Source organism: Roseovarius halotolerans (genome assembly GCF_900172255.1).
GTDB lineage: Bacteria > Pseudomonadota > Alphaproteobacteria > Rhodobacterales > Rhodobacteraceae > Roseovarius > Roseovarius halotolerans.
In genome coordinates this window covers 1-57,671 of sequence record NZ_FWFU01000006.1, presented here as the reverse complement: position 1 = coordinate 57,671, position 57,671 = coordinate 1, and the positions used below count along the sequence as shown (strand labels likewise).

42 protein-coding genes and 4 pseudogenes (1 of these 46 running past the window's edge) are annotated in these 57,671 nt (G+C 59.6%); 26 read left to right on the top strand and 20 right to left on the bottom strand.

What is annotated here, in order from left to right; all coding sequences use genetic code 11:
• Positions 1-279, bottom strand: the beginning of a protein-coding gene (locus tag ROH8110_RS18210) for a DNA cytosine methyltransferase (RefSeq protein ID WP_085819225.1). 822 nt of this gene lie to the left of the window's left edge; the window shows 279 of its 1,101 coding nt (coding positions 1-279); the start codon lies at positions 277-279; its stop codon lies off the left edge, out of view.
• 126 nt (positions 280-405) lie between these two features.
• On the opposite strand from ROH8110_RS18210, the gene ROH8110_RS18205 reads away from it, so the two are divergent.
• Entirely contained in the window at positions 406-633 is a 228-nt protein-coding gene (locus ROH8110_RS18205; RefSeq protein ID WP_085819224.1) for a helix-turn-helix domain-containing protein, read from the top strand.
• Positions 623-2,305 carry a hypothetical protein gene (locus ROH8110_RS18200; protein WP_085819223.1) on the top strand — a complete coding sequence of 561 codons (1,683 nt, stop codon included), beginning with the start codon at positions 623-625 and terminating at the stop codon, positions 2,303-2,305. The genes ROH8110_RS18205 and ROH8110_RS18200 overlap by 11 nt, the downstream gene beginning before the upstream one ends.
• A 66-nt stretch (positions 2,306-2,371) precedes the next feature.
• Here ROH8110_RS18200 and ROH8110_RS19015 read toward each other — a convergent pair whose 3' ends face one another.
• The 3 genes and pseudogenes from ROH8110_RS19015 to ROH8110_RS18190 form a co-directional block, all read right to left on the bottom strand.
• Entirely contained in the window at positions 2,372-2,536 is a 165-nt protein-coding gene (locus ROH8110_RS19015) for a hypothetical protein (RefSeq protein ID WP_170156537.1), read from the bottom strand.
• 107 nt (positions 2,537-2,643) lie between these two features.
• Positions 2,644-3,022 (bottom strand): annotated as a pseudogene (locus ROH8110_RS18195) (ATP-binding protein); the annotation flags it as partial.
• A 494-nt stretch (positions 3,023-3,516) separates the two neighbouring features.
• Complete coding sequence (locus ROH8110_RS18190; RefSeq protein ID WP_085819222.1) at positions 3,517-4,191, bottom strand: GntR family transcriptional regulator; 675 nt, start codon at positions 4,189-4,191, stop codon at positions 3,517-3,519.
• A 203-nt stretch (positions 4,192-4,394) separates the two neighbouring features.
• Here ROH8110_RS18190 and torT point away from each other — a divergent pair, with 203 nt between their 5' ends.
• The 9 genes from torT (at position 4,395) to lhgD (ending at position 17,054) form a co-directional block, all read left to right on the top strand.
• Positions 4,395-5,453: a TMAO reductase system periplasmic protein TorT gene (torT, locus tag ROH8110_RS18185; protein WP_085819221.1), complete on the top strand. Its 1,059-nt coding sequence runs from the start codon at positions 4,395-4,397 to the stop codon at positions 5,451-5,453.
• A 125-nt stretch (positions 5,454-5,578) separates the two neighbouring features.
• The gene (locus ROH8110_RS18180) at positions 5,579-7,093 is read left to right on the top strand and encodes a sugar ABC transporter ATP-binding protein (protein ID WP_085819220.1); all 1,515 of its coding nucleotides are present in this window, start codon (positions 5,579-5,581) and stop codon (positions 7,091-7,093) included.
• A complete protein-coding gene (locus ROH8110_RS18175) occupies positions 7,090-8,085 on the top strand; it encodes an ABC transporter permease (RefSeq protein WP_085819219.1) in 996 nt (331 codons plus the stop codon). Before ROH8110_RS18180 ends, ROH8110_RS18175 begins: the two co-directional genes overlap by 4 nt.
• Positions 8,078-9,052, top strand: a complete 975-nt coding sequence (locus tag ROH8110_RS18170) for an ABC transporter permease (RefSeq protein WP_085819218.1) — start codon at positions 8,078-8,080, stop codon at positions 9,050-9,052. The genes ROH8110_RS18175 and ROH8110_RS18170 overlap by 8 nt, the downstream gene beginning before the upstream one ends.
• 23 nt (positions 9,053-9,075) lie before the next feature.
• Positions 9,076-11,148 carry a hydantoinase/oxoprolinase family protein gene (locus ROH8110_RS18165; RefSeq protein ID WP_085819217.1) on the top strand — a complete coding sequence of 691 codons (2,073 nt, stop codon included), beginning with the start codon at positions 9,076-9,078 and terminating at the stop codon, positions 11,146-11,148.
• 3 nt (positions 11,149-11,151) lie between these two features.
• Positions 11,152-12,930: a hydantoinase B/oxoprolinase family protein gene (locus ROH8110_RS18160; protein WP_085819216.1), complete on the top strand. Its 1,779-nt coding sequence runs from the start codon at positions 11,152-11,154 to the stop codon at positions 12,928-12,930.
• Positions 12,931-12,945: 15 nt separating this feature from the next.
• A complete protein-coding gene (locus ROH8110_RS18155; protein WP_085819215.1) occupies positions 12,946-14,310 on the top strand; it encodes an aspartate aminotransferase family protein in 1,365 nt (454 codons plus the stop codon).
• A gap of 17 nt (positions 14,311-14,327) precedes the next feature.
• Entirely contained in the window at positions 14,328-15,764 is a 1,437-nt protein-coding gene (locus ROH8110_RS18150) for an aldehyde dehydrogenase family protein (RefSeq protein ID WP_085819214.1), read from the top strand.
• A gap of 96 nt (positions 15,765-15,860) precedes the next feature.
• On the top strand, positions 15,861-17,054 hold the full coding sequence (gene lhgD / locus ROH8110_RS18145) for an L-2-hydroxyglutarate dehydrogenase (protein WP_085819213.1): 1,194 nt from the start codon (positions 15,861-15,863) through the stop codon (positions 17,052-17,054).
• Between the two features lie 20 nt (positions 17,055-17,074).
• Here the strand turns inward: lhgD and ROH8110_RS18140 are convergent, their stop codons facing one another.
• The gene (locus ROH8110_RS18140; protein WP_085819212.1) at positions 17,075-19,909 is read right to left on the bottom strand and encodes an FAD-binding and (Fe-S)-binding domain-containing protein; all 2,835 of its coding nucleotides are present in this window, start codon (positions 19,907-19,909) and stop codon (positions 17,075-17,077) included.
• Between the two features lie 84 nt (positions 19,910-19,993).
• On the opposite strand from ROH8110_RS18140, the gene ROH8110_RS18135 reads away from it, so the two are divergent.
• Both ROH8110_RS18135 and ROH8110_RS18125 read left to right on the top strand, forming a co-directional pair.
• Positions 19,994-20,872, top strand: a complete 879-nt coding sequence (locus tag ROH8110_RS18135; RefSeq protein ID WP_245962888.1) for a LysR family transcriptional regulator — start codon at positions 19,994-19,996, stop codon at positions 20,870-20,872.
• A 515-nt stretch (positions 20,873-21,387) separates the two neighbouring features.
• A protein-coding gene (locus ROH8110_RS18125) for an IS3 family transposase (RefSeq protein ID WP_370738124.1) occupies positions 21,388-22,541 on the top strand; the annotation gives its coding sequence in 2 pieces (ribosomal slippage) (positions 21,388-21,640 and positions 21,640-22,541; 1,155 coding nt in all).
• Between the two features lie 107 nt (positions 22,542-22,648).
• Here ROH8110_RS18125 and ROH8110_RS18120 read toward each other — a convergent pair.
• The 5 genes from ROH8110_RS18120 to ROH8110_RS18100 form a co-directional block, all read right to left on the bottom strand.
• A complete protein-coding gene (locus ROH8110_RS18120) occupies positions 22,649-24,037 on the bottom strand; it encodes an amidase (RefSeq protein WP_170156538.1) in 1,389 nt (462 codons plus the stop codon).
• A gap of 25 nt (positions 24,038-24,062) precedes the next feature.
• Entirely contained in the window at positions 24,063-25,367 is a 1,305-nt protein-coding gene (locus ROH8110_RS18115; protein ID WP_085819207.1) for a TRAP transporter large permease, read from the bottom strand.
• Positions 25,364-25,864 carry a TRAP transporter small permease gene (locus ROH8110_RS18110; RefSeq protein ID WP_170156539.1) on the bottom strand — a complete coding sequence of 167 codons (501 nt, stop codon included), beginning with the start codon at positions 25,862-25,864 and terminating at the stop codon, positions 25,364-25,366. The genes ROH8110_RS18115 and ROH8110_RS18110 overlap by 4 nt, the downstream gene beginning before the upstream one ends.
• 66 nt (positions 25,865-25,930) lie before the next feature.
• A complete protein-coding gene (gene dctP, locus ROH8110_RS18105; protein WP_170156540.1) occupies positions 25,931-26,950 on the bottom strand; it encodes a TRAP transporter substrate-binding protein DctP in 1,020 nt (339 codons plus the stop codon).
• 17 nt (positions 26,951-26,967) lie between these two features.
• Positions 26,968-27,666: a cyclase family protein gene (locus tag ROH8110_RS18100; RefSeq protein WP_085819204.1), complete on the bottom strand. Its 699-nt coding sequence runs from the start codon at positions 27,664-27,666 to the stop codon at positions 26,968-26,970.
• A 131-nt stretch (positions 27,667-27,797) separates the two neighbouring features.
• On the opposite strand from ROH8110_RS18100, the gene ROH8110_RS18095 reads away from it, so the two are divergent.
• Together ROH8110_RS18095 and ROH8110_RS18090 are read left to right on the top strand one after the other, a co-directional pair.
• Positions 27,798-28,556 (top strand): IclR family transcriptional regulator, encoded by a 759-nt coding sequence (locus ROH8110_RS18095; RefSeq protein WP_085819203.1) that lies wholly within the window; start codon positions 27,798-27,800, stop codon positions 28,554-28,556.
• A gap of 297 nt (positions 28,557-28,853) precedes the next feature.
• A pseudogene (locus ROH8110_RS18090) lies at positions 28,854-30,067 on the top strand (IS256 family transposase).
• A 175-nt stretch (positions 30,068-30,242) separates the two neighbouring features.
• On the opposite strand, the pseudogene ROH8110_RS18085 reads toward ROH8110_RS18090, so the two are convergent.
• The 3 genes and pseudogenes from ROH8110_RS18085 to ROH8110_RS18075 all read right to left on the bottom strand — a co-directional run.
• Positions 30,243-30,361, bottom strand: a pseudogene (locus tag ROH8110_RS18085) (transposase); the annotation flags it as partial.
• Between the two features lie 50 nt (positions 30,362-30,411).
• Positions 30,412-31,272 (bottom strand): terminase small subunit, encoded by an 861-nt coding sequence (locus ROH8110_RS18080; RefSeq protein WP_085819202.1) that lies wholly within the window; start codon positions 31,270-31,272, stop codon positions 30,412-30,414.
• 872 nt (positions 31,273-32,144) lie between these two features.
• Positions 32,145-33,023 carry a hypothetical protein gene (locus ROH8110_RS18075; protein WP_085819201.1) on the bottom strand — a complete coding sequence of 293 codons (879 nt, stop codon included), beginning with the start codon at positions 33,021-33,023 and terminating at the stop codon, positions 32,145-32,147.
• 405 nt (positions 33,024-33,428) lie between these two features.
• On the opposite strand from ROH8110_RS18075, the gene ROH8110_RS18070 reads away from it, so the two are divergent.
• On the top strand, positions 33,429-34,088 hold the full coding sequence (locus ROH8110_RS18070) for a rhomboid family intramembrane serine protease (protein WP_085819200.1): 660 nt from the start codon (positions 33,429-33,431) through the stop codon (positions 34,086-34,088).
• Positions 34,089-34,305: 217 nt separating this feature from the next.
• Here the strand turns inward: ROH8110_RS18070 and ROH8110_RS18065 are convergent, their stop codons facing one another.
• Positions 34,306-35,028, bottom strand: coding sequence for a hypothetical protein (locus tag ROH8110_RS18065; protein WP_211330799.1), 723 nt, complete (start codon positions 35,026-35,028; stop codon positions 34,306-34,308).
• A gap of 1,232 nt (positions 35,029-36,260) precedes the next feature.
• Here ROH8110_RS18065 and ROH8110_RS18965 point away from each other — a divergent pair.
• The gene (locus ROH8110_RS18965) at positions 36,261-41,513 is read left to right on the top strand and encodes a Hint domain-containing protein (RefSeq protein WP_281272814.1); all 5,253 of its coding nucleotides are present in this window, start codon (positions 36,261-36,263) and stop codon (positions 41,511-41,513) included.
• Between the two features lie 183 nt (positions 41,514-41,696).
• Here ROH8110_RS18965 and ROH8110_RS18055 read toward each other — a convergent pair whose 3' ends face one another.
• Together ROH8110_RS18055 and ROH8110_RS18050 are read right to left on the bottom strand one after the other, a co-directional pair.
• Positions 41,697-43,052, bottom strand: a complete 1,356-nt coding sequence (locus tag ROH8110_RS18055; protein ID WP_085819197.1) for a PepSY-associated TM helix domain-containing protein — start codon at positions 43,050-43,052, stop codon at positions 41,697-41,699.
• A 165-nt stretch (positions 43,053-43,217) separates the two neighbouring features.
• The gene (locus ROH8110_RS18050) at positions 43,218-43,568 is read right to left on the bottom strand and encodes a hypothetical protein (RefSeq protein WP_085819196.1); all 351 of its coding nucleotides are present in this window, start codon (positions 43,566-43,568) and stop codon (positions 43,218-43,220) included.
• A 413-nt stretch (positions 43,569-43,981) separates the two neighbouring features.
• On the opposite strand from ROH8110_RS18050, the gene ROH8110_RS18045 reads away from it, so the two are divergent.
• Genes ROH8110_RS18045 through ROH8110_RS18035 form a run of 3 tightly spaced genes read left to right on the top strand, consistent with a single transcriptional unit; the run spans position 43,982 to position 49,420 of the window.
• Positions 43,982-44,695, top strand: a complete 714-nt coding sequence (locus tag ROH8110_RS18045; RefSeq protein ID WP_211330798.1) for a Tll0287-like domain-containing protein — start codon at positions 43,982-43,984, stop codon at positions 44,693-44,695.
• 45 nt (positions 44,696-44,740) lie between these two features.
• Positions 44,741-47,908, top strand: coding sequence for a hybrid sensor histidine kinase/response regulator (locus tag ROH8110_RS18040; RefSeq protein WP_085819194.1), 3,168 nt, complete (start codon positions 44,741-44,743; stop codon positions 47,906-47,908).
• A gap of 3 nt (positions 47,909-47,911) precedes the next feature.
• Positions 47,912-49,420 carry a response regulator gene (locus ROH8110_RS18035; protein ID WP_085819193.1) on the top strand — a complete coding sequence of 503 codons (1,509 nt, stop codon included), beginning with the start codon at positions 47,912-47,914 and terminating at the stop codon, positions 49,418-49,420.
• A gap of 209 nt (positions 49,421-49,629) precedes the next feature.
• Here ROH8110_RS18035 and ROH8110_RS18030 read toward each other — a convergent pair whose 3' ends face one another.
• Positions 49,630-50,079 (bottom strand): MarR family winged helix-turn-helix transcriptional regulator, encoded by a 450-nt coding sequence (locus tag ROH8110_RS18030; protein WP_139837432.1) that lies wholly within the window; start codon positions 50,077-50,079, stop codon positions 49,630-49,632.
• A gap of 59 nt (positions 50,080-50,138) precedes the next feature.
• Here ROH8110_RS18030 and ROH8110_RS18025 point away from each other — a divergent pair, with 59 nt between their 5' ends.
• Positions 50,139-50,504, top strand: coding sequence for a DnaJ family domain-containing protein (locus tag ROH8110_RS18025; RefSeq protein WP_245962890.1), 366 nt, complete (start codon positions 50,139-50,141; stop codon positions 50,502-50,504).
• 273 nt (positions 50,505-50,777) lie between these two features.
• Here ROH8110_RS18025 and ROH8110_RS18020 read toward each other — a convergent pair whose 3' ends face one another.
• Positions 50,778-51,323 carry a cupin domain-containing protein gene (locus tag ROH8110_RS18020; protein WP_085819191.1) on the bottom strand — a complete coding sequence of 182 codons (546 nt, stop codon included), beginning with the start codon at positions 51,321-51,323 and terminating at the stop codon, positions 50,778-50,780.
• Positions 51,324-51,562: 239 nt separating this feature from the next.
• On the opposite strand from ROH8110_RS18020, the gene ROH8110_RS18015 reads away from it, so the two are divergent.
• The 4 genes from ROH8110_RS18015 to hisD all read left to right on the top strand — a co-directional run bounded on the left by ROH8110_RS18015 (position 51,563) and on the right by hisD (position 55,811).
• On the top strand, positions 51,563-52,609 hold the full coding sequence (locus ROH8110_RS18015) for a TRAP transporter substrate-binding protein (protein ID WP_085819190.1): 1,047 nt from the start codon (positions 51,563-51,565) through the stop codon (positions 52,607-52,609).
• A gap of 71 nt (positions 52,610-52,680) precedes the next feature.
• Positions 52,681-53,154 (top strand): TRAP transporter small permease, encoded by a 474-nt coding sequence (locus tag ROH8110_RS18010; RefSeq protein ID WP_085819189.1) that lies wholly within the window; start codon positions 52,681-52,683, stop codon positions 53,152-53,154.
• Positions 53,151-54,449: a TRAP transporter large permease gene (locus ROH8110_RS18005; RefSeq protein ID WP_085819188.1), complete on the top strand. Its 1,299-nt coding sequence runs from the start codon at positions 53,151-53,153 to the stop codon at positions 54,447-54,449. Before ROH8110_RS18010 ends, ROH8110_RS18005 begins: the two co-directional genes overlap by 4 nt.
• A 75-nt stretch (positions 54,450-54,524) precedes the next feature.
• Positions 54,525-55,811 carry a histidinol dehydrogenase gene (gene hisD / locus ROH8110_RS18000; RefSeq protein WP_085819187.1) on the top strand — a complete coding sequence of 429 codons (1,287 nt, stop codon included), beginning with the start codon at positions 54,525-54,527 and terminating at the stop codon, positions 55,809-55,811.
• Between the two features lie 503 nt (positions 55,812-56,314).
• On the opposite strand, the gene ROH8110_RS17995 is transcribed toward hisD, so the two are convergent.
• Positions 56,315-56,773 (bottom strand): hypothetical protein, encoded by a 459-nt coding sequence (locus ROH8110_RS17995; RefSeq protein ID WP_085819186.1) that lies wholly within the window; start codon positions 56,771-56,773, stop codon positions 56,315-56,317.
• 83 nt (positions 56,774-56,856) lie between these two features.
• Between ROH8110_RS17995 and ROH8110_RS17990 the strand changes: the two genes are divergently transcribed.
• Positions 56,857-57,303 (top strand): MarR family winged helix-turn-helix transcriptional regulator, encoded by a 447-nt coding sequence (locus ROH8110_RS17990; protein ID WP_085819185.1) that lies wholly within the window; start codon positions 56,857-56,859, stop codon positions 57,301-57,303.
• A gap of 264 nt (positions 57,304-57,567) precedes the next feature.
• Here ROH8110_RS17990 and ROH8110_RS18590 read toward each other — a convergent pair.
• Positions 57,568-57,671, bottom strand: a pseudogene (locus ROH8110_RS18590) (IS5/IS1182 family transposase); the annotation flags it as partial.

Below are 57,671 nucleotides of genomic sequence, written 5' to 3'. Positions count from 1 at the left end.
GTCTGGGTCCATCTTGCCAGCCACAGAGAAGCCCTGACAAGGTGGTCCACCAAACACCAGGTCAACATTCTGTTCAGTCAACAAGCCGCTAACCTCTGGGTCAAGAAGGCTCCCGTGATGGATCGCTCCAGAGTGATTTAACCGGTAGGTTGCACATGCATCACGGTCGATGTCGTTGGCGAAAACAATGTCAAACCCTGCATGCGCAAAGCCCACATCCATCCCACCAGCACCAGAAAAGAGTGACACCGCCGAGAAGGCGTTGCGACGATCCAGCATGTATGCCCTCCGGTTGGTATGATCACATCATTCAGTTACAGATAGCCCAAGCCGAAACACAAATCCACCCCAATGTGACTTATAGTCCGTAGACTTATGGTCCACACCCTCTCTACCCGTACGAGTATGGAGTTGTTGGATTCAGCCCTCGTTCAGATCTTCGCCGGCAACCTCAAAAGGCTGCGCAAGAAGGCACGCTTATCACAAGAGGAGCTGGCGCTGAGATGTGGCCTCGACCGGACCTACATCAGCGGCTGCGAACGTGGCATTCGAAACCCTTCCATCGTGTCAGTCGAAAAGATCGCCGAAGCGCTGAACGTCCCTGCCAAAGAATTCTTCGAAAATGGACGATGAAATGGACTACAATCTGCGAGCCGCCATTCGAGGCGTCCTGCTTCCAGTCACCGCGTCACGTGAGCAGCAGTTCCTCGCTGCTGTCGAAGCTTACCTCGATGGCATCGGCATTGCTCAGGACAAGGCAAGTTGGGTCAACCTTCAGCTGAGGCGTTGGAAACGCGATGGTTCCCCCACTCCTGCCTTTAGGGCATTCGTCCGTAATATGCTTTATGTGGAGGTCAGAAACCCGGTCACATTCATGTTTGACAGCGTAGATGGCCCTAACGGGCCAGCCTACCGACGGGCAGCAAAGCGGGGCTCCAACAATTTCTTCGATCTCCATGCTTCGCTTGTGTCATCGCACCTGCTGCCCCACGACGCTGCCCGCCAAATTCTATCGCATGCCGGTATGATTGCTAGGCTCGCTGTCGAAGAGCTGATGACTGCCTCAGAGATCAGTCGACTGATCACCGTGCGCGACAACCGCTTCTCGCTGAATTGGCGGGCTGTACAGGCAATCCTATCGAAGCTGGGGTGCTCGCCGAGTCTCTCTCTAGGACAGGCGCAACAGACATTTCAAGACGACAGCGCCGCCGAGCCGGAGCTGCTTGGAGACTTGGATGTTTCAGGAAGCATCGAGCGCGTCGCACTAGTCGCAGAAAGCCTCGGCTGCAAAGGTGACTTTGTCGAGTGGCTGACCGACTTGTTCGTGACGGATTTCCATGCCCCTTACCTTCTCCTTCTGCATTACCAGCTCCTGATCCAAGACAGCTTCGACCATGCGGTGACCTATGCCTATGAGTTCAAGCCTCGCGGCCAGATCGCAACATGGCTCACCCAAGAGTACATCGCAGCAGGCATTCCCGTGGCCCGCAATGCATTCCTGAATAATGCGAAAGCAACTCTGAGGTTCGATCAGGTGTGGGTGACAGGCCGGACCGATAGCCCTCGATCAGCGACGGCCTTAGCGAACATTCTCGAAGCGGTCGAGAACATGGGGTCCTTGGCAAAAGACGAGTTGGCTTCTCAGATGCGCGGGCTGCTTCATCGTTACCTTCGCGTCGAAGCTGAGCGCCATGGCGAAGCGCTTCCACACAGAGTGCCCGATTTGACGGTGGGGCAGGCTGAGGCGCTCCTTGCAGCGATTGGCGGCGGCAACACAAACACAACAGGCATCCTCGAACAAAGAATGGTCGATTGCTTCGGTCTAATTGAGCACGCTGATGCCGGTTGGGCCGCGAGGGGCCTTGGTGACTCGGTCTTCGCAGCGAATACCTATCGCAGGAAGCTGGGTGACATCGAGTTCGAGCTTCCTGTGCGACCGAACCCCCGAAGCGTTTCGTATGAGTCGCATGGGGGCCAGCTGACGGAACCTTACGTTCGCGACCACCTTGACTCGTTTGCGTATGTGCTGGGGGTACGGCAGGAGGAACTAGAAACAATTGCACCGCTAGCGGACTGGCAATTCGAGGTGGTGTTTGTGGCTCACACCTTCGACCCCGGCTTGCCGAACCAGATTGAGGTCAGCGGATGCGATGTCGCACTGCGCTATGTTACCTTTGAAGAAGCGGCAAATAATCTTTCAGACCGTGCCCACCTCGCCCTCATAAACGAGCATCTCGTTGCCCCTCTAAACCATGGTTTTGTCCACCCCAATGTTCGAGAAAGGGCGCTGGCGTTCCTTGTCTGATGTGTTCTTTTCCGCTGAGAACTGACCCGGCTTTTGTAAGTTGCGGCCGAGTACGTTGGACCCATGTCAGGTCTTCTTCTTGAGGGCCTCACGCAGAGAGGCTTGGACAGCATTTTGATGGAGACGCGAAGGAATCATGCCGCGTTGTCCGCAGTTCCGGTCAAAACAGACCGGCGCGATGCCCGTGGCATAGCTGAGTTGCTTCGTATGGATTGGTTTCAGCCGGTTCATTTGAAAACCCCTGCTGCCCGAGGCCTGCGGTCGATGTTGTCTGTGAATCTGTGTGCAAAATTGACCCACATGGGTGGGTTTTGACGGTCAGGCCAATTCTTTGAGCATCAATTATTGCTAGCGGAAAGGCGAACTCGGCTTTGGTTGAGAAGATAGCTTCCACCGACCATATCCAGGATATTGACGTGATGGGGCAAGCGCTCCATCAGCGCGCCGGTCAGACGTTCGGTGCCGAAGGTCTCGGTCCATTCCTCGGGACACTACCGAAGGGCAGGTCCAGTGTAATTAGCGTTGAGTCCCGCTCATAGCGCTGTGAGATCAGTTCGAATTGAAATGCGGCGCCGGTTTTGCTTAAGGGGACGAAGCCCAGCTCGTCGATGATCAGCAGTTTGACCTTGGCCAGTTTGCGCTGCAGCTGCAGGAGGCGCTTTTCGTCGCGGGTTTCCAAAAAACTTGCACGAGGGCTGCGGCGGTGACGAAGGCAATTGGGGATTACCGATCTACCCGAACCATTGCCGCATCATGACCAAGTCAAAATTGACATGAATACCGCCAAAGCCTGGATTCAGGGGCCAGTTCAGGGCCTGCGACCAAAGACGAGACGGCCCAAATTGATCTCTGGTATGAGCGTTAGGAGATTTTCGGAGCCGAGAGCGAGGGGTTGCTTGAGGACCTGGAAGCCGAGACCGACGCGAAAATCCGCGCGCATATGGAATGTGATCTCAAGCAGGTCGGTCACGTGCTGGAAATCATCCGAGAGTTAATTGAGAAAACTGGGTATTGAACCCGTGAGCACTATTGGGCGACCGCCGGGGCTGTCCCAGTTGCGTAAGATCTGGAGTGCCGATGCCACTTAGGATCTGAGCTTGAGCGCAACATAGTCTTGAACCAAGAGGGGCGGTGATAGCCGCGCTGCGGGTAAGCTCAGATCGTCAAAGAGTTGGTCTCTTCCGTAGTGGTTCTGAAAGTAGACGCTACTCCTATGCGTTGGCTGCCTTCTCGATATGGGCGATGATGTGATCTACGGAGCTGGCGATGTCGGCAACAATATGCTTTCGGGCGTCGGACGGTTTTTGAGCTTTGATCGCAGCAAAGACATCATAATGGTGATCGATCATGTCGCGCCCGCCATGCGCATAGAACGAAGAAATGGGGGGGCCGATCTGGAGCCAGAGTCCGTCGAGGTGGCTGGACAGGATTGGCATGTTCGCAGTCTCGGGCAGCGCAAAGTGGAATTGCTTGTTCAGCGCGATACAGCGTTCCCAATCGTTGGCCTTCATGGCGATTTCGTTGTCCGAGATGTTCTTCTCGAGGGCAGCGATGTCTGCGTCGGTACGGCGCTCTGCGGCCCGCGCCGCGGCGAGGCCTTCGAGTTCCAGGCGGATGTCGGCGATCTCGCGATAGCGGTCGGCCGTAATGATGGGAACGCGGATGTCGCGGGCCGCGCGCTGTTCCAGAGCACCTTCCAGAAGCAGACGCTTCATCGCGTCCCGGACTGGTGTGGAGCTGGTTTCAAGCCGATCGGCGAGGTTTCGAATGGTCAACTTTTCACCAGGCTTGAACGCACCGCTTATAATCGCGTTCGCGATCTTTTCGTAGGCGACGTCACCTAGAGATGCCTGACTGATGGCTGAAAGCCCCTGATTTTCCTCCACCTTTCACTCCTTCAATAAGTCACAGCCAACAATAGCGTTTGGGGCGCTCCTAGAAACCCAAGTGCATAATAGCACGGCACCTTTGATTTGTCACGCAGCAAATATGATGCATCATGCTTGACGTATGAAATGTAGAGCGTATGGTCGCTCGAGTTACGCTTGGGTTTCCTCAAGGGAATCGGGCACAGACAGGGAGTAATAAAATGTCCAAGAACCACACGCTTCTCACCTCGACGACGCTTGCCTGCGCGGTGGCCTTGTCGCCAGCCGCCTTCGCGCAAGAGGCTGAGTGGGAAAGCTTTAACGTCTACAATTTCGACAGCGGCGAACCCATCGAGGAAACGATCGCACCGACCGAAGGCGCTTCCGAGAAATGGTCGCTTTGCGCCGTCGTCCCCCACATGAAGGACGGGTACTGGATCTCTGTGGATTACGGCCTGGTGGCCGAGGCCAAGCGTCTGGGCGTCGAGCTGACGATCCTGCAGGCTGGTGGCTATGATCAGCTGTCGCGTCAGGTCAGTCAGTTCGACGACTGCGTCGCGTCCGGTGCGGATGCCGTGCTGATTGCGCCGATCTCGGAGGCAGGCTTGGCCGACAAGATTGCGGCGACCGCCGAGACCGACGTGGTGCAGATCGGTTTTGTGAATCCGATCCAGTCCGCGCCCGTCGATTCCAAGATCTTCGTGGATTACGCGACCAAGGGCCTGCAGACCGGCAAGTTCCTGGTCGAGCACCTGGGTGAAGAGGGTGGCGGTGCCGTGGCGCTTCCCGGGCCGCAGGGTTCCGGCTGGGCCGAGTCGTATATGAGCGGTTTCGAAGAGGGCGTCGCCGACAGCTCAGTCGAAATCCTCGAGCGCAAGTTTGGCCCCGCCGGCGTGGCCGAGTCGCTGGGGCTCGTCGAGGACGCACTGCAGACGCACCCTGACTTGAAGGCAATTTGGGGCGGTGCGCCCGCTGCCGAGGCCGCCGTGGGTGCCGTTGAGGAAGCCGGTTACGACGACGTGACCATCGTGGCTTCCTACGAGAACCAAACCATGGTCGACAGCCTGAAGAACGGCAGCGTTTCCGCATTTGCTACCGAGTTCCCGGTGATGCAGGGTCGGATCGCCGTCAGCCTTGCGGTGGCGGTGCTTCAGGGTGAGGAAGTGCCGCAACACTTGGGTGTCATCCCGCAGATGGTCACCACCGACAACGTGAATGATATCGACATCACTACCGTGCTTGCGCCGGTCGGCTTCCGTCCGGAATTCTCGGTCGATTAATCCATTCTCTTGCCCGGCTGCGCCTTCGTGCGGGGCCGGGCATACAAATGACCTTGCAGCCGATGAACGGCCGAGGCCCCCGGAGCGACGGCCGCCCGGTGCGCGGTTTGCTGAGAGCGGAGCTCATGCTTGAACTGAACGGAATAACAAAGCGGTTTCCTGGAGTACTGGCGCTGGACGATGTCCAGTTCCAGCTCAAGCCTGGCGAGATCCACGTCCTTTTCGGCGAGAACGGGGCTGGAAAGTCGACGCTCGTGAACGTGATGGTGGGCAACCACCGGCCCGAAAAGGGAAGCTACAAGATCGATGGAAAGAATATGCTGGGCCTGAGTCCGGCAGTTGCGCGCAAGAACGGCGTTTCGGCGGTTTTCCAGGAATTCAGCCTCGCGCCGTCGCTGACCGTGCTGGACAACATCTGGCTTGGGCGCGAACTGACGAAGTTCGGCCGTATCGACCGCAAGCGGATGCGCGCGCTGGCCCAGGCCAAGTTGGCTGAGATGCGCACAAACCTACCGCTGGACGCAATCACCTCAACGCTGAGCCGGGCGCAGAAACAGCAGACGGAGATCGTCAAGGCGCTTCTGCAGCACGCTCGCTACATCATTTTTGACGAACCAACCGCGTCGCTGGCCGACGTGGAGGTGCAAAACGTGCTGCGCATCATCAAGGAGCTGCGCGATCAGGGTGTCGGTGTGGTCTACATTTCACACCGGATGCGCGAGATTCGCGAACTGGCGGAGCGTGTCACCGTCCTGCGTAACGGCAAGTATGTCGGCACGATCGAACAGGACGAGATCGAGGAAGACCGGCTCGTGTCGATGATGACCGGTCGCAGCATGATCGAACTGTTTCCCAATGTACGGCATATGCCCGGCAAGGAGGTCCTTTCCATCTCGAACCTGGCCACCGAGTCTGGCGGCGTGAGGGACGTGAGCTTGGAGGTGCGCGCGGGTGAGATCGTCGGACTAGCCGGTCTGGTTGGCTGCGGCAAGGGCCGCGTGGGACGCGCCTGTTTCGGGCTGGAGTCCGTCGTCGAGGGAAACATCTTTCTGAAGGGTGTGCCGGTGTCGCCGCGCAGCCCGTCACAGATGTTGAAGAGCGGTGTTTGCTATTTCCCGTCGGATCGCGGGGCCGAAGGGCTGTGCTTGAACCGGCCTATATCCGAGAACATCACGATGAGCGACCTCGACGCGCCTAAGACCGGGAAGTGGGGACTGATCGATCTGAATCGCGAACGTGAGCGTGCGCAGAGAGCCGCCGAGCGGCTCAAGCTGTCGACCGACAACATGGGCACCCGGGTCGAGATGCTTTCGGGTGGCAACAAGCAGAAGATCTTGCTAGCCCGAGCTCTTTTGCGGAATTTCGACCTCTTTATCTTCGACGAGCCGACGGTGGGGGTCGACATCGGCGCCAAGGCCGAGATCTACCAGCTGATGAGGGACCTGACCGAGGCCGGTGCCGCGATTCTCGTGATCTCGTCGGATCTGGAGGAGGTCGTGCATATCAGCCACCGAATCTACTCGATCCACGAGGGGCAGGTCGTTGCCGACCTTCGTGAAGGAGCCAAGACCGAAGAGCGCGTGCTCGCAAGTTTTTTCGGCAAGCAGCCGGACACCGAGACACAGGAAATTGCGCAATGACCGCCCAGACCGATACCTCAAGCAAGCCGGGTTTTTCCGCGCAGACGCTCGCGACGTGGATACTGCCGATAATAATTATCGGAATCCTCGCCGTGATGGCGCTGGTCGAGCCGCGTTTCTATAACCGGCTGAACATTTTCAACATTCTCCGCAACTTCACCGTGACCTCGCTGCTGGCTTTGGCTCAGGCGTTGGTGATGATCGTGGGCGGGTTCGATTTGTCCATCGGTGCTATCATGGCGGCAGGTTCTGTCGTGGCCGCGGTCTCGATGCTGGCCTTTACCGAACCGTTCTATTCGCAGCCGATGCTGATTATCTCGCTCGGCTTTGGTGCGGCGCTGCTGGTCGGCTGTTTTGCCGGCGGCGTGAACGGCATCCTGGCGGCCAAGCTGCAAGCCTCGCCCTTCATCATTACGCTGGGCACGATGACTGTCATCTCGGGTCTGACCTTCTGGTACACGAAGGGGGCGCCGATCTATGGCGCGCCCAGCGAGCTGGTTTCGGAGATCGGACGCGGACAGCTGTTAGGCGTGCCGGTGATCTTCTGGTTCGGCTTGGCGGTGATTGGTTTACTATGGTGGCTCTGCACACAGACAAAATTTGGCCGGCATGTCTATGCCGTGGGATCGAACCCGTCAGCGGCACGTGAGAGCGGTATCAACCCGACGCGTATCTTGGTGGTGACCTACGGCATCTCCGGCGCACTGGCCGCGGCGGCCGGGCTGATCCTGACCGCGCGGCTGGGATCCGGGCAATCCGGGATTGGGGGCGACGCGGCGATCCAGTCCATCGCGGCGGCGGTGATCGGCGGGGTGTCTCTGCGCGGCGGTATCGGCTCGGTGCCCCGAGTCGCCATGGCTGCGCTATTCCTCGCGCTCATGTCCAATGCGCTCAACCTTGCGCAGATCGACAGCAAGTTCCAGACGCTGGTTCTGGGGGGCTTCCTGATCGGCTTCGTCGCTATCGAGAGAAAGTTCGACCGCAATGACTGATGTATCCTCTTTCACCCGGTTCGATCGGATACGGGCGCAGATGTTCGAATTGGCGATGGTTGCGGCCATCCTGATGATGATCGTCATCTTCGCCATCGCCGAGCCGCAGTTCCTGTCGCTGCGCAACGTGTCCAACGTGCTGACCCAGTCGAGCTACCTGGTCTTGCTGGCTTGTGCGCAGGCGGTGGTGATCCTGGTACGCGGCTTCGACCTGTCGCTGGGCGGTACTGTGTCACTCGTAAGCCTTACCGCGGCCTTGGGAATGACGATGTCGGGCGCGCTACCGATCCCACTAGGGATCGCGTTGGGGGTCCTGACGGGCTTGATCGTTGGACTGTTCAACGGGTTTTGCGTGGCATGGCTGAAGATCAACCCGTTCATCGTGACGCTTGCGACGATGAATATCCTGCTGGCCATCTCCTCGACGATCACCGGGGGGTTCCCGGTAACGAACCTGCCCGAAGGGTTCAGTGACATGCTGTCGACGGCCGCGCCGCTGGGCGTGCCGGTACCGGTCATAATCACCGCGGTTGTGGTTTTCCTGCTGCATCTCATGCTGCGCCGCACGCGGTTCGGGCGGTCCATGTTCCTCGTGGGCTCCAACCCAGAGGCGGCTTATGTCGCCGGCATCTCGTCACGGCGGATCCTGCTTTGGAGCTATGCGCTGTGCTCAGTCTTGATCGCGCTTGGCGCCATCCTGATGACGGCCCGGACCGGATCGGGAGAACCCAATCTGGGCGGCGCGCTGACACTTCAGACCATCGCGGCGGCTGTTATTGGGGGAATGAGCTTGCGCGGCGGCGAAGGCAGCATGGCCGCACCGGTGCTGGGCGGATTCTTCGTCACCATCCTCTCAAACGGGATGAACCTTACACGCGTGGACGGCTACCTGCAGGAAGTGACGCTGGGCGTCCTGATCGTCGCCGTTCTCGTTCTCGACCGTTTGCGTCACCGGCGCACTTCATGACCCTAACAAGGAATGATTGTTTCATGAGCTACCAAGTTTGCATCGACATCGGCGGGACCTTCACGGACTGCCTGGTCGTGGCACCCGATGGCGAGGTGCGTATCTTCAAGTCTCCCACCACGCCGGGCGAATTCGAGAATGGTTTCGTCAACGTGCTACATGTCGCGGCGGAAGGTTACGGGCTGGAGTCCGCGGCGTTCGTTGCCCAGATTGACCAGATCGTGCACGGCTCGACTGTGGCCACCAACGCGCTTGTTGAGCGCAAGGTGGCCCGCACGGGCGTGATTCTAAACGAAGGTCACAAGGATATACTGACCCTGCGTGAAGGCCCCCGAAAAGGGGCCTTCGAGTGGAAGATCGACTATCCCGAGCCCTATATCCCGGCCTCGCTGACGGAAACGGTCCGAGGCCGGATAGATGCACGTGGTCACGAACACGTGGCGCTGGATGAGGCACAGGTGCGCGAGGCGGTGCAGAAGCTGATCGACCGCGGCGTTGAAGCCATTGCCGTCGGGCTGCTGTGGTCGGTCGTGAACCCGGCGCACGAGTTGCGCGTGGCCGAAATCATCCGAGAGATGCAGCCGGGTCTTGCCGTTTCGCTGAGCCACAAGACGAACCCGCTGCCGCGTGAATACAAGCGCATCATCGCCACCGCGATCGACGCGTCGATCAGCCCGGTGATCTCGTCCTATATTTCCAAGCTGGTGACGAAACTGGAAGAGGGCAATTTTGTCGGTGAGCTGCTGCTGGCGAACTGCGTCGGGGGCATGATGCCTACCGAGACCATGATCGAGCAGCCTATCTACTCGGTCATGTCGGGCCCGACGCTGGCGCCGATGGCGGCTCTGGCGCTCACCGACGAAAAGGACGTGATCGTCGGCGACATGGGCGGCACCACCTTCGACGTGTCGGCGCTGCGCGATCACAAGCTGATCATCACCCCAGATTCGATGATCCATGACGATGCGCTTGGCATTCCCAAGGTCGACGTGCGATCGGTAGGGGCAGGTGGCGGCTCTATCGCACATGTCGATGTGGGGGGGATGCTGCAAGTCGGGCCGCATTCAGCCGGTGCACGGCCGGGACCGGCCTGTTTTGACTTGGGCGGCGATAAACCGACCGTGACCGATGCCAACCTTCTGCTTGGTTTGATTGATCCCGATTACTTCCTCGGCGGGGCCTTCCCGCTGCGCTGTGACTTGGCGGAGCAGGCGGTGAAACCGCTGGCCGACGAACTTGGCGTGAGCGTCGAGAAGGCGGCCTATGCCATCTACACCACCGCCAACCACAACATGGTCGGCGCCATCGAGGACATCACCATCCGCGAAGGCCTCAATCCGCGCGACAGCTACTTCGTCGCTGGTGGCGGCGGGACTGCGTTGCATATCGCCGAGATGGCGGACGTAATGGGCCTTTCAAATTATATGATCCCGCGCTTCATGGCAGGTCTGTCGGCCTTCGGCGGGTTGATTTCTGACCTGCGGAACGACTTCTCCGGTGCGCTGCACACCGACGCGCGGCGCTTCCGGCTCGATGAGGTCAATACGCTAATCGACGAGCTGCGCAAGGAGGCCAAAGCCTTCCTAGAGGCGGCCCGCGTACCGGAAGATAAGCATACGTTCGAGTTGAGCTTCCAGGGGCGGTACGAGTACCAATCGTGGGAGATCGAGGTGCCTTTCACTCTCGAGAACGGCAAGTTGAGCGAGACGGATATCGAAGACCTTGCGGCACGGTTCCACGCGATGCACGAGCGTATCTACTCGATCCGCAACGAGGACGACACGGTGGAGTTCACGCGCTGGAACGTGCGGGCCATCGGCAAGCGTGACACTATCGACACCTGGCGCGCCGGCAAGGTTGCTGCGCAGGACGGCGCACCAGTGCCGAAGGCGCATCGCCCGGTCTGGATCCAGGAGGGGGTCGATGGCGGCTTCCGCGACCTACCGGTCTACGAGCTGAACGACCTTGGCTCTGGTGCTGAGGTGTCTGGTCCGTCCGTCGTCGAGGCCGAGACCTACACGGCGATCTTCCGTCCGGGGCACGACTTCAAGGTCGATGACCTCGGCAACCTTCTCGTTACCATTCAACGGAGCTGAGCCATGAGCACGACCCAGCAGACCCGACTCGACCCGTTTCTCGTTTCAGTGCTGAAAAGCCGGTTCGAATCCATCGTTCGCGAGATGACGCTTGTGGTTACCAAGGCGAGCCGCTCGGCGGTAATCAAGAACGCCAAGGACTTGAGCTGTGCACTTCTAACGTATGACCATCGGCTGGTGACGACCGAAGACGCGCTGCCGATCCACGTGACTTCGATGGACGTGGCCACACGTCCGATCACCGAGTTCTTCGACGATGTGAAACAGGGCGACATCTTCCTCAACAATTCGCCCTTCACCGGCGGCACGCACCATGCCGACCTGATTATGGCGCTGCCGGTCTTCTTCGACGGTGAGCCGCTCTTCTGGGCGGTGGCGTTGTCGCACCACGCCGATACGGGTGCACCTGAGCCCTCAACCTATCTGCCTTATGCGAAGTCGATCTTCGAGGAGGGCATGCACTGGCCCTGCGTCCGGGTAGCGGAGAATTACGAAGAGAAGAAGGACATCCTGCGGATGGGTGCCCTGCGCAACCGGGTACCGGACCTTTGGCTGGGCGACGTGCGAGCCCAGAAGGGCGCCGTGCTGACCGCCGAGAAGCGCATCGTCGAGCTTTGTGAGAAATACGGGAAAGACTCGATCAAGGACTTTGTGGAAGACTGGTTCGACTATGCCGACCGCCGAGCGAAGGCCGAGATCTCGAAACTGCCCAAGGGCACCTATGACTACCAGATTGCTCATGACCCGGTGCCGGGCGTGGCTGACGAGGGGATTCCGATCAACCTCAAGATCGAGGTCGACCCGGAGGCCGGCGAGATCACCGTCGATGTGCGCGACAATATCGACTGCGTACCGGGCGGGCTGAACCTGAGCGAGAACACTTGCCTAGGCGCCTGTCGGATCGGGGTGTTCAACAACCTCGATGCCAGCTTGCCACATTGCTACGGATCTGCGCGGCGGATCAAAGTGCTGATGCGCGAGGGGTCGGCCATCGGCAAGCCGGTCTATCCGGCCGGGACCTCGGTGGCGACGACCAACGTGAATGACCGGCTGACCACAGCGGGCAACGCGATCTTTTCCAAGATGGGCAAACCCTTCGGTCAGGCAGAGGGCGGGCCGCACCTGCCCGTGGGCATGGCCGTGATCTCCGGGCAGGATCCGTTCAAGGACGGGCAGACTTACGTGAACCAGATTTTCGTCGGCTATGCCGGGGGCGGGGCGAACCACGGTCATGACGGCTGGCTGACCTATTGCGGCCCGGCGAATGGCGGGCTGATCACGCTCGACAGTGTAGAGGTGGACGAGTCGATGTACCCGTTCATTATCGAGTCCCGCGAGGTCGAGGCCGACAGCCAAGGTTATGGCGAATTTGAGGGCGCGCCGGGCGTGCGCGGGGCCTATTACCCGCTCAATCACGACATGACCGTGATGTACGCGGCCGATGCTTCGACTTTCGCGCCACGAGGCGTGCTGGGCGGGCTCGACGCCAATCCGACCAAATCCCGCAAGAAGACCCGGAAGGGCGAGGTGGTCGATTTGCCGGCGTTCAACCAGGAACTCTGTGCAGACGGAGAGAAGATGATCTTCAACTCCTGCGGTGGTGGCGGTTACGGCAATCCGCTCGATCGCGAGCCGACCCGAGTCGCCAAGTCTGTCAATCTCGGTTTCATCTGCGCCGACACGGCCCGTGAGGTCTATAAGGTCGCGCTGTCCGGCCCGGATTCGTCTGGCCGGTTCGACGTAGATGCCGACGCCACCGCAACCCTGCGCAAAACTGCCTGATCATTAGGTGATATCATGAATAAAATACTTCCCAACTCTGCCGAGGCGCGCGACGTCGCGTACCACTTCCACGGTTACACCAATGCCCGTGCCCACGAGGAAAATGGCCCCGTGATCATGGAGACCGGCAAGGGTGTCCGGGTCTTCGACAACAACGGCAAATCCTATATCGAGGCGATGGCCGGCCTTTGGAGCGTCGCCGTCGGATTCGACGAGGACCGCCTTGCGGACGCGGCCTATCAGCAGATGTGCAAGCTGCCATTCTACCACAACTTTTCGCATAAGTCGCACGGTCCGGTGGTGGACTTGGCCGAGAAGCTGATCTCGATGGCACCGGTGCCGATGTCGAAGGTGTTCTTCACCAACTCCGGCTCGGAGGCGAACGACACGATCATCAAGCTGGTCTGGTATCGCTCGAACGCGATGGGCAAGCCCGAGAAGAAGAAGATCATCTCGCGGCTGCGAGGCTATCACGGGGTGACCGCGCTGTCGGCGTCGCTGACCGGGTTGCCGAACAATCACCGCTCTTTCGATCTGCCATTCGAGGGGATCAAGCATACGACCTGCCCGCACTACTGGAAGGACGGGCAGGACGGCGAGACCGAGGAAGAGTTCGCCACCCGCTGCGCCAAAGATTTGGACGCGATGATCCAAGCCGAGGGACCTGACACGGTTGCCGCCTTTATCGCCGAGCCGATCATGGGCGCGGGCGGTGTCGTCGTACCGCCGACGACCTATTGGGAAAAGATCCAGGCGGTCCTCGCCGAGTACGATATCCTGCTGATCGCCGACGAGGTGATTTGTGGTTTCGGTCGCACCGGCAAGATGTTCGGCAGCGAAACCTACGACATCAAGCCGGACATCATGACGATGTCGAAGCAGATCACGTCCTCCTATATTCCGTTCTCGGCCTTCATGATCAATGAACGGGTTTATGAGCCAGTCGCCGACGAGAGCAATAAGATCGGCGTGCTGGGCCATGGCTATACCGGTGGTGCACATCCCGTGGGCGCGGCCGTGGCGCTGGAGAACATCAAGATCATCGAGGAGCGCAATCTCGTTCAGAACGCGGCGGAGACCGGCGCCTACATGCAGGAACAGCTGGGCGCACTGCTGGATCACCCGCTTGTAGGCGAGGTGCGCGGCCAAGCCCTGATCGCCGCCGTCGAGGTGGTTCCGCCGACGGGACGTGAGGCGGAGTTCAACCCGGGCGTGCTTGGGGGACGGCTGAACGCGCTGATGGCGGAGAACGGTGTCATCTCACGCAATATGATGGACGCATTGGCCTTCTGCCCGCCGCTAATCATCACCCGCGACGAGGTGGACGAGGTTGTCGACATCCTTGGCCGCAGCCTCAACCAGCTCGATACCGAACTCTGACCCGAGGCAAAAAAGACATGACAAAACAGAACTTCATCGACGGTGCCTGGGTTTCAGGTGTCGGAGAGACAGAGAACATCAATCCTTCGGACCTCTCGGATGTCGTCGACGTCTACGCGCAGGCAGATGCTGGTCAGGCCGGGGACGCCATCGCGGCGGCCCGCTCGGCGTTACCAGGCTGGCGTGCGGCCACGCCGCAGGCAAGGGCGGATGCGCTGGATTTCGTGGGCACCGAGCTGCTGGCCCGCAAGGAAGAGCTGGGCCGGCTTCTCTCGCGCGAAGAGGGCAAGATCCTTGCCGAGGGTATTGGCGAGGTGACGCGCGCGGGCCAGGTGTTCAAGTTCTACGCACAGGAAGCCCTGCGCGTTGCCGGCGAATTTGTCCCCTCGATCCGCGCCGGCGTCACCGCTGACGTGCGCTACGAGCCGGTGGGTGTCGTGGGGTTGATCACGCCGTGGAACTTTCCTGTGGCGATCCCGGCCTGGAAGGCGGCACCGGCGCTGGCCTATGGCAACACGGTCGTGCTGAAGCCCGCAGAGCTGACTCCTGCAATGGCCTGGGTGCTGACCGAGATCCTGTCGCGGTCGGGCATTCCCAACGGTGTTTTCAACCTCGTGATGGGGCCTGGGCGGGTCGTGGGCAACACGCTTTGCGTCTCTGAGGATGTGAACGCGCTATCCTTTACCGGGTCTGTGGCGACGGGCCAGACTGTGCGCGAAACCGTGGCTGCACGGGCTGGCAAGATCCAAGAAGAGATGGGGGGTAAGAGTCCGCTGATCGTCCTCGACGACGCCGATATCGAGAATGCCGTGGGCTGCGCAATCGGCGGATCGGTCATCTCGACCGGGCAGCGTTGTACGTCCAACACGCGGATCATCGCGACGCCGGGTATCCATGACCAGTTGCTTGAAGCGATGGTCAGGCGGACCGAGGCGCTGCGTGCGGGCCATGCGCTTGACGAAGCCAGCGATCTGGGGCCGGTGGTGGATGCGAGGCAGTTGAAGGTCAACGAGAACTACCTTCAGATCGCGCGCGATGAGGGGGCCGAGATCATGTGCGGCGGCCAGCGCGTCGAGCGTGACACGGAGGGTTTTTTCATGTCGCCGGCGGTGATCGGGCAAGCCGATAACCAGATGCGACATGTCCGCGAGGAAATCTTCGGCCCGGTGGTGAGCCTGCTGAAGGCCGATGACTATGACCACGCGCTGGCGATTGCGAACGACAGCGACCTGGCGTTGTCGTCGGGTATCTGTACTCGGTCGCTGAAACATGCCGAGCATTTCAAGGCGCATTCGGACTCGGGCATGGTGATGGTCAACCTGCCGACCGCGGGTGTGGATTACCACGTTCCCTTCGGCGGGCGCAAAAAATCGAGCTATGGCTCGCGGGAACAAGGTCGCGCCGCGCGCGAGTTCTTCACCTCGAGTAAGACCTCCTACACCCTGCCGGTGTGATCGCGGTCCTCAGCCTGCGATTTTGGCGCGCGCGCCACTCTCCCTGCGCGCGCGCCGCAAACCCTTCGTTCCGGCGCCTTTAGAAAGACCGATCCCATGACAACCCATGATGTCGTAATAGTCGGCGGTGGTATCGTCGGGCTTGCCACGGCCTGCGACGTGCAGCGCCGCCAGCCGGGCGCGAAAGTCCTATTGCTGGAAAAGGAAGCGGCCGTCGCGCTGCACCAGTCGGGGCGCAATTCCGGCGTGATCCATGCCGGTGTCTATTACGCGCCCGGCAGCCTGAAGGCGCGGTTCTGCGCCGAGGGTAATGCGCAGATGCGCGCGTATTGCGACGCGCGGGGCATTCCATACGAGATGTGTGGCAAGCTGATCGTCGCGGTGGACGAACGTGAGGTTGCGCGGCTGGAGGCGCTTGGCGAGCGGTCCCGTGCCAACGGGATCGAGATCGAGGCGCTGGACCGGGCTCAGGCGCGCGCACTGGAACCGGCGATCCGGGCCGAGGCGGCGCTGCTGTCGCCCTCGACTGGGATCGTCGACTTCGGTGAAGTGGCGCGCAGCATGGCGCGGGACGTCACCGAGGCGGGGGGCGAGATTCGGTTCGGCACCCGAGTCGCGGGTGGCGCAGAAACCGGGGCCGGGGTGCAGATTGATACCACGGACGGGCCGGTCTCGGCCGGGAAGGTGGTGTTCTGTGCCGGGGTGTGGGCCGATCAGGTGGCGCGAAACTTCGGGGCTGACGTGGATTTCCGGATTATCCCGTTCCGGGGGGAATATTACCGCATCCGGAACCAGCCTGCGGACCTGGTCCGCCACCTGATTTACCCGGTGCCCGACCCGGCGCGCCCATTCCTTGGTGTACATCTGACGCGGAAGATGGATGGCTGTTTCATAGTGGGGCCGAATGCCGTTCTGGCGCTGTCGCGCGAGGGCTACAAGCGGAGCGATCTCGATGTGCGGGACACGCTTTCGGTGATGGGTTATCCTGGGTTTTGGAAACTAGTGGCGGCGAACTCAGGTTCGGCCTCGCAGGAGCTGTCGGCGTCACTTTTCAAGCGGCTGTACCTGAAACGGGTGCAGCACTACTGTGCGCGGATCGAAGGCAAGGACCTTGAGCCGTACCGCCCCGGCATCAGGGCGCAGGCGGTGTGGCGAGACGGCCGCATGGTCGAGGATTTCCTGTTTCGGGAGACGCAACACACGCTGCATGTCTGCAACGCGCCCTCACCGGCGGCGACCTCCGCCATCCCGATCGGGGAACATATTGGCGGGCGGTTGCTGGGCAACTGAGGCAGGTCGCACCGGGCAAGTTACCGGCGCAGGGCCTCTGCGATCAGACCCATCGGGTGACGCAACGCGCGTCCAGCCAGGCGGCTGGCCTGGCAGCGGCAGGAAAAACCCGTCGCCGCCACGGGTTGATCCGTTTCGACCTGCGTGCGCCATGAAAGGTTGAAGAGCGTCGCGGACATTGACTGATGCCGCGACTGGTGGCCGAAAAGACCGGCCATGCCGCAGCACCCTGTGGCCGGTGTCTCTGTCTTAATTCCGATGGTTTGGCATATGCTGGTCCACATTTCCCCGCTTTGCGGCACGGCCGTGGCCTCCGTGCAGTGGGACAAGAGGCGCAGAGGGGTATCGTAAAGGACGCTCGGAAAGGTCTTGCCCGTCTCCAGTTCCCGTACGAGGAACTCCTGCACCAAAACGACCTTAGGTACGGTGAAACCGGCCTTTGGGTAATCCTGCCGCAGCATCATGACGAATGCCGGGTCGAGGCCGACCAGTGGCGCGCCGGTCTCGGCGGCACGGACGAGTTGAACGGAGAGCGCGTGGGCCATCCTGTCGAACCCCTCGCGGTCGCCCAGCGTCAGCGCCGCCTTGCCCGCGGGTTTCATGTCGAGCACGCGGGGACGATAGCCGAGGGCACGCAGGCCGTCCGCGATGTCTTCGAGCACCTGCGCATCGAAGAGCGCGGTGAACCAGTCCTGGACGAGCAGGACGGTGCCGTCGGGCAGGGACGTGGTTGCCAGTTCTTCGTAGGATAAACGCAGAGAGGAGGCGGGGCGTTGGGCCAGGCGAGAGGGAAGGTCCTGCGTTCCGGTGAGGCGCTGGCCGATGGCCGCGAGCAGAGGCCAGACGGGTGATAGGATCGGGGATACCGCTTTGATCTGGCCGCTCATGCGTTCCGTGATAAGAGTCAGGCGGTCGGCGAGGGGACGGGCGTGACGGCTGTAATAGTCCTCGTAGAAGGTCGTGCGCATCGTCGGGATGTCGACCTGGACCGGACAGGACGATTCACATGCCTTACAGCCGAGACAGCTATCGAGGGTTCGCAGCAGGTCGGCCTCAAGCTGATCGTCGGCGCCTCCCTTGGCACGGGATCGGTGCCATTGGCGCAGGGCATCGGCGCGGCCCTTTGGGCTTTGGCGCAGATCGGTGGTGGCCTTGAACGATGGGCACATCGGGATGCTGTGCGCGTAGCTGAGGCATTGTGCATTGCCATTGCAGCGAAAGGCCCGGTCCAGCGGATCGCCGTCTGGTGCATTGAACGAGCGGAATGGGGTCGTCGCGATGCCCATGATCGTGTCGTCGTCGCCGGTCAGTTTGCCGGGGTTGAAGCGCCCCTCTGGGTCGAACGCGCGCTTGACCGCCTGAAGGGCGGCGTAGGCCTCTTCGCCGATCCAAGTCCTGAGATAGGCGCCGCGCACGCCCTTGCCATGCTCGCCCCAAAAGATGCCGCCGTATTCTTGGGTCAGGTCGAACACGGCGTCGGATATGGCAACGAGCCTGTCGCGGTCGCTTTCGCTATCAATGTTCAGAGCCGGACGAAAGTGGAGGCAGCCAACATCGACATGGCCGTAAATGCCGAAAGACAGGCCGTGCCGGGTCAGCAGTGTCCGGAAATCGTCGACGAAGGCCGGTAGGTTTTCCGGTGGCACGACGCAATCCTCGACGAAGGCGACGGGTCTGGCGGGGCCGTCGACCTTGCCAAGAAGGCCGACGCTGCCCGACCGGATGGCCCACAACCGCTTGATCTCGGACCGATCACTGGCCTGGTGGATAGTGTCAGCACCGGGAAGGTCGGCCAGGATCTTGCGGCAGCGTGCGATCCGCGCGGCCATGGCTGCCGGGTCGTTGCCGTTGAATTCGATGAAGGTATAGGCGATCTCGCGGTCCGGCTCGGCGCGCAGGGCGGGTGGCAAGCCGTCGAGCAGACCTGAGTCCGACGCGATCTTCTGGACCGTTTCGTTCATCACTTCGATGGCGGTCGGTTCCGCGGCAAGCAGCGGAGCAGCGGAGGACAGAGCATTGCGAAATCCGTCGAAGCCAACGACTAGCAGCCTCTTTTCGCGTTCGATGCGGCGCAGCTTCACGCGGATGCGGGTGATCAGACCCAGTGTGCCTTCGGCCCCGAGGAAGAGGCGCCACCATTCGAACCTGCCGTCAGGCGGGCAGGCCCGTTCGAGATCGTAGCCGGTGAACCGCCGGTTCAGGCGGGGGGTGTTCGCCACGAAGGCATCGCGCCCGCCGCGTGCGGCCTGTTCGGCGCGGTGCAGCATGGGGGCGGCCCATTCGGGCGATACCTCGTTGCTGGAAAGCAGGCCCTCGGGGCGTGCGATCTGGAGTGCGAGGACGTTGTCGCTTGTCTTGCCGTAAACGCGGGAGCCCTTTCCGGAGGCATCGGTGCTGACCATCCCCCCGATCGTGCAACGCGTCGAGGTGGAGGTTTCCGGCGCGAAAAACAGCCCCCTAGGGCGCAACTGATCGTTCAAGTCGTCAAGCACGAGGCCGGGTTCGACTTCGGCCCAGGCTTCTTCGACGTTAACTGCAAGCAAACGGTGCATGTGGCGCCGGATGTCGACGATGAGGCCGCGGTTAAGACTTTGCCCATTCGTTCCGGTTCCGCCGCCGCGGGGCGTGACCGCGACCGACGCAAATTCGGGCCGGGAGAGCACGGCGGCGATGACTGCGCAATCGGCGCTATCGTGCGGAGCGACAACGATGTCGGGCCGGATCTGGTAGACGGAGTTGTCGGTCGACATAGCCGAGAGCAGCGCGGTGTCGCGGTCAATGTCGCCGTGAAATCCCGCGCTGCGAAGAGCTTGGGGCAGGGTATCCTGGCTTAGGGTCTTGTCGTGCTGGGTCATCCGAGCGTCCTTTTCAGAAGCCCTCTTGAACCATATCTTCTTGCTTCATAAAATAAGTATATAATGACATTAAATTCGGCAAATGTGAATATCAACATCCGACACCTGCGGGCCATGGTAGCGGTGCAGGCGCATGGATCTTTTGTACGGGCGGCCTCAGCGCTGGGGATCGTGCCTTCGGCTTTGTCCGAGACGATACAGCAGCTCGAGGAGGCCGTGGGCTCTCCCCTTTTCGATCGGAGCCAGCGCCCCCCTGCACCGACGCCCACGGCGTTGACCTTCCTGCAGGAAGCGGCGCCGCTGCTGGACGGTCTCGACCGCGCGATCACGCGGCTACAGACGCGCGGCGTGCAAGGTGCCGGCACGCTGAATGTCGGCTGCAGCCCGTCGGCAATCAGCGAGTTGGTCGCTCCGGCCCTGTCGCGGTTTCGCGGCTTGTATCCCGAGGTCCGGCTGCGGATTCATGATGACATTGCGGAGACATTGGCGCGTATGGTCGTGGACGGGAAGCTTGACCTGGCGGTGGCAGGGAGAGCGCTGCATTCACCAGACCTGAAACAGGAAGAGATCATACGCGATCCCGTCGGTTTGGCCTGTGCGACGGGGCATGCGTTGGCTGGGTGCACCGGTCTGACTCTGAAGGATATCGATCCGGGAGAGGTAATCTCGCTCAGTCCGGGGACCGGGACGCATCAATTGCTGGCCTCGAGCGCCCATGTCCCACCAGTCTTGCGGATGGGTGCGATCGAGGCGCATTCCACGATTGCGCAGCTGGCGATGATCCGGGCGGGCCTTGGTGTCGGACTCTTGCCGCGGAACGCGGTGATGCTGTTCGGCGACCCGCGCCTGACATTCGTCCCGGTTGCCGATCTCGACCTTTGGCGCACGCTGTTCCTACTCCTTCCTACGCAGCGAAAGCTGACATCTATGACCCGCGTTTTCGTGGAGACACTTCGGCAATAGCTGTTAAAGTAGTGTACTTTGCTGGCGCTTTACGTCTCGCACTCGTCGAAGCAAATTTGGGACTCTCAGTTGAATTGCTGCTCTTCAGAACGAAAAATGGTTTCGAGACTCCATGAATACAAGCGCTCAATTTCGCTGTAGGGATGACGCGCACTAGCAGCGAATTTCAGATCCTCGAACTTTCTGCAAGGCGTCGACAACGGCCCCTTTCCTGCCGCTCACCCACCAGTCAAGATGCTTCGGGGCGGCCCGCTCACGCCGTCATTTGCCGCGCGAAAAGCAGCGGCGGCTCTTAGCTGCGCGGCATCTGATGAATGCGCAAGCTTAGACGCGGGAGCGCTGAGGTCGTACCAACCTACGTATGGCGGCGAGAGCCGCAAGCTGCCTTGAAAACAGAAAGAGCACGATCGGGTGAAGGATCGAAGGCCATCTTGTTGAGCTACCCCCCGAAATTCGGACACTGACATAAGCTACGATTTGCAGTCTGCTGATCTTCGACAAGAAGGAGATTAGAGATGTCGAAACGCAAACAACATGCGCCCGAGTTCAAGGCGAAGGTCGCGCTGGAAGCCCTGAAGGGCGAGGAGACCGCCGCCGAGCTGGCGAGCCGGTTCGGGGTGCATCCGACGATGATCCATCAATGGAAACGCGCCTTGCTTGAGGGCGCGTCCGGCGTGTTTGAGCGCGGCGGCCGCAAGAAACCCGAGATTGACGAGGAGCAGGTGAAGGAACTGCACACCAAGATCGGGGAGCTGGCGGTGGCCAACTCTTTTTTGGAACGAAAGCTCAAGCCCTGGGGCGGGAAGTGAGGCGCGGCATGATTGAGCCCGATCACCCCCAGCTGTCGATCGGCCAGCAGTGCAATCTGCTGTCGATCGCGCGATCGTCCTTTTACTACACGCCGAAGGGCGAGACCGAGCAGAACCTCGACCTGATGCGGCGGATCGACGAACAGTTCCTGGAAGCGCCCTTCTTCGGTGTTCGGCAGATGACCTGGCACCTGCGCAACGACGGTCATCTGGTGAACGAGAAACGGATACGTCGGCTGATGCGCCTTATGGGACTGATGCCGATCTACCAGAAGCCCAACACCAGCAGGCCCGCGAAGGGGCACAAGACCTATCCCTACCTGCTGAGAGGTCTGCGTGTGGATCGTCCGAACCAGGTCTGGTGCTCGGACATCACCTACCTGTCCATGAGGCGCGGGTTCCTGTATCTGGTCGCCATCATGGACTGGCATACCCGGAAGGTCTTGGCCTGGCGCATCTCGAACACGCTGGAGGCCGACTTCTGTGTTGAGGCACTGAACGAGGCCATTCACAAGTTCGGCTCGCCCGAGATCATGAACACCGATCAGGGCAGCCAGTTCACGTCCTTCGCCTGGACGGACCGGCTGCGCAGAACCGGCGTGCGTATCTCCATGGATGGGAAAGGCCGGTTTCTCGACAACATCTTCATAGAGCGGCTGTGGCGGACGCTGAAATACGAATGCGTCTACCTGCATGCTTGGGAAACGGGCTCGGAGGCAAAGGCGGGCATCCGCAAATGGATGACCTTCTACAATCACCAGCGTCCACACTCCGCCCTTGGCGGCAGACCACCCGCCGTGGTCTATTGGCTGAGAAAAGACGAAAACCAACCCGATCAGCAGGTGCAAAGAGTAGCTTAATTTACGCCAGAAACTGTCCAACCAATGGAGAGTAGCTCACATGACAGCACCCGTATTCCCCCCCGATAGCTAAAGCAGGGAACTTTATCACCTTTTGCGCAGCCTTCTCAACCTTCGGGGCCGAGGTCCCGGCATAGATCTAGAATTCTTGGTGGGGCCTGGAAGTCCCCGAGTTGACGAGCCAGGTCCTCTCCGACGGTTAAGACAAGATCTTCCTGTCCTTGCCCTGCCACTAATTGAACGCCGATCGGTAGACCAATAGAATCGGTTCCCGCGGGCAAAGCCAACCCCGTTGCCGCCATGGCATTTACAACTGGCGCATAAACCGATGAATCTCGCGGCTCAGCGGGCTGTCCGGCAATAAACTGCGGATAGTCTTCATCGATGCTCCAAGCCGTGCATGGTGAGGTTGGCATTAGCCATATTGTTCGGTTGTCAAATTCTGACGCTGCCATTGCCCTAAGTTTCGAAACGATTTCGAGCGCTCGAACATAGTCTACTGCTTTTTGCTCGTTGCCGAATTCTGCAGTACGTTGCATTGGCCTCGTAACTTTCTCTTGCCAGAGATCTTTGTCATGAAATGAGGCAAGGTGTGCCACTCCGCTTGCCGACATTACGCGAAATGCATATTCGACCTCTGCGCGATTCCACGGCGCTATGATCTCGTCAGTGTGGTAGCCTTGATCTTTCAATACAGCCGCAGCATGACGTGTCGCTGATTCAATCTCTGACACGATCGTCTGAAGACCTGCGTCAAGGATGACCCGTATTCGAACGTCTTGCCGCCGAGGCAGTTTGACATCCTTCGCAGTGCAGCGAACCGCGTTGAACAGAATGGAAAGATCCTCGATATTGCTTGCGATTGGGCCAATCGTTTGGAAATCATTTGCGATTGCCGGAAATCCGCTGGTACGCCGAACTGCTCCAGGTGATGTTCGCAACCCTACGGCACCGCTATAACCTGACGGGCGCCGTATCGATCCGCCCGCGTCAGTGGCAAGACCGCCAAATCCGAACCCGGCCATTGTTGCCGCAACGGCACCGCCGCTGGAACCTCCAGGTGTTCGGCTTTGATCGTATGGGTTACGCGTTGTCCCAAACAGATCATTGGTTGTGATCCCAGCAAGTGCAAACTCAGGTGAATTGGTTTTTGCGAACAGCACCGCGCCCTGCTGACGTAGACGGGTGACCGACCAATCATCCTGATTCGGGACAAAAGTTTCGTAGAGCCTACTGCCCCACGTGCAGGGTACATCTCTTACGAAAATGTTATCCTTGATATGCAGTGGGATGCCATCAAGCGATCCCAGTTGCCTTCCTGAACGCCAGCGCTGCTCACTTTCTTCGGCTGCCGCAAACGCGCCTTCCCAATCCACATGACACAGAGCGTTCAAGCTTGGCTCTAGGCGATCAATTCGGGAGCGCAGTCTTTCTAAAATTCTTGTGGCGCTAGTGTCTCCAGCAGATAATCTGTTGAATGTCTCGGATATCGTCATTGGGTCACTCGCCATCTTCGCGTGGTCAGTTCAAGATTGCATTGGGTAGAAATGTCACGATCTCGGGCTGGGCTACTAACACTGCGACTAGAAGCAAATCGGCTATCACAAAGGGCCAGATCCCACGAAAGACGTCTTCAATGGCAATATCGGGATATGCCCCTTTAACTACGAAACAGTTCAGTCCGATAGGCGGCGTGACCAAACCGATCTCAACCAACTTGACCAGGATGATACCAAACCAGATTGGATCGTAGCCTAGCGCGACCACCGCTGGAAAGATGACAGGCAATGTCAATAGCAGCATCCCAATGGCATCCATGAACATGCCCATGATGATGTAGAGGCCGAAGATACACAGCAGTATGACAAGGGGAGGCACTGGCAGATCCACCACGAACGAAGAAAACGCGTTTGGCAGCCCAGAGAAACCTAGAAATCTGACGAAGATCATCACCGCCCAAATGATGGAAAAGATCATTATTGTCAGACTTGCTGCTTGCAAAAGCGAGCTTTTCAGGACGGTGAATGTCATGCGCTTCTGAATGAGAGATACAATCAGTACCGTAAATACGCCCAATGCCCCGACTTCGGTTGGAGTGGCGATTCCCGAATAGATCCCACCCAGAATAATCACCGCGACAATCATGATACCGGTGGTTTGTGTCAGGGTGCTGATGCGAGTGTTCCAACTGGCCTTTTCTTGTCGAGCAATGGTGTTCTTGTCCTTGAGCGAGAATACGATGATCACACCGGCATATAACAGCGCCGTCAATACTCCAGGAATAAAGCCTGCCAATAGCAAACGACCTACTGATTGTTCTACGATGATTGCATAAATCACCAAGATCGCACTGGGAGGGATCAGAGCCGAGAGCGTACCTGCTGAGGCCACGACCCCAGCAGAAATCCGAGGACTGTATCCTGCCTTGAGCATCTCTGGCAGGGCAGTGCGTGCGAAAACCGCTGAAGTCGCGGTCGTGGCGCCTGAGACGGCGGCAAAGGCGGCAGCTGCGAAGACCGTGGCAATGCCGAGGCCACCCGGCAGATGACCAACCCATGCCTTTGCGGCGCGAAAGGCGGCATCGGTCAGACCAGCGGCATGTGCGAGAAACCCGATCAAGATGAACATTGGCAGTACGCTTAGCGTGAAATGTCCTGTCGCAGAATGCGGAACGACCCCCGCAATGCTAGTACCAATATCCCAGCCTCTGAGCCATATCAGGCCGACAATGCCCGCAAAAGCGGCGGCGATATAGATGCGCGCACCTAGGGCGACCAATCCCGCCAGCATTGCAAATCCAAAAATACCGATTGCAATATCGCTCATCTTGTCGAACGCCTTTCAACTGGGCGGCGGCACTCCTGGATCAGCTGCAATACGATGCGCACGGCAAGAATTCCGAGCGCGATTGAGACAATCCCTTTCGATGGCCAAGTTGGAAGCTGCGCATCAATTGTTGAATCGCCAAAGTTGTATGACCGGAGGAAGTGCAGAAACGTCTTATTGACTAGGATTGCGACCGCAAATAGTCCCACGAACAAGCTCGCGAGCTTGATAACTTTTTGCAGGTAGGGACTGCTGATTTTATTAACCAAAAGGTCCATTCCAAGGTGATCGTCATCACGTTGCAGCGTAGAGATACCTAGAATGGCAACCGCGGGTAAAAGAAGTTCGATAACGTCGATGTACCCAACGATTCCGATACCTGCGAGGCGTGCAAAAATGATGATGACGATGAATGCCATCATAAAGAATATGAGCGCCGATGACACGCTGATCAGCGCGTCTTCAGTGCGTTTCAACAGCCATTCAATGGTGCTCATATGCTGCTCCTGTGAAAACGCTCCCCTACACCCGGTCCGCATGTCAGGTGCAGGGGAAGGTAGGGCTTACTCGCTCGAGGTTTCGATCACGAGATCCAGTAGCTCCTGCGCGGGCACGCCAGCATTCGATGTCTCGTTTACCCAGTTGTCCCAAACCGGTTTAGCCGCGCTGTCTTGAAATGCTTTGAGGGTCTCGGGTGAATAGGAAACCTTCTCCAGGCCGCGTTCCTCAAGCATTTTAAGGTTTTCTTCATCGTCCGCTTCATACCGCGCCTTGAGTGCTTCATATGCAGGCGCCTTAGCGTCCATCATGATCTGTTGATAGTTTTCAGGAAGGTTGTCCCATGCCGATTTCGACATGATAATTTGACAGCCTGTCGTGCCGGGAGCCATGTTGTCTGTATACCATTTTGCGACATCGTGAACGCCGAACGCCACATGCGCAGTCGTAAAAGGAAATGACACGGCGTTGACTGTTCCGCGTTCAAGTGCGGTGTAGACCTCTGGAGCGGGTACCGTTGTCGGGGTAGCGCCAATCGCGCTCATGGCTTCGCCCAGACCGCCGGGTGCGCGTACCACGCGACCTTTCCAATCGTTGAGTTCTGTCGGTGCCTCACCGACCCCCATGAATTCTGATGTTTGTGTCAGAGCGCTCATGTAGACATCGGCATCCCATTTCGCCAGTTCTTGCTTTACTTGGGGATGTTGGAAGACCGCTTCATGCACTGCAATCTTGGTGTCCATGTTGTCGATTGGAAGCATGGGCAGGTCCAATACCATCAAAGAGGGCGTCTTCCCTGGATGGTAAGACGCACACATCAGCGCCATCTCGAAAGCACCAATCTGGATGCCATCAATAGTTTCCTTTGCCGGCGACAGCGCCTCACCGTAGTTCAATTTAATCTTGAAACTACCTTGGGTATTCTCCTCGACGAACTTTGCAACCTCTTCGATTCCAGCAGTGATCCCGCGAGGATTGCCGTGCATTGAGACGTTCCAGCTTACATCTGGCATTTCCTGTGCGAATGCCGAATGCGCTGTGGTGGATAGTGCTGCCGCATAGAGCGCAAATTTGACAATAGACATAGTTGTTCCTCCCGATTTCATTCTTCGTCAATTACAGCTACGGCCCGTATTGGGCTGCCGGTTCCCCCTTTGATTTTCAACGGGAAACCAATGAATGTGAACTTGCCGATCCCGACAAGTTTATGAAGGTTGACTAGGCACTCCATATGCGTGAAGCCGAGGTCTCGGCAGACTTGGTGAACCAAGAAATTGTTGCGCGATGGGCGGCCTGGGCTGATGGCTTCGACCCCAAAACTGACGATACCTTTGCCGCCCAGCCATTCGGCGCTGTCCTTCGTCAGGCCAGGGAAGTCTGTCAGATACTCTGGCGATGAAATCGCAACACGGTCGTTGAACCCCATATAGATCAAGACGGTATCGCCCGCATCAATGCTGACGCCTGAGGCTTTTTCGGCCTCCTCAAGATCTTCTATCGTGATGTCTGAACCGAGTGGCTTATCGGACAGGTCAAGACAAAGTGCTGGCGTGTAAAATTGCTCAAGTGGCATTTCGTCTACCGTCTGGGCATCGGGCGCATCATCAAAGTGACGGGGCGCGTCAACATGTGTCCCAGCATGATCACCCAGCGTCATGAATAACGACGCCGACGAGAACTCTACATCGCCCGCATACTTTTTTTCTTCGTGCCAGTTCCAGCGACCGATTGCGACCGGCGGATGGGATGGATGGGTTGGCGTGCGATGATGTATCTCTCGGCTTAGATCTATTAATTGCATTTTGGGACCATTGGTTGCTATATCCGAAACTGAGTTGCAACTTAAGCTACGCCTCTGCAGCGGTCAACTCCGTATTTGCAATCATGCTATGCTGAGTTCATATCGCACCGACTCCAAGTGATGAGGACCGAATGAAGGGACTTGATAAGGCGCTAACTGTACTTGCCAGCTTCACCTCAGCAGAAGAGCCCTTAGGTGTGAATGATATCTCTGGCATGACCGGCCTAACCAAAAGCTACGTATCGCGTGCTCTTAAGAGCTTTCGCGAGCATGGTTTTGTTGAGCAAGACGCACAGACCAGAAAATACAAGGTTGGAATAAACGGATTTGCGCTGGCCACGAATTATGCGCGCCAGAACCCTTTGATAAAGGCTGCATGGCCGCAGATGCGTGAAATCTCGGCGAGCACCGAACACACAATTTTCACTAGTATTCGCAATGGGGACCATTGCCGACATATCATGGCGGTAGAAGGGCCTAAGTACATCGAAAGCCATTGGCGCATTGGCATTCGCTTACCATTGCACGCAACGGCCAGTGGAAAGCTGTTACTGGCCCATGCACCCGCTGCAGACCAAGAGAGTCTGATCAGCACGTTGCCACTGCCTCGGTTCACGTCGAATACGATAGTGAGCCGTGCTGACCTTCAGGCTGAGATTGTTCGGATCCTTGAGCAAGGATATGCTTTTTCTGATAGCGAAAGCGTCGACGGTTTACGGGCAGTAGCTGTCCCGATTGCAGGGCTGGGAGAAACCGTAATTGGATCCTTTGGGATTGTCGCACCTCGAACGAAAATCTTGCTTGACGATCTGGAGGTCTTGCTTCCACTTTTACACAAACATGCTTCGAGAACATCGTCGCTCATGGGGGCAAGGATTTATAGGTTCTGACCTACAATTTTCGCCAGCTAAGGTTTAAACAACCAAAAAATTCAGATGTGAAGTAACGGGATGAACTGCCTTCCCATCCAGATGCAGCTACGGTTGCGAGGAATGGTGGAGAAGAAGGAGCATTCTGATGGATATCGCGGTTCTGGGAATTGATCTTGGGAAACGGTTTGCAGCCTGGCGGGGATGGATGCGAAGGGCGAAGTTGTGTTTCGCAAGCGCCTCCAGCGGTTTCGCCGAGAGTGTCCGGGCTTTTGTGTACGATTGATCCGGTTCATGCTTCACCAAAAGGAAGCATGAATGACCATCTCGAAAGAAATCCTAGACGAACTGCTTAAGGGCGTGGAGCGCCCTGAGGACTTGCTCGGCGATGCCGGGCTGATGAAAGAGCTGAAGATCAAGCTCATGGAACGGATGCTGGGTGTGGAACTGACCGCGCATCTTGGCTATGAAGATGGCGAGAGCGCACCGCCGAGCCAACCCAACCGCCGCAACGGCACATCAGCCAAGGTGCTGAAGGGGCAGGACGGGGAATTGCCGGTAGCGATCCCCCGTGACCGCGACAGCAGCTTCGAGCCGGAACTGGTGAAGAAGGGCCAGACCCGGATTGACGGTATGGATGACAAGATCATCGGGCTCTACGCCGCCGGTCTGACGGTGCGGGACATCCAGGCGCATCTGCTCGACCTCTACGGTCTGAGGGTGTCGCCCGACCTGATCAGTCGGGTCACCGACGCGGTGCTGGACGAGGTTCGGGAATGGCAGAGCCGCGCGCTGGACCGGATGTATCTCATCGTCCTTTTCGACGCGCTACGGGTGAAGATCCGGGATGCCGACAGCCGGACGGTCAAGAACAAGGCCGTCTACGTCGCCCTCGGCGTCACCCGCGATGGCCAGCGTGAGGTTCTGGGCCTGTGGATCGCCGAGAACGAGGGCGCCAAATTCTGGCTCTCGGTGATGAATGAACTGAAGAACCGGGGGCTGCAGGACATCCTGATCGCCGTCGTGGACGGCCTCAAGGGCTTCCCGGAGGCGATCCCGCCGCCTTTCCGGAGGCCATGGTTCAGACCTGCATCGTGCGTCTGGTGCGCCATTCTCTGAACTTTTGTTCCTGGAAGGACCGCAAGATCATTGCGGCCGACTTGCGCCGGATTTACAGCGCCCCGAGCGCCGAGATGGCCGAGGCCGAGTTGGATGCCTTCGAGGAGAAATGGGCCGGGAAATACGCCTCCATCGCCCCGGCCTGGCGCAGGGCATGGGCCTAGGTGATCCCATTCTTCGGCTTCGATCCGGCGATCCGCAAGATCATCTACACAACCAATGCCATAGAAAGCTTGAACCGCGTGATCCGCAAATCGATCAAGACGCGCGGTTCCTTCCCGACCGACGAGGCCGCGACCAAGCCGATCTATCTCGCAATCCGCAAGTTCGAAAAGGATGGCAGAAATGTTCGGGAATGGTTTGCAGCCCGCAACCAGTTCGCCATAATGTTCGGCGAGCGCTTCGACGCTTGAGTATCTGAAACCGCATGGACCGGGCCAGATACGCAGAGTTCAGGACACTCCCGTTTCGCCTTCTGGACCTTCTTTCCGACCTACCACCCTGCATCGTCGGCATGGAAGCCTGCGGCGGGACGCATCATATCGGCCGGTTTTGTCTATCTAATTTCTCTGCAGTTTAAGTCTGACAGTTGAAGTAGGTTGCCGGCTGATCCCGGCCTTCCGGCAGGTCTCAGCCACTGGTGTGCCTTTCTCGCACTGCTTGATGATGAAAGCCTTCTGCGAGTCTGAGAACTTAGATGCGTTCATTATTCACAGCTCCTCACCCAGCCAGGAAAGCTTAGCCGAAAACTCAAGCTTCAAACGGTCCAGGACCGGGGGTTGAGATCACCTGAATGGGGCGGCTTGATCGCCCGCGCGGCCTTCACGAACTCCTCTGAGACGCCCAGTTCCACATGATCCTTGAACATTTGCAGGTGGCGCGCGACCTGCTCCAAGGCCTTGCCTCGGTCGGCGATCTTGACCTCGATGCCCTCCTTGGTCTGCTTGACGCCATCGTAGAGCGGGTGAGACATGGCCATGTGCGTGTCTGGGATGTTGATGTGCCACACACCCTCGCCGACGCATTCCGGGCACTCAGGGTTTGGATCTGCGGTCGGATCGAAACCGTAGCCATCGGCGTCGTCAGCCGGGAATGGTGCGGCCTTCGTCATCGCCTCGCCCAGGGCGAGAAGCGCAGCGGAATCGCCACCGGCCAGCTGGGAAACCTTGTCGTTGCTGGCTTCCTTGAACTCGCGGGGTGTTTTCCACTGGAACTCGTGATCCGTGCCCCAGCAGTAGCGACAGGCGCGGTGTTCGAGGCGCACGAGATCGTTCACATCGCCCGTGGCTGTGTCCCACATGCGCTTGAGAACGTCGCTGACCTCGATATTCAGCTCCTTGGCGAGATCGCGCATCATCTCGTTGATCCGGTTGCGGACCTCTACATTCCTCAACAGGCGCCATCCCTGCTGGTGTGCGCTCTTCTCGGAGTATCCGGCGCGGATCGCAGCCTGCGTGGCGTTCTTGTCCTTGCAGTATTCGATGCAGAACTGCTCACGCTCCCACGGCAGACCTGACGGCGCCATCGCCGGGGCTTTGGGCTTTGCGCTCTTGCGCTGCCGTGTCGTGGGTTTCGCCTTCCCCTTGCCCTTGGCTGGGGTGGACTTCTTGGGTGCCATGCCTGCTCGCCTGCTCACATATCGCCTGCAATGCGCAATATATAGCACGCATCCCGCCTGCCCGTCGATAGGGCACAAGATGTTGTGTCGGCCACCCGATTTCAGCCGATCATGGGTCCGTCTTTTTGGAGATACCGAAGGTATCTCTTTTTATATGACTATGACTATGGCTGCTTAAGCGAATTGGCAGCGTTCGCTAGGGTCACTTTGTTTAAATTCAGACGCTTATGGGACTTTTCGTGCAACGATGGCTGTTCGCTAACTGCGAGCTATCATGCAACTTTGTGTGCATGAAGGCGTCCCAAGTTAAGGCTAGTGATGGACCCGACGAAAGATCCGAGCAATCTGGTGTCGGTGGTCATCGTATGCTCTGCTTCAATTTTGGTATTGCTTTGCGCAATATTGTTTGAGAAGGGCGCTAGCGATTCACGCTGGGGTTGCAGAATCGGCAAAATTTAGACCGAGATGCTGGAAATGATCTGACAGCGTCAAGGTATTTTGGAGAGTTTCCTAGGCGCGAGTAGGGACGACATTCGTTCCATAAGGCGCGCTCGGTTTAATAAAGCCGCCTTAGATTCCGGTGGCAGCGAATGACACTATGCAGCTCAATTCGAGATCTATATCGGGATGGTCTCGTTCAAAGCGCGATCTTCAGGTCGGGCGGGTTTGTGGACTTTCTCTGCGACCGCGATGCGATCGGGCGGTTTCAGCAGGAGCTGACATTCAGATGATATTGAAACCGGGTGTTGTGCTGCACCGCCGTAAGTCGGCTTGGAGCCCGGAGTCAAGGACTCTGCGTGACGCGCGAATGTCCGTAATTGCCCAGAAAGCAGCCATGGCCCGGCGGGGCGAAGCGCATAGGCGCAAGACGATTAGAAGGGCAAGAAGCGCCACCGCCGGCGGTTGGGCAAGTTCTTCTTTGGGCCGGGGGAAAACTTGGAGGCGAGCCCCTGCCGCGCCCGTGCTGCGTCAGGGAACCATTCGAGCAACTTGTCGGTAAGCTCAGTCATGAAACCGGTACAAGCAACGAGCACCATGTAGCAGTATGAAAGATCGGTGTCGTTCAACAAACCCGTGCCGCGCCCATCTGGTTCGGTCCGGTAGATAGAGAAAGGCAAAACATGCGTGTACTGCGAAAGCATATTCCACATGGAGTAGAATTGCTCGCGATCCCATCCCAGCTTCTCAAGCTGTTCATCGCGGCTCTGTATCGTCGGCCAGTTGCCCGTAAGCAGCTTCCTCTGTAGCGGCTCTTTGAGCGAGACGAACCAAGTATTGGCTTTCAGTTCCTCGCGCAGTTCCTCTGCCTGCGCTTCGAGCCCGGCCACTTCCTCGGTGAGACCGAAGCCCCCGAGCACTTGGATACGCCGGGTGCAGTCATTGAGGTTCATCACGTTTATACGCGCTGACCATTCCTCATCGCTTTCGGGTTCATCTGTCAGATAGTGGAACAACAGTACGCCCTCGATGATCGCTCTCGCGTGTCCGGCGAGAGCGCAGAAGTCCCACGCATCGAAATCTGAGCGGACCCATCTAGACAGGGGGGCAGCTCTCACCATAGCCTGCGCATGTCCAGTTATTCTGGTGGAAATATGCGTGCCAAACCCGATGCGATGGCTGGCCATGCGTCCGGAAATTGCCTGACCCACTGCGATTGCATCGCACACTGCGGCGTCGAAGCCTCTCAGCGCCTCACGATAGTCCCCCAAGCTGGGGATGTATGCTTCAGGATCTTCTTTATGTTCGTCCATTCTTTCTCGCCTATGGCCTATTGTGCGCGGCAGCAATGCCCAAATAGCGGTCTGATGGCTGGACCTGGATGCTCCGACCTAGCTCGAGCGGCAGCTATGGGCTGCGACCCGTCATTGGTGCGATTGCGGCAAACGGAAGTTCCGTCCCGCGCTGCTGACCTTGAACCGCCGACAATGCTGCGTGATGGATCTGATGGATCGAACTGCAGCTTCCCGAAAGCTGCATCCCAGCGATTGGCGGGTCTGCCGAGGTTGGCTTCGGGCCGGTCGCGTCGATCTGATAAGCAGGGTCAGACGCATTGGACCATACGCACAAGGTCAGCTCTGACGGACGCGTTGATATGACCTGACCTGAATCGACGGTTCGACCTTGGCCCTTGTGCCGTGAGGGACTATCTCGCAGCCATGAAGTTCACATCCCCACGAAATCGTCGATTCGCCCGTGCGGCGCCGCAGACCGGTGCTCCGGGATTCCTGTGGTGGCTCGTCGGCATCCTGACCGTGATCGAACTGGTTCTGAGCCTTTCGGACTCTGGTGTTTTCGGGGCGCAGAGCCTGCGCTGGCCCACCTTTGCGTTGGGAGCGTTCTGGCAGCCGGTTATCGCCGGCACGGTGCCGGCGGTCTATCCGGGGCAGGCCGCCGTGATGTTCATCAGCCACGCTTTCTTGCATGGCGGGCTGGCCCATCTTGCCTTGAACAGCGTGGTGCTCTTGTCGTTGGGGAAATTCGTCTCGACCCATGTCGGGGCGGCCAGAACATTGCTGGTGTTGCTCTTATCGGCGGTTGCGGGCGCGGCATGTTTCGGGCTGCTCTCGTCCAGCTCCGCGCCGATGATCGGCGCATCGGGTGCGGTCTTCGGTCTGATCGGGCTGTGGCAGGCGATGGACTACCGTATGCGCCGGCGAGCGAGGCTTCCTTTGCAGCCGATCCTGATGGCGATCCTGGGGCTGATTGTGGCCAATATCGCGCTTTTCGTGATTCTTTCGGGCGGTCTTGCCTGGCAGGCGCATCTGGGCGGATGGATCGCCGGTTGGCTTTCGGGACAAAGCTTCGCACGGCATTGACGAACTAGAGTATCCGGCTTGATCAAGACTGATACTCTAAGGTGGTGCAAAGGCCGCCCACAGCATTGGGTTAGAATGAGCTTTGTTCGGGAACCCAGCGAGGACGGACGACGGCTCCGTGAAGCTGCGATTGTCGGTGAGGCGACGTCCGCTGTGGCCCGACAATACACAGGCAGCGTCGTGTCTTGGAATGATTACCGGAGCAGAGAGCAACAACTCACTGAAGGGACATCGGTCTTAGCATGTCGTCGGTGTCGAGTTTCAGCGCGCTGCGCCAAAGCGGGGTTTTGAACACTTGACACACCTGCTTGCCGGCGCCGTCTTCGCGGGCCTCGATCAGCAATCCCGCCCATTCGAGCGGCCGCAGCACGCAGGATGAGAACGCGGCCATCTCTCGCCACACCGCAGTGTGCCAATCTTCCGGTTCACCGTAGAAGGTTTCAAACAAGGCAGCCTCGGTCGTGCCATGATCCGCCTCCACGTTGATCACGTTCATCCAGACATCCCATTTTCCAAAGGGGCGGTCGTCGAAGCGCGCATAGGACGCGTGATCGATCTGGAGCACAAAATATGGGATCAACTCGGCAAACAGGCGGCCAGGGGCGTGCGCCAGTTCTGTGCCACGCTTGGTCAGCCGAAACTCACCCTTGAAGTGCCGTCCCAGGCGCAGGGAAATCAGCAGAAAATGGAGAACCTCGAGCGGGGGAAACTCATATTCATTGATCACCTTGTTGTAGCGGAATATCTCTTCGGCGCTTTTCCCCGGCCAGTCGAAATGCTCGACGGCCCAGTGCACAAAGACGCGCTTGAAGGCCTTGGTTTTGGTCAGGCCGATTGGTCCGTGCTTCTGCGCATATTGCAGGGTCAGGAGAGCGCTCCGAAGCAGCGGAGAATGCGCGAGGTCGGGATGGTTATCGGCAAGAGTGCGAAATTCGATCATGTAAGGATGCTGCCACAGACCGCGCTGTTGTTCCATGATGTCCGCAAAGTGTGAACTCATTACTCTGACATTTTTCACTTGCAGCGAATGGTCGGTTCGACTGGACGCACCGCAAAATGGCGATCACCTTTTGGACGGCAGTTCTGGGCTAGCCCTTGCCCTTGGCCGGGGTGGACTTCTTGCATGCCATGGGCCTGCTCGTCGGCCCAAACCGTCCGCGATCAACTGGTCCTGATCGCGGCCACGAATCTCGGCGGCGGGGTCCAGCCGCAATCCAATTTCAGAGAACGAAAGGAGGATGCCTCACGCATCAGCCAACACTTTTCTGTCCCAAAATGTGCCCCGCCCGGTTGTCCCGCGGCGGGGCATTTCTTGATCCGTTCTTGATCGAGGGGCGTGTTATACCTTCACCGTTCGTTCTTGCTTTGTCGGCATAACACAAAATCAGCAAAGCCTTGTTTTCACTGATTTTGTAAAGGATTCAAAATCCCCCGGTAGCAATACCGTGCGAGTTCGAGTCTCGCCTTGGGCACCACATTTCCCGGAAATGAGAATACGTCGAAAATGTGACAGTGCGCGGCGATTCGGCGCGCTGTGTTTCCGAATCGTGGCCGGTCGGCGCGATTGCGGGGAATTGGTGCCATTTCGGAACGCGATTTTGAGTCCGGACTCAGAAATGAACACATTTCCGCCATTTTCCCCCTGTTCCAGAATGAGAAACAAAAGGCGTCGTCCGGTTAACCATTAAGGGGCCGTTATTGCATCGGAAAAATCCAATTTTATTGGGAGTTCGGGATGCGTCGATTGTTTGGGAAATGGAAACAGTGACGCGGTTTCGACTGTCGGATCTGCGTCGGAGTCCCCGGTTTTGTCGGGTTCGGGACAATTTGTTGTCAGCTTTTCGACAAATTTCACTTTTTTGGATGCGTCACTCTGTCTAAAACAAGACAAGCCCAACTGGGGGGCGATGTTTGCTGGTCAAAGGGGGCGACCGCACAAGATCCGTATCGCGGGATACGGGGGGTGTGTGATCGTCGGGCAGCGCCGGACGAGTACACGGGATGTGGCAGAGGCCGCATCCCAAGGGCGTGTCTACCGCCAACACCTCCTCTTAGCGAATTCAGGGTCGATCGTGCCGGTCGCCGTCATGCTGCAGCGTCGTCTGACCGTCGGGATGCAACAGTTTTGCGGCTTGCCGTTCATGGTGCCCGTCCGCGTGAAGGAGTATGACGATGACCTTTTACTTGTTCGACCCGAAGAGTTCGGTGATCTGGGGCCGCATGTTCCATGATACGGATGGGGACAGTACAGAGAACAACGGCGCTGGCGGGTATGAACCGGATATCGCGGGGCAGGTCGTCACCTTGCTGGACTCGCATGGTAATGTGAAGGCCACCACGACGACGGATGCCAATGGCGAGTATCAGTTCACCGGTCTTGCCGAAGGGTGCTACACCATTCAGTTTCCCACCGCGGTCGGCAACGAGACGCTGGTCGAGAAGGACGTGGGCGCAACAGGCACCGACAGCGATGCGGACCAGGCCACCGGCGAAACCATCGAGATCAACCTCGGCAAGGGTCAGACCGTGGGCGAGATCGATGCGGGCTATCGCGCGGGTCAGAATCTCGATGGGGTTGTCGAAGGCACGGCCAATGCGGAGCTGATCAATGTGGCCTATACCGGCGATCCGGATGGCGACATGATCGACGCGGGCGATGCGGTGCTGCCGGGGGCAGGGCCTGACGATGACATCGTCAATGCGGGTGCGGGCAATGACACGGTGCTGGCGGGTGCCGGCAGTGACGCGGTCTATGCGGGCGCTGGCGACGATTCCGTCGAGGGCGGCGCGGGCGATGACGTGATCTATGGTGACGGCGCGCTCAGCGGCACGCCCGGCGAGATCGGGATCGATCCGATCTCAGGCGCGGATCACACGCTTCTGGTGTGGGACCTGTCACAGGTTTCGGTGGTGAATGCGCCGGGCAATTACGACCCGTTCGAGAACGATGCCAACGGCGAAGATGACGTTGTCGGCTCGACCCTGAGCTTCAATTCGGGCGCGGCACCGACCGCCGTGGGCATCGACGATGGCGGCAGCCGTTTCGACGATGGCGATCTCTCGCAGACCCTGTCGCAATCGGTGACGCTGGATGGCAAATTCGGCCATGTCGGTGCGCGCCTCACGCCGGAATACGCCTATTCGCTGCAAAGCTCGGCAGGTGATCTGGTGAACATCTATGCCGTCGAACTGGGCGGCAACGATGTCGTGGGCTTCGTTTCGGATGCCCCGATCGACACCAGCGAGACCTATACGTTCCTTGGCCGCACCGACACGCATCCCGATGTGTCTTATGCGGACCTGGCGACCGTCTACACGGATGGCAGTGCGCCGGGCGGCGGGGATGATGCCGATTGCCCCGGCGGCGACGATACCCTGCTGGGTGGCGACGGCAATGACACGATCTTCGGCAATGGCGGCAACGATGTCATCGATGGCGGCGCGGGCAACGACCTGATCCATGGCGACAGCGGCCCCACGAGCGGGACTGGCGGCAGCACCGGCACGCCGACGGGCCTTGGCGTGACCCCGATCGCGGGCGCGGATCAGACGCTTCTGGTGTGGGACCTGTCACAGGTTTCGGTGGTGAATGCGCCGGGCAATTACGACCCGTTCGAGAACGATGCCAACGGCGAAGATGACGTTGTCGGCTCGACCCTGAGCTTCAATTCGGGTGCTGCACCGACCGCCGTGGGAATCGACGATGGCGGCAGCCGTTTCGACGATGGCGATCTCTCGCAGACCCTGTCGCAATCGGTGACGCTGGATGGCAAGTTCGGCCATGCCGGTGCGCGCCTGACGCCGGAATACGCCTATTCGCTGCAAAGCTCGGCAGGCGATCTGGTGAACATCTATGCCGTCGAACTGGGCGGCAACGATGTCGTGGGCTTCGTTTCGGATGCCCCGATCGACACCAGCGAGACCTATACGTTCCTTGGCCGCATCGATACGCATCCCGATGTGTCTTATGCGGACCTTGCGACCGTCTATACCGATGGCAGCACGCCGATCCCCGATGACGAGGACGACGATTGCGCCGTGGGCGACGACAACCTGAGCGGCGGCGAGGGCGACGACACCATTTTCGGCGATGGCGGCAACGACACGCTGGATGGCGGCAACGGCAATGACCTCATGTATGGTGATACCGGCATCGGTTCGGGCGGCGCTGGTCCCTCGTCCGCCGATGACTTCGACAAGGTCGCGCTGAAATTCGCGGATGTGCGTCCCGGCTCGGAAACCGCGGGCACGCCCGACAGTGCGGTGGCCGGTTCGAGCGTCATCTACGACAATGTCGCAACGCTCGAAGACGGCACGCAGGTGTCGGCCCGCCTGATCCTGGAAAGCAAGTCCGACGCCCATCTCAAGGTCGACCTGGCCAATGGCTCGGATGGCGAGATCCTGCTGAACGGCAACAACAACTCCGCCATGGAGGGCGAAACCGCGACCTTCCGTCTGGAGTTCTTCGATACGGTCACCGGCGCGCCGGTGGTCCTGGACCCGGCGATCGTGTTCGGCGATCTCGACAGCACGTCCGGCAGCGGCGCCGAAGCCATCACCGTGAACGACCCGAGCCTTGTCAATGTGGGCGTGCCGGCGGATTCCTCGCTGAACGTGAGCTTTGACGGCACCACCCTCGTGGCGACGGGCACCGAGGACAACACGACCCAGAACGACCCCGACGCACAGGTCGAAGCCCTGTTCGCGGGCACCTCGTCGGTGACCTTCACCATGACCGCGCGCGGCGTCAATTCGGGCCTGAATTTCGGGACCAGTGACGACCAGGCATTCGACTACCTGTCGCCCTTCCCCTCGGATGTGCCGGGCGATGACGAGATGCTCGGCGGCGCGGGCGACGATACGATGTTCGGCGAACGCGGCGACGACACGCTCGAAGGCGGCGAGGGCACCGACGTCATGCAGGGTGGAGACGATGACGATACCTTCGTGATCGCCGACCCCGACGATGTGGCGGGCGATGTGGTCATCGGCGGCAACGGCCCCGATGACACGCTCGACAATGACGTGCTGGATCTGCGCGGCCTCGGCCAGGTGGTCATCGACCAGACGGCCGATGCCACGGATTCGGGCGCGGTCAGCGGCACCGTCACGGTCGTCTCCACCGGCGAGACGCTGACCTTCAGCCAGATCGAAACCATCCTGACCGATCCCCAGAACGACGGCGTTGTCGACGGCGAGGAGACCGGCGAGGTGATGGGTGTCGGCTATGACGACTCCAACGCGCCGACCGATGGCGGCGGCGACATGATCACCGATGGCGACGACGTGATCGAGGGCAATGGCGGCGACGACACGATCGATGGCGGCGCGGGCGATGACCTGATCGACGGCGGCGCGGATGACGATGTGATCGCGGGCGGCGACGGCGACGACACGGTTCTCGGCGGTGATGGCAGCGACACGCTGTCGGGCGGCGAGGGCGCGGACACGCTGGAAGGCGGCGCGGGCGATGACGACATCGCGGTGGGCGGCCAGGACGAGGCGGCGGGCGGCACGGGTGACGACGTGTTCACCATCGATCCGACCGATCCGGCGACGGATGTGGACGTGACCATCGACGGCGGCTCGGACGGCACGGACGGCAACCCCGACGGCCCCGAGAATGGCGACGAGGGCGACGTTCTGGACCTGGGCGACCAGAGCGCGCCGCTGGAAGTGACCTTCGGCACCGACCCGGAATCGGGTGTTGTCGACGGGCTGGACGGCGACGCGACCCCGGATATCGCCTTCGAGGAGATCGAGAAAGTCGTGACCGGTTCGGGCGACGACACCATCGACGGCACCGATGCCAATGGCCCGATCAATGTCGAGACCGGAGCAGGCGACGATTCTGTCGATGGCGGCGAGGGTGATGACGTGATCAGCACCGGGCCGGGCAACGACACGGTCGATGCGGGCGACGGTTCGGATACGGTTGACGCCGGGGACGGCGACAACCTGATCGACACGTCCTCTGATGTCGGTGTTGCGCTGCCTGACGATGGCTTCCCGGGTTACGGGCCGGTTCCGCCCATCCCGGCGGACAGCGATCCCAATGACGACCGTGATTTCGTCACCGCGGGTTCGGGAAATGACACGATCATCACCGGCGACGACAACGACACGATCGAAGCGGGCGACGGGGACAACGTGATCGACGCCGGAATCGACGATGACGATGTCACCACCGGTGACGGCAGCGACACCATCGTCGGTGGCGAAGGCAATGACACGATCACCTCTGGTGGCGGCGACGATCTTATCTATGGCGGGCTGGACCCGGCCGTGGTGCCGATCGACGGAACCGATATTCCCGATGCACCGGACGGGGGCAGCTTTGGCCCCGACCCGGACGAGGATAACGGGCGTGACCTGATCGATGCCGGTGCGGGCAATGACACGGTGTTCGGCCAGGATGACGACGATACCATCCATGGCGGCGATGGCGATGACGTGCTGGATGGCGGTGTCGATGACGACCTGATCTTCGGCGATGCCGGCGACGATACGATCATCGGCGGGCAGGGCGCGGATACGCTCTTTGGCGGCGCTGGCTCGGATGTGTTCGAGATCGACGATCGTGAGGATGCCTTTGGCGATGAGATCGACGGCGGCACCGAGGATGGCGATGGCAATCCGGCGACCGACAACGAGAACGATCAGCTTGACCTGCGCGGCCTTGGACGGTTCGAGATCGTGCAGAGCGACGGCACCACGCCGCTTGACCTGAACGCGCCGAACGACCCGGACGGCAACAGCTTTACCGGTCAGGTCAACTTCCTCGATGCCAGCGGCAACGTGGAGGGTGTTCTCAAGTTCACCGAGATCGAGGATATCGTTCCCTGCTTCACGCCGGGCACCGTGATCGCGACACCCAAGGGCGAGCGCCTGGTCGAGGACCTGCAGGTCGGCGACCGGATCATCACCCGCGACAACGGCATCCAGGAGATCCGTTGGCTGGGCCGGCGCGACCTGAAGGGGCGCGAGCTGCTTCAGGCACCGCATCTGAAGCCGGTGCTGGTGCGCGCGGGATCGCTGGGGCATAACCTGCCGGAACGCGATATGGTCGTGAGCCCGAACCACCGCTTGCTGATCAATAACGAGCGCACGGCGCTTTACTTCGAGGAGCGCGAAGTGCTGGCCGCGGCCAAGCATCTGACCGGGCTCGAAGGGGTCGACGCGGTCGAGGCGAGCGGGGTGAGCTATATCCACTTCATGTTCGACAATCACGAGGTGGTTCTGTCGAACGGCGCCTGGACGGAGAGCTTCCAGCCGGGCGAGCAGACGATGGATGGCATGGGCCAGCCGCAGCGGGACGAGATCTTTGAATTGTTCCCGGAACTGCGCGAGGCTGAAGGTTTGAACGCCTATCAGTCGGCCCGACGCTCGCTCAAGAAGCACGAGGCGCGCCTGCTGGTGAAGTAATAGAATGCAGCCGACCGGCGCGCCCCCTCCGCGTGCCGGTCCTCGGGAACGGGTTTAGGGGGCTGTCCCGCTTCCAAGCGGGAACAATCTCGGCGTGTCTGCCGGGATTGTTTCCGTTTCAGGTGTCTATCCTTGGATCGGCCACAAGACGGCGGGCGCCCCGGTGGGCGCCCGCGCCTTTGTTCAGGCGGGTTGGCGGTGGCGTTTGCGCATGAGGTAGAGCGCGGTTTCCACTGCCGCGATGACCAGCATGGTCAGTCCGGCCAGCGGGAAAAAGGCACCTGCGACAACCGCGATGAGCAGGAGGGTGCGCGGGATGCGCCAGTCGGCGGGCATTTGCGGCACGCCGATGCCCTTGGCGGGGCGGCGCTTCCACCACATCACGGCGGCGGAGACCACCAGGAGGACCATCGCCACGCAGGCCGTGAGCAAGACGAGCTGGTTGGCGAGCCCCCAGGCCTGTCCCATATGGATGCTGATCCCCCATTCGGCGGCCCAGCCAAGCGCGCCAAGATCCGCGAGACCCGCATCGTAAAGCACCGCGCCGGTATATTGGTCGAGATGGATCACCCGTTCCTGCGAGATGTCGTCGGGATAGACCGAAGCGGTAAAGACGCCCTCGGGGCCGGATGGCATGTTGAGCGCGTAACCCTTTGCGATACCGAGGTTTTCTACCGTTGCGACCACATCGTCGAGCCCGGCGGGAACGCCTTGGGCGGCGGCGGAGAGGGGCATTGCCTGTTTCTCCATGATCCAGGGGCTGCGATCGAGCGCGTCACCGACAAGGACGGTCGAGGTCGGGTATTTCGACCAGTAGCCGTCCGGCATCCCCAGCCCGACGGCATAGGACATGTCATAGAACTTGCCGCCCCAGATCGCCGACCAGGGCAGGCCGGTAACCGCCAGGAACACGATGAAAGCGCCGACATAAAAGCCGGTGACGGCATGCAGGTCGCGCCAGAGGGGGCGTCCGCGCCGCGCCTTGAGCGTGACCGTCCCGAGCTTCTTGCCGCGCGGCCACCAGAGGTAGATGCCGGTGCCGACCAGAATGACCATCCAGCCCGCGGCGGCCTCGATCACCCGGTTGCCGAACCAGCCGACATATTCGAGCGAGTGCAGCTTGCGTACCACATACATCAGCGGGCTGCCGGCGGCGCCGCCATCCCAGAGCTGACCGAGAACCGTGCCGGAGTAGGGGTTTACGTAGATCGTGTTCTTGAGCCCGTCCTCGCCGACGATCCTGACCTCGGCGGCGCGGTTGTCGGCGGCGGGGGGGTGATAGGCCTTGAGGGTGCCGGGGTGCTGCTCAAGCGCGTTGGCGGTCAGGACCGAGGGTGCGAGCATTTGCGTTTGCGATGGCTCGACCAGGCGCAGCTTGGAATAGGCGGCGTCGTTGATCTCGTCCTTGAATAGATAGATCCCGCCGGTCACGGCGAGGATCAGGACGAAGGGCAGGGTGAGGAGGCCCGCGATGAAATGCCAGCGCCAGACGGCGCGGTAAAGCGCGGAACTGCCCGCGCGTTGAGAGATGTCACTCATGTCGTGATTCCATTGATGGTTCCGGCGCGTCGGGCCGGGAATGTCATGCGAAACGGCGCGCCCCCGGTGTGTACGGACGGGGAGCGGTGCCGATGGGAAAGGCAGGGGAGAGGGCGACGGCACCCGGTGCCGGGCGGCCCGGATCAGGGTGTTGTCGCCGGTCTCTTATGCCGGCGCGGGGGGCGCCCGGACAGAGTGATTGATGTTGCGGGCCTGGACGCTGCGCGCCAATCCCCTGAGCCGTCGCCACGTGTCATGCGGGCGCAGGATCGAGACCAGCGGGTCGGGTTGAAGCGCGGGCGGTTCGCTGAGGAGGTTGCAGAACGGGCAACGGTGTTCCTCGGACGAAGTCGTGCCACAGAACGAGCCGACGGGCACGCCGTAGACCATCGTCATCACCGATATCGCCGCCTGCCCGCGATCAGGTGCCATCCTTGCGGCGGAAATCGTGCCCGAGAGCACGATGACGGCCATGACGGCAAGCACGAACAGGGAATGGGGGCGGCGAAAGGTCATTCTTGAACATAACAATTGCGGCGATGATGAAAATCGTTTTCTGACACGCCGCGCCATTTAAGGCCGACCTTTTTCACGCGGTCCCTGAACCCGTTTCCAAAAGCTGCGGGTGATGCGAAGGGCCTGTCCCGGCCATCGCTGATCCTCGAGTTTGCGGGTCAATTATATCCCGGTTGGTGGGCCATTTTCAGGGGGCTGTTCCACGAGAACGGAGGGGATTCCGAGGGGGAATTGCGCACATGGGCCGGGGCAAGGTTCACCTGCGTGAGCGAAATTTGTGGCGCTGAAGAGGTCGCGTGGCTACACTTCTCGAATTATTTTATTAAAATTTGACGAGGCCAATTATGTGTTTTGCCGCCCCAGGGGGACTGCGTCGTCCCATTTTTCTTATCGGCTTGATCGCTTTCGGCCTCGTGAGTGCCTTCAGTGCTGCGGTCGCCCAAGCCGACAGCGACGAGGCGGTGGAACTTGAAACCGCGCTGCGTTTGGCGTCCTTGCTCCGAGAGGCGCGCGCGGTGATCGGGGCGAACCAGGACCTGATCAACGATCCAGAGCGCGGGGAAAAGGGGCTGACCGGCGCGGTCGTGTTGGAGGTCGCCCGTGAGAACTATCGCAAGGCCAATGGGGTGCCGCCACTCTATGACGGGCAGGGCGCGCGAGAGGCGGCGCTGATTTCGGCGCAGATGCGCGCGATTGGCGACGTGATGGCGGAAAATCAGAGCACCATCAATCGCGAGGGCGTCGGCTTCAAGGGGTTTGTGCCGGCGGTGTTCGGGCGTCTGGTCAATGAGCGCTTCTACGAGCTGGAAGGCGATCAGGCCGTCATCAAGGTGACTGCGCCGCCGCATCTTGTCCGCAATCGCAAGGCGCGCCCTGACGATTGGGAAATCGGCGTGATCGCGGATCATCTGACCTCGGAGGATTGGCCAAGGAACAAGATTTTCGCCGCCGAGGCCAACTACAAAGGTCAACCCGCCTATCGCGTGCTGGTGCCGGAATACTACAGCGAGGGGTGCATCGCCTGCCACGGCGGTCCGAAAGGAGAGATCGACGTCACAGGCTACCCCAAGGAGGGGGGGCAGGTCGGCGACCTCGGCGGCGTGATCAGCATAAGCCTGATGCGTTGACGCCCTGCATGACGCGGCGCCTATTCTATATCGGGATGTGCTGACATGAGCCGGATGCCCATCCTTGCAAGGATTGTCCTGCTGTCCACCGTCCTGTTGGCGTTCCTGATCGCGACCAACACGTTCTTGTCTTCACGGCTGTCCCGCAATGCCGAGGCGATTTCCGACGGCGCCACCGCCATCCGGGTTCTGACCCATGCCAATTCGGCCAGCACCCATTTCGGCGATCTGAAATACTGGTTGTCGGACCTTGCGGTCAGCCTGCTGATGCGGTCCGAAACCAATGCGCTTGCAGCACGGGAGGACCTGGAGGCAGACCTCGAGTTTCTCGAGCCCTATGCGCCGGAGCGCGTGGCCGCAATCCGCTCTGAGATCGAGCCTTATGTGCGTCAGGGGTTTCAGGCTGTCGAAGCCTATACCAACGATCAGAGGGTGCTGGGCAATTCGCTGGTGGCCAAGGGCCATATCCACATCCAGCGGATCGATACCGAGTTGAGCGCGCTCGTGAACGAGCTGGAGGATCTGGCGGTCGCGACCAGCGACGTCGCCTTTGACGAGGCCACGCAGGCAGTGCGCGTATCCTCTGGTCTGGTCGTCGCCGCGGGGCTGGTGGGCACATTGCTCACCCTGCTGGTGGTGGGATCGTTGCGCCGCCCTCTGCACCGGCTCATGGGGGCCATGGACGAGATAACCGCGGGCAATCTGGAGGTGGAACTGCCCGAGCCGGGCCGCGACGAAATCGGCTTGATGGCACGCACGCTGGGCATGTTCCGCGACAGCCTGGCCGAGCGCGAGCGTCTGGCGGCGGCGCACGACAAGGCCGATGCCGAGGTGCGACGTATCAAGGTGCAACTGACCGAGGCGATCGAGGCGATCAACGAGGGGTTTGCTCTCTTTGACGCGGAGGACCGGCTGGTGATCTGCAACCAGCGCTACAAGGAGATGTATGCGCAGATCGGCCTGGATATCGAACCGGGCGTGAGCTTTGCCGAGATCACCCGGCATGTCTCGCAGTCGGGTATCGTCGATGCAAGCGACCCTGCGTGTTGGCTTGAGGCGCGGATTGCCCAGCATCGCGACCCCGCCGAACCGTTCGAGCAGAGGCGCAGCGACGGCACTTGGATGCGGATAAGCGAGCGTCCGACCGAGGCGGGCGGTATCGTTGGCGTCTTTACCGACATCACGCAGGACAAGGCGCGTGAGGCCAAGCTGGAGGAATTGGTCAATTCGCTTGAAGAGGCGCGTGACATCGCGCTGAAATCCACGGTCGCCAAGAGCCAGTTCCTCGCGAATATGAGCCACGAGATCCGCACGCCCATGAATGGCGTGATCGGCATGAGCAACCTGTTGCTGGAGACGGAACTCGACCCCGAACAGCGCGATTTCGCCCGCACCATCAATGACAGCGCCGAGAGCCTGCTTACGATCATCAATGATATTCTGGACTATTCCAAGGTCGAGGCCGGCAAGCTCGATCTTGAAATCCGCTCATTCAATCTGCGCGATTGTGTCGAGGGCGCACTTGATCTGGTGGCGATGGCGGCAGGGCGCAAGGGGCTTGATCTGGCCTATTATATCGAGCCCGCCACCCCGACCGCGATCGTCACGGACGCGACCCGGCTGCGGCAGATCCTGCTCAACCTGCTGAACAACGCGATCAAGTTTACCGAGCAAGGCGATGTCGTCCTGACGGTCGGCGCCGATCCCGAGGTCGATCCCGGCGAGGGTCTATGCGGGCTTCTGTTTACCGTGCGCGACACGGGCATCGGTATCCCGAAGGAACGTCAAGAAGCGCTCTTTGAGTCCTTCAGTCAGGTCGATGCCTCGACCACGCGGCGCTATGGTGGCACGGGGCTGGGGCTGGCAATCAGCAAGCGGCTGGTCGAGCTGATGGGCGGGCGCATCTGGGTGCAGAGCGAACCGGGCGAGGGGGCGACCTTCCATTTCAATCTGACCGTGCCGGTGGGTGCGGATGCGGGCGAGATCAACTTCAATGAGGCGCGACCCGATCTGGATGGCAAGTCCGTGCTGATCGTGGATGACAATGCCACCAATCGCGATCTGCTTTCACGGCAGGTGGCAAACTGGTCGATGCGTCCGATCTGTGCCGAGGGGCCGGAAGAGGCGCTGCGTGTGCTGGCCGGCGGGCGACGGTTTCATGTGGGCATTCTCGACATGCACATGCCGGAGATGGATGGGATCGATCTTGCGCTGCGGCTGCGGTCCGAACCCGCGACACATGATCTGCCGCTCATACTGTTGTCCTCGCTCGGTCAGGCGGTGGATCATGACCGCGAGAAACTGGACAGGGTCGGGTTCTCCGATGTGCTGTCGAAGCCCGTCAAACCGTCTCCGCTGCTCAATGCCCTGGTGAGCCTGTTTGCCGGAAAGCCAATGAGGGTGATTGAACCGATGCAGCGCAAATCCACTGCCTTTGACGCGACCATGGCCGAGCGGCTGCCATTGCGGATCCTGCTCGCTGATGACAACGCCACCAACCTCAAGCTGGGCCGAATGATCCTCAAGCGGCTGGGTTACGGATCTGACGTGGCAGGCAACGGGCTGGAGGTGCTGGATGCGGTGGCGCGGCAGACCTATGACGTGGTGCTGATGGATATCGAGATGCCCGAGATGGACGGGATCGAGGCGACACGCCGTATTCTGGCCGACTATCCCGAGGACACGCGCCCAAAGATCATCGCCGTAACCGCCAACGCGATGGATGGCGACCGCGAGCGTTTTTTCGAGGCCGGTATGAGCGGCTATGTCAGCAAGCCGATCCGGGTCGAGGCGCTGGTCGAAGCGCTCAGGCAGGTTTGCGGGAAGGCTCCGGCGGAAGCTCTCGCCCCCGACGCGCCTGAAGAGCCAGCCGAGTTCGATCCCGCTGCGCTCGATCTGCTGTTGGAGACCATCGGCGGCGACCGCGAGTCGTTGGCCGAACTGATCGATAGTTTTCTCGAGGAGAGCCCGGACCTTGTTTCACGGATCGCCATGGCGGCGGAGGCCCGCGATATCGAGGCGTTGCGACAGGCCGCCCATACGCTGAAGTCGAGCGCAAAGGACTTCGGGGCGGAGCGCCTGTCGCAGCAATGCCGGGAGATCGAGGCCGGGTGCCGGGCGCAGAATCTCGATGTTGCGGTCGCGTTGGCGGCGCGGGTTCCGGATCTATATAGCTCCGCCGAGCGTGCCTTGCGGCAAAGCAGGACGGGCTGAGCCATGAATGAGGATAGTTCCCGCCTTGAGGGTCGAGCGCTTGTCGTCGATGACCACAAGACCAACCGCATCAAGATGGAAATGGCGGTTCGCAATCTCGGCCTTGAGGTCGAATGCGCGGCAAACGGGGTCGAATGCCTGGAAACCTTGCGCGCGCGCGATTTCGACATTGTGCTTCTGGACGTCGTGATGCCGGAAATGGACGGCTTTGAGGTGTTGGGAGCGATCAAGGCCGATCCATCGCTCCGAGACATTCCGGTGATCGTGATCTCATCTCTGGAAGAGATCGAGGACAGTGTGCGCGCGATCGAGCTTGGGGCCGAGGATTTCCTGACCAAGCCGTTCAATCCGGTTATTCTGAAGGCGCGGCTTGGCGCGGGTATCGAGCGCAAGCGGCTACGTGACAAGGAACTGGAATACCTCAGACAGGTCGACCGGCTGGCGGCGGCCTCGGAAGTGATCGAGCGCAAGGATTTCGATCCTGCCCGGCTCGGTCTCGAAGATATCGCGGCGCGTGACGATCAGCTGGGCAACCTGGCACATGTCTTTCTGGGTATGGCCGGCGAGGTTTATCGACGCGAGCAGATGCTTCGCAACCAGATCAACCTCCTCAAGGGCGGCTTTCTGCTCTTGCTGCTGGGGGTGGTTTGGGGCCTGATGCCGTCGCTGTCGCGGATCATCATGGTCGACGGGCTCAACCCGCTTGGCGCGGCCTTCTGGACACTGGTGATCAGTGCGGCGATGATGATTGTGGTGTCGGTTGCGACCGGACGTTATCCGCGCCTGAGCGGTTCGGCGATCCGACAATATCTGATCCTTGGGCTTTTCGGGAACGCGCTGTCGCAACTCTTGTTGCTCTGGTCTGCGTCACATGTGCCGGCGATGCTGATCTCGATCATCCTCGCGGCGGAATCTTTCATGGTCTTCATCATCGCCGCGTCCCTCGGGTTGGAAGCGCCCAGTCTCAAACGATTTATCGGCTTGTGTCTCGGCCTTGCCTGCGTCCTGCTGATCATCGTGCCGGGGCAGGAACTGGCAGGGGTCGGCGGCTGGATGTGGATATTGCTCGCGCTTGGTGTGCCGTTCTGCTACGCGGTCGAGGACATAATCGTGGCCGCCCTGCCCGAAGACGGGGCGGACCCGATCGCCACCGCGACTGGTACCGTCGTGGCGGCGGCGTTGATCATGGCCCCGATTACGCTGCTATCAGGAACGTTCATCGCGCCCTCTGTGGCGCTGGCGAGTTATGGCTGGGCCTTCGCGCTGATCGCGGCAGTCAGTTCTTTCAGCAGCGTGCTTCTGGTCTACACCATCCGCACCACCGGTGCGGTGTTTGCCAGCCAGGCGGGCTATGCGATGACCGCCGCCGGTATTTTCTGGAGCGTGCTGCTGTTGCAGGAGACGATGAGCGTCTGGGTCTGGGCGGCGCTGACCTGCCTGGTGTCGGGTCTCGCGCTCGTGATGCCCAAACAGGTGGAAGAGGCCGCCGAGGCGAATGCCCGTCCGCTTTGAACTGAGTCCCTTCCTGATACGAGGTGCCTGCACCATGTCGCAGGCCTCAGTCGGCCGTCGCATCACGCGATAGAACCTTGCTGCGCGGACCCGTGCTGCTCGTGTCTTCAGATTGCATGAGTGGCAGGTTCGACTGGGGACGCAGATATTCAAGGCGTAGCTTCACATGTCCGGTTCGGGGGTTCTGTTCCGTCCAGACCTCATGGCAATCAGGGTTTTGAGAATGCCTCGTAGAGCGCATGTTGGACGTTGTAGAAGGCCTCGATCTGCTCTGATGTGAACCTTTCTGCAAATGCCGCGAATTCCGTCATCTCCCGCGATCTGATCTCTTCGATCATCTTTCGGCTCTCTTGCGTCAGGCTGTAGATCATTGCGCCCTTGCGTTGTGGGTTATCCGTTGCCGAGACCATTCCCTTCGCGACCATTTCCTTGAGTTCGCGCCCGACAAACTGCCGTTTCACATCCAGTGCCTTGGTGATTTTGGGCGCAGTCGCAGGACCGATGGCCAACAGAACCTCGAGAATGGCCCGCTGCCCGACACCTATACCCGTGCCGGAAAGATCAGCTTCCACCCTGCTTGTTATGTATCTCAGGAGCGGACGGGTGAGTTGGACGCCTGCGTAGAGCTGTTCGGCGGGGGAAAGTGTATTGCGTTGCATGAAAAATCACATATCAGAGGCTTTGATTTTGTCAATCAAGTTGACAAATCCGCTCCAATATGGCAACTCAGTTGACATTGGGAGTTTCCAAACGTGAGGCCGACATGAAGTGGAGCGCATTGTCCGAGCGCCAGATCCTCAAGGCGCAGGCGGAAGGGCAGCTGGACGACCTGAAGGGCGCGGGAAAGCCATTGGCACCCAGATCCGGAAACGATGTGGATTCAACGGGCTTCCGGATCATGGCCGAGGCAGGTGTTCTTCCTCGAGAGATCGAGCTCAAGAAGGCCGTCGATGAACAACACAAGAGGTTGGCGGCGACGGTGGGAGAGGCGGAGCGCAAACGCGAAATGGCCAAGCTGGCTGATCTTCAGCTCAGGTTGTCGATCGAGCAGGAGGCGCGACGGAAATACTACCGAACATCTTGAGGCTGGGCGGTGTCAGGCCGGTTCGACCCTGGGCCCAGAGGGGGCAGGGTGGCTGGCACCCAAGCACGCCCCCTTTTGACCGACGGCGCACCACACGCAACGGGTTTCACCGCTGATTTTGACGAACACGTCATCCGGACGGGATTGCCGGTTCTACCAAGCCCGGAATCGCCGAACTCGGCAGGGCGAGATTCCGTGGCAAACTCGGTGTCGGGACGAATGAGGGGCATTTCGCATATTGCTCGGACGCCCGACATCTGGCCCGTTCTTTCTTCAATAGCTTGGTGGTGAAATCGCGCTGACAATTTCAGCTTTGGTAGTTCCGACGTTGCGGAAACGGTGAAATTCGCGGCTGTCAAAATAATATCCGTCGCCTTTCTTCAAAACGCGTGTCGCCTGGCCGACGGTCAGTTCCACCTCCCCGGACATGATGTAACCTGCTTCCTGTGCGACGTGGGTGAGCATTTCACCGCTATCCGCACCGATCGAATAGGTTTCACGCAGGAACTGGATGCTGCGATATGGATGGTTGAGCCCGATAATCTTGTAAGAGATGTTTTCGGGATTGCCGATTTCGGGCAACTCGTCAGCCAGATAAAACGGGCTGGTTCCGCCCTCGCGTATTCCACTGAGAAATTCCGAAAGACGACTTCCCAATGCGTCCAGAACAGCCTGAAGCGTATCAATCGTCGGGCTGATCTTGTCTCGTTCTATGAGCGAAATCGTGGCGTGGGATACCCCGGATCGGTTTGCCAGCTCGCGTGTGCTTAGGTGACGACGGTGGCGCAGGTGTTTGAGGTTTGTGCCGATCTTGGCCATTATAGTATCCGAATTAGGCGTTTTTTCCAGTTTTATTCTTTAATATAGGATCATACGTGGAAAGTATACTTTCCATTTGGGTGGATGGACCTGTTCAAACGTGCCGCGCCTGATAGTGTCCGCGTTCATGTTCGTTCACTTCGTAAAGGTGAGGTGGAGGGGCAGAAATCAACGTGATTGCATCTCGTCGGGACAGCTTGCGTCAGCGCATCCAGGCGTATGGCATGGAGGAGTGAAGCATGACACTAAATATCAATTTTTCGGTTCGTGGCCACCTGCGCGCAGCGCTGGGGATTTCCAGCCTGGCTGGAATGATGGCGATTGCCGCCCCTGCGCTTGCAGAGGAGATGACTCTTCAGATCGGGACGATTGAATCCCCGACGGGTGCAAACTCCCTTGGCTGGCAGGCGTTCGAGCAATATGTCGAAGCATCCAGCGATATCGAGATCGACCTGCTGCATTCCGGTCAGCTTGGCGATACCGAGAAGCTTCTTGAAAGCACGATGCTTGGGATCAGCAAGATGGCCCAGGGCGACGAAACACTGACCGGGGCTTATGCCCCGATGATGACTTGGTTCACGCCCTATCTGTTCGCAGACGAATTCGTGATGAAAGAGTTTTTCGCCAGCGAAACCTTTGCCGAGCTGAATGACGCGATGGCTGAAGAGCTGGGGGTGCGTGCGTTGGCGGCATCGCCCTACGGGTTCTACAACTTCATCAATAAAACGCGCCCGATCGAAAAGCTTGAGGATCTGGACGGGTTGAAACTGCGCACCTTGCCTAGCAGCCAGTTGACGATCAAGGCCTGGGAAGGGCTTGGGGCCGCGGCTACGCCCGTGTCTTGGGGTGAAATCTATACTTCGATCAAAACTGGTGTGATCGATGGGCTGGGCCACACGATTGGCATCATGGTCGACCAGAAATATTACGAGGTCGCCAAGAATGTGACGCTGGACAACAGCATCGGTGTCGTCAACTTCTACCTTGTGAACGAAGCCTTCTGGCAATCGCTGAGCGAGGAAGAACAGGAAGTTCTGAAGCGTGGGGCGCAGATCGGCGCGGCGGCCGAGTTCGGTATCGCCTCGTATAGAAACCGTGTCGAGGGTCTGGCGACTTTGGCTGAGAACGGCGTGGATATCCGTCCGATCTCGCGCGAAGAACGCAATCGTTTGCGCGAAGCGGCACAGGCCAGTGTTCTGCCTTGGATGCAGGACCAGGTTGATCCGGCTCTTATCGAGAAGGTATTCGCCGAGGTCGAAGCCATCGAAGCACGACTGGGGCGTTAAGACTCCGGATTGCTGGACCGGCCTTTATTCGGGCCGGTCCCTACACTTTTCAGTTGGCCCCCGAGAGCGTCATGAAACACATGTTCAAAATTCTTGATGCGACTTTGCGACTTTGCATCGGGGCTTGCATGGCGGGGATCATGCTTGCGGTCGGACTGCAGGTCGTTGCACGCGCCACCATCGGGGCCTTTTCGTGGCCCGAGGAATTAAGCGTGATACTCATGATCTGGGGGCTGATGTTGGCGGCCGCCTATGTGTTGAACGAGCGTGGCCATGTGGGCATTTCATTGCTTGTGGAGCGCTTTGGCGCCCGTACAGGGGCCGCGATCAATGCACTCATGCATTTCCTGATCATTCTGTTTTCTCTGGCCGTGATTTATGGCGCGTATTTCAAGGTCAGCTCTGTCTGGAGCCTGACCACCGGTGCGCTTGGGGTCAGCCGGGCCATTCCAAATCTTGCCATCCCGACAAGCTGCGTCTTGTTCATCCTGGTATCCATACGCCTCATTTGGATCGATCTTGCGTACTGGAGGGCAAAGCGATGACCCTTCTGGCACTTTGCATAACATTCCTTGTGCTGTTGATGCTGGGAATGCCGATAGCCTTCGTCATTGGCATGTCCTGTCTGGTTGCACTTGTCGTCAGTGGCGAAAGCATGATCCTGCTGCCGCATTTCATGTTCATCGGTATCGATTCCTTCGTGTTGGTCGCGGTCCCGATGTTCGTGCTGGCGGGGGAGATCATGCTCAAGGGCAAGATGACCAGTGCTCTGACCGATTTCGCCGATATCCTAGTGGGCAGGTTTCGCGGGGGGATGGGGCATACCAACATTGCCGCAAGCGTGTTCTTTGCCGGGATAACCGGATCGGCGTCTGCCGATACGACTGCCCTTGGTTCGGTCCTTATTCCGACAATGGCAGAACGCGGGTACAGCCGCGCCTACGCGACTGCGGTGACGATCGCGTCGTCGGTCATAGGCCCGATCATTCCGCCCAGCCTGACCTTTGTGATCTACGCCATGGCTGTCGGCGGCGTATCCATTGGAGAGCTTTTCGTAGCGGGGATCATTCCCGGCCTTCTGGTCGCGCTGGCGCTCATGGTGATGAACTACCGAATTTCCCTTGCCCGGAATTATGAGAAACGCACTGAGCGGTATTCCTGGCGGTTCATCGGGGCCACATTCAGGGCAAGCATTCTGGTTCTGGTGATGCCGCTGTTGATTGTCTTCGGCGTGCTGAGTGGCGAATTCACCGCGACCGAGGCTGCGGCAGTGGCGTCCATTTATGCATTGGTCATTTGCATGGCCGTGACACGCACTTTGGATGTCCGGGATTTGCCTGGTTTTCTGTTCAGTACCGCCAAGACAAGCTCAATCATGTTCCTGCTTTTGGCCACGAGTTCGGTGCTAAGCTATATTCTTGCCACGCAAGGTGTTCCGCAACTGATCGCAAGTGCGTTCGAGGCAGTGACGGACAACAAGTATGTTTTCCTATTGCTGTTGAACATCATTCTTCTGCTGATCGGCATCGTGCTGGATCTGTTCCCTGCCATCATCATCTTCGGGCCGATCTTTGCGACGATCGCACAAGGGTATGGCGTCGATCCCGTGCATTTCGGTGTCATCTTTTGCGTCAATCTGCTGCTTGGCCTGAACACGCCGCCTGTTGGCTCTGGCCTGTTCATCGGTGCCGCTGTGGGCAAGGTCCGACTCGAAGAACTGATCCGCGAAGTGCGGCCCTTCATTCTGATGGAACTGCTTGTGGTGCTGATTATCACCTATGTTCCTTTCCTGACCACGACACTTCCCCGCAGCCTGACTGCGTTGCTGGGCAGTCCCTGATCGCAACCTTCACCGTCTCTAATTCATCACCATGTGCCTGCTATCGGCAGTGTACCAATTCAGAGGGATATCCTTATGACCCAGAGTTCGAAAACCATGGCCGGTGTCAGCTTTGTAAAGAGGCCCGGCCGAAATGCCGTATCGGATAATGCTCCGGTAGAGAAAACAGTATCCGAGGTTCTGGATGCGGTCCGCACGCGCGGGGACGCGGCCGTCAGCGAATACTCCATGAAATTCGATCAGGCCGATCTGGCGGCCTTCGAGGTAAGCGATGCAGAGCGTCAGAAGGCGCTGGATGATCTGGATCCGCAAAGCCGCGCCGATACCCAGTTTGCCATCGACAATGTGCGCGCGTTTGCCGAGGCACAGCTGGCGACGATCCTTCCGCTGGAAGTTGAGCCGCTGCCGGGTGTGCATATGGGACATCGCGTTATTCCGATGGAACGTGTCGGCTGCTATGTGCCGGGCGGGCGCTATCCGTTGCTTTCGGCGCCGGTCATGACAATCGTACCGGCGAAAGTGGCCGGAGTAGGGGAAGTGGTTGCCTGCTTGCCGCCGAACGCCCACCCGGCCATGATTGCCGGGTGTCACCTGTCGGGGGCTGACCGGATCTTCCGTATCGGGGGGGCGCAGGCCATTGCCGCGATGGCGTTTGGCACTGAATCAGTTCCCAGCGTCGACAAGATCGTTGGTCCCGGCAATGCCTTCGTGAATGAGGCCAAGCGCCAGGTTTTCGGTCCCATAGGTATCGACCAATTGGCAGGCCCGTCGGAGATCTTCGTTTTGGCCGATGAAACGGGTGATGCGGAAATGATCGCGACGGACATGCTGGCGCAGGCCGAGCATGATGTGCGCACCAGGGTTGGGTTGATTACCACGGACGAGGCACTTGCCAAGGCCGTCGAGGCTGAGGTGGATCGCCAGTTGAAGGGTCTCTCGACCGCCGAAACGGCCGGAACGGCATGGCGCGACTACGGCGAGATTGCTCTTTGCGAGGACGAAGCGGCAATGATTGCGTATTCTGATCACATCGCCGCCGAGCATTTGCAGGTTCATACCGCCGATGCGCACGGCCTGGCCAAGAAGTTGCGTAATTATGGTTCGCTGTTCATCGGTGAACTGGCCAGCGTGGTGTATTCGGACAAGTGTTCCGGCACCAACCATACGCTGCCCACCATGGCGGCGGGTCGCTACACAGGCGGATTGTGGGTCGGTACATATGTCAAGATTGCGACGCATCAGTGGTTAACCGCTGATGGCGTTAAGCAGGTCGCGCCGCCCGCTGCGCGCCAGGCGGCGACTGAAGGTATGGAAGGTCATCGCCGCGCGGCGCAGATGCGTCTGGATCGTCTTCAAGCATAAGAAAGGTCCATGTGGACCTTGAAAGGGGGGCATTGCGATTGATAGATCGCAGTGCCCCTTTGCCTGAGCCGAAGCGTGAACGGCGGCCGTTTCTTGCAGACTTTGCATGCGTCGGACATGGGTCATGGCGCGTTCTCGTTGCCGGACGGCGAATGCGAATTCTCGGCACGGTGGAAAGCGGTATCGAGCCGTCGATCCGGATTTCGCACTTGGCTACATGACACTGAGACACGTTCCAGGAGGCCAGATTGTGCGCCGTCCACTTCTGTTGAAAAGGGCTGCAAGCTGTCCCTGGCGTAGAGGTCGTGGATGGTCGCACTTGGCCGGTCTTGACGAGGAGCGTCTCGCCGCGCGCGCAAACTTGTCTCGACAATCCTGGGTCACTTCGGGCTCATCGCTGTCGTTCGCGGCGCTATTCACCAATGACCGCAACGCGGGGCAGGGTTGCCGTTCGGAGATTCGAGATCAAGGTCCCCTTCGGCATGCCGCCTCGATGGAAGACATCATGCGCCACTGGCATCAGGGCGCCGTGCCCGTCTGCGCGAGAGCCGCAGTCCATCGCGCATGTTGAGGCTCAGCAGGGTGATGTTGGCGGCACCTGCTATCAACTCAATTGCCTGGATCACATAAAATTCCATATCGAAAGCGCCCGCCTGCGCCTTGAAGGACAGGTACAGCGCGGACGGTATCAAGATAAGGATGCCGTTGGCGGCAATGAAGGGCATCCGCTTTTTCTTGGCGTCGATCAGCGGGCCGCGCATCCGTTTTCCCAGCCTGAATCCCGAACCGCCCGCTGCCATCAGGGCAGGAATCAGAACGAAGAAACCGTAGGGAACCAACGTCTTGACGGTCGTGACCGCCTGCTCTCCGGCAAACGCTTCTGACCAGGCGGTAGCGAGCCAGAAACTCAGGATCGTCATCAGTGCGACGGTGCCCGCGATAGGATGAATAGCCTTTGACATTAGAAGTATCCTCGATCGCCTATTGTATATAGCCTGCTATATATAACTTGAATAGCAAGCTATGCAAGTGATATGAATCGGTCATGGCATTTGCGAAGGATCAGTCAGCGGGATATCTCGCGAACCACATGGCGCGCATCTTCGCGCACGGCCTGACCGCGCGGATCAAGCCTCTGGGCCTGACCACCGGTACGTTCCCCGCACTTCTGGAGCTTTGGGAAACCGACGGGTTGACCCAGAAGCAACTCGTCGAGCGGCTCGATATCGAACAGGCGACAATGGCCAATACGCTGGCCCGTATGGAGCGGGATGGTCTGGTTGTTCGCAAGAAGGATACGAACGACGGACGGGTTCAGCGCGTCTGGCTGACAGATCGCGCCCGTGACTTGCGGGGTCCGGCCATCGCGGCGGCGCAAGAAGAGAATGCGGTGCGGCTTGCGGGGCTCACCGAAGATGAAAGACGCCAGTTCATCGCGCTGCTTCAGAAGGTCATAAGAACCAAGACACCAGGAGAGCCACGCGATGCGTGAACGGCAAATTCCGCAAAGCCGGCCTCCGAGCCTGTTGCAGCATTCGCCAGGATGGGCGCGAACGAGACATTCGGTGCACGAGCAATAGTTGCCGCTTTCCGCGCAGAGCAACCCTAGCGAAACGCATTGGCCATAAGCTGCATTGTTCGAGCGTTTTTACTCGCACTGACCAGCACTGCCGTTGAAAGGTTGCGGCGACGCCCCGGCACCGTGAGGGAAAAGGACCTGAGATGCATATCGACTAGGGTCTGGACTCATTGAGTTTCAAAGCCAGTAGATGACGATGGCCGCGAGAGCGATGGCTGACAGGAAGACCTTTGGGCACCTGTCGTAACGGGTCGCAACACGCCTCCAATCCTTGAGCCTGC

Coding starts and splice junctions, on each gene's coding strand:
- ROH8110_RS19015 (WP_170156537.1), bottom strand. CDS start 2,536: ATGAACCGGCTGAAACCAATCCATACGAAGCAACTCAGCTATGCCACG.
- hisD (WP_085819187.1), top strand. CDS start 54,525: ATGACCCAGAGTTCGAAAACCATGGCCGGTGTCAGCTTTGTAAAGAGG.
- ROH8110_RS18175 (WP_085819219.1), top strand. CDS start 7,090: ATGACCGCCCAGACCGATACCTCAAGCAAGCCGGGTTTTTCCGCGCAG.
- ROH8110_RS18150 (WP_085819214.1), top strand. CDS start 14,328: ATGACAAAACAGAACTTCATCGACGGTGCCTGGGTTTCAGGTGTCGGA.
- ROH8110_RS18140 (WP_085819212.1), bottom strand. CDS start 19,909: ATGACCCAGCACGACAAGACCCTAAGCCAGGATACCCTGCCCCAAGCT.
- ROH8110_RS18120 (WP_170156538.1), bottom strand. CDS start 24,037: ATGACGATATCCGAGACATTCAACAGATTATCTGCTGGAGACACTAGC.
- lhgD (WP_085819213.1), top strand. CDS start 15,861: ATGACAACCCATGATGTCGTAATAGTCGGCGGTGGTATCGTCGGGCTT.
- ROH8110_RS18030 (WP_139837432.1), bottom strand. CDS start 50,079: ATGCAACGCAATACACTTTCCCCCGCCGAACAGCTCTACGCAGGCGTC.
- dctP (WP_170156540.1), bottom strand. CDS start 26,950: ATGTCTATTGTCAAATTTGCGCTCTATGCGGCAGCACTATCCACCACA.
- ROH8110_RS18080 (WP_085819202.1), bottom strand. CDS start 31,272: ATGGCACCCAAGAAGTCCACCCCAGCCAAGGGCAAGGGGAAGGCGAAA.
- ROH8110_RS18095 (WP_085819203.1), top strand. CDS start 27,798: ATGAAGGGACTTGATAAGGCGCTAACTGTACTTGCCAGCTTCACCTCA.
- ROH8110_RS18070 (WP_085819200.1), top strand. CDS start 33,429: ATGAAGTTCACATCCCCACGAAATCGTCGATTCGCCCGTGCGGCGCCG.
- ROH8110_RS18015 (WP_085819190.1), top strand. CDS start 51,563: ATGACACTAAATATCAATTTTTCGGTTCGTGGCCACCTGCGCGCAGCG.
- ROH8110_RS18075 (WP_085819201.1), bottom strand. CDS start 33,023: ATGGACGAACATAAAGAAGATCCTGAAGCATACATCCCCAGCTTGGGG.
- ROH8110_RS18050 (WP_085819196.1), bottom strand. CDS start 43,568: ATGACCTTTCGCCGCCCCCATTCCCTGTTCGTGCTTGCCGTCATGGCC.
- ROH8110_RS18035 (WP_085819193.1), top strand. CDS start 47,912: ATGAATGAGGATAGTTCCCGCCTTGAGGGTCGAGCGCTTGTCGTCGAT.
- ROH8110_RS17990 (WP_085819185.1), top strand. CDS start 56,857: ATGGCATTTGCGAAGGATCAGTCAGCGGGATATCTCGCGAACCACATG.
- torT (WP_085819221.1), top strand. CDS start 4,395: ATGTCCAAGAACCACACGCTTCTCACCTCGACGACGCTTGCCTGCGCG.
- ROH8110_RS18160 (WP_085819216.1), top strand. CDS start 11,152: ATGAGCACGACCCAGCAGACCCGACTCGACCCGTTTCTCGTTTCAGTG.
- ROH8110_RS18965 (WP_281272814.1), top strand. CDS start 36,261: ATGACCTTTTACTTGTTCGACCCGAAGAGTTCGGTGATCTGGGGCCGC.
- ROH8110_RS18055 (WP_085819197.1), bottom strand. CDS start 43,052: ATGAGTGACATCTCTCAACGCGCGGGCAGTTCCGCGCTTTACCGCGCC.
- ROH8110_RS18155 (WP_085819215.1), top strand. CDS start 12,946: ATGAATAAAATACTTCCCAACTCTGCCGAGGCGCGCGACGTCGCGTAC.
- ROH8110_RS18065 (WP_211330799.1), bottom strand. CDS start 35,028: ATGATCGAATTTCGCACTCTTGCCGATAACCATCCCGACCTCGCGCAT.
- ROH8110_RS18025 (WP_245962890.1), top strand. CDS start 50,139: ATGGCAACTCAGTTGACATTGGGAGTTTCCAAACGTGAGGCCGACATG.
- ROH8110_RS18205 (WP_085819224.1), top strand. CDS start 406: ATGGAGTTGTTGGATTCAGCCCTCGTTCAGATCTTCGCCGGCAACCTC.
- ROH8110_RS18040 (WP_085819194.1), top strand. CDS start 44,741: ATGAGCCGGATGCCCATCCTTGCAAGGATTGTCCTGCTGTCCACCGTC.
- ROH8110_RS18110 (WP_170156539.1), bottom strand. CDS start 25,864: ATGAGCACCATTGAATGGCTGTTGAAACGCACTGAAGACGCGCTGATC.
- ROH8110_RS18200 (WP_085819223.1), top strand. CDS start 623: ATGGACGATGAAATGGACTACAATCTGCGAGCCGCCATTCGAGGCGTC.
- ROH8110_RS18170 (WP_085819218.1), top strand. CDS start 8,078: ATGACTGATGTATCCTCTTTCACCCGGTTCGATCGGATACGGGCGCAG.
- ROH8110_RS18005 (WP_085819188.1), top strand. CDS start 53,151: ATGACCCTTCTGGCACTTTGCATAACATTCCTTGTGCTGTTGATGCTG.
- ROH8110_RS18010 (WP_085819189.1), top strand. CDS start 52,681: ATGAAACACATGTTCAAAATTCTTGATGCGACTTTGCGACTTTGCATC.
- ROH8110_RS17995 (WP_085819186.1), bottom strand. CDS start 56,773: ATGTCAAAGGCTATTCATCCTATCGCGGGCACCGTCGCACTGATGACG.
- ROH8110_RS18020 (WP_085819191.1), bottom strand. CDS start 51,323: ATGGCCAAGATCGGCACAAACCTCAAACACCTGCGCCACCGTCGTCAC.
- ROH8110_RS18180 (WP_085819220.1), top strand. CDS start 5,579: ATGCTTGAACTGAACGGAATAACAAAGCGGTTTCCTGGAGTACTGGCG.
- ROH8110_RS18165 (WP_085819217.1), top strand. CDS start 9,076: ATGAGCTACCAAGTTTGCATCGACATCGGCGGGACCTTCACGGACTGC.
- ROH8110_RS18115 (WP_085819207.1), bottom strand. CDS start 25,367: ATGAGCGATATTGCAATCGGTATTTTTGGATTTGCAATGCTGGCGGGA.
- ROH8110_RS18100 (WP_085819204.1), bottom strand. CDS start 27,666: ATGCAATTAATAGATCTAAGCCGAGAGATACATCATCGCACGCCAACC.